Raw genomic sequence first — 55564 nt, forward strand, 5'->3', positions numbered from 1 at the left:
CAGACACCCGCCAGCAACTGGATCATCGAGCGGTCCTGGCGGTAGTAGTCGTTGCGCTGCTTGATGAAGGTCTCCTGCTCCCGGATGACGCGACGCAGGCCCGGGCTGTTGCCGAGCAGCTTCTCTCCCGCGGCCTTCAACACGGCTTCGGGACTGGCGCCGGGCGCGACGCGGATCATGAAGGTGCCGCCGCGGAAGCTCGGCTGCACCGGCATCAGCATCGTGTGCAGCGCGTTCTCGTCCTGCGAGCCCGGGCTGGGCGAGGCCAGGTTCTCCACCACGCCGACGATGCGCTGCGGCTCGTTGCCGTAGACGTAGATCGCCTTGCCCAGCGCGGATTCACCGGGGAACAGCCGCTCGGCCATGCGCTTGTTGATGATCGTCGCCGGCACGCGCGGGTCGAGATTGGTATCCAGGGTCGAACCCAGCACGAACTCATCCGGCTGGAAGTCGCGGCCCTCGACCAGATGCAGCCCCATCGTCGAGATGAAGCCCGGCCCGGCCGTGTAGTGGCCAGCCACCACGCGGCTGGACGTGTTCCGGTCAGCGGTGAGCCGCACGCTGGAGTTGCTGGAGTTGCGGCCGAACGGGTACTGGTTGGTCAGGCTCGCCGACACCACGCCAGGCACCTGCCGCAGCGCCACGAGGTCGGCCTGCGTCTGCGGCTCGGGGTTCTCCACCCGGGCCATGCTCGACAGGGAGAGCACCACCAGCGCGTCTTCGGCCATGCCGGTGGGGGCGACGATGCGTTCGATGCGCTGGGCGATCAGGAACAGGGCGTTGCAGACGATCGCGCAGGTCAGCGCGATCTGCAGCACGATGAGCCCGGCGGCGGTCTTGTGACGCTTGAGCGTCGAGAGGATGGGCAGGATGTCCATGGGCGTGATCTCCTTGACTCGTCGGTAGTGCGGCGGCGCGTCAGTGCGTCATTGCGTCTTGAGCTGGATGGCGGGCGTGATCTGGCAGGCGCGCCACGCGGGCAGCAGGCCGGCCATCACGCTGGCCGCCAGCGAGACACCCAGCGTGGTCGCCAGCATCTCCCAGTCCAGCTGTGCGAGCTGGGCGTAGTCCGACGGGTTCTGTCGCACCACCCACAGCCCGACCCAGGTCAGCGCCAGTCCCAGCAGCCCGCCGACCAGGCCCAGCGTGCCGGCTTCGACGAGGAACTGCAGAAAGATCTGCCGACGCGGCGCGCCGAGCGCGCGGCGCACGCCGATCTCACCGCTGCGACGCAGGCACTTCGCCAGCAGCAGGCCGACGGTGTTGGTCAGGCAGACGACGAGGAAACCGAAGGCCAGCCACACCTGCAGCCGGATGTCGCTGGGCACGACCTTGCGCTGGTTGAGCCAGTCCATCACCGAACTCAGTTTCGGATTGGGCGGGCGCTCGAACCGGCCCGCCTCGCGCTGCTGGTCGGAGTACTGCGTCAGATAGGTCCGGTAGTCCGCGACCTGCTGGGGCGTGTCCAGCTGGACCCAGTACTGCAGCCAGGCGCACGGCGTGTTCAGCGCGCGAGGATCCTGGCCGTTGGTGTCTCCCCAGCAGCTCATGTTGCCGGCACCGCCGAAGCGCAGTCCCAGCGAGGTGGACAGCGGAATGTAGGCATCGGCCGGCTTGGCGTAGGCGCCCAGCGTCAGGTCGAAGAAATGCGGCGCGGGCCGCCACGGCTTGAGCACGCCGACGATGGTGAAGTCCTTGTCGCGCAGCCTCAGCGTCTTGCCGCGACTGTCGGCGCCGCCGAAGAGCTTGTCGTTGAGCTCGCTCGAGATCACCGTCACGCGCGCCTCGGCGCCGTCGTCCGCGGCCGTCCAGCCGGCGCCGAACTTGAAGGGCGTCTCGAACATCGCGAAGAAGTCGGCGGAGGTGAATCGCGCGCCGGTGAAGAACGGCGGTTGCGCCGCGTCGCCCGAACCGGCGGGGTCGATCGCGAGGAAGGCCCCGGTCATCACCACCTGATGCACGCCGCGCTTTGCGCGCAGCAACTGCTCGGCGTCGAAGCGGGTCACTTGAAGCACCGGCTCGTCGCCGGGTTTCCAGTCGCGCTTGGACTCGGCGTCGAGCTGCACGTTGAAGAGTCTGGCGCTCTTGTGCGGGATCGGGTCGCCGGACATGACGTGGAACACCGTCAGCGTCGTCATGCAGGCGGCCACGCCCATCGCGATCGACAGCAGCATCAGCGCCGTCAGGCCGCGGTGGCTGCGCATGGCGCGCAGGGCGAGTTCGAGGTAGTAGGTCAGCATGGGGAGTCCTCTCTCATCTCACGGCTTGACGGGCGGAAGGGTCTTGACCGGTTGCGCGGGCACTGACGTCGATGTCGATGTCGATGTCGGTTGCGGCGCCGGCGCGGCATTCAGCAGCGTGTTCACGGATGCCAGCTCGGACTCGCCGAGCGCGCCGGCCGCCTGCTGCAGCAGCAGCTTGGACAGCACGTAGCGGTGGCGCGCCTGCTCCCAGGCGTTGCGGGCGTTGCTCTGCGTCTGGATCGACAGCAGCAGGTCGGTCAGCGTGCGCAGGCCGAGGTCCAGGCCGCTGCGCGTCGAGGCCAGCGCCTTCTCGGCGGCCTGCACCGCGGCGCCGGCGGTGCGCATCTGGCTCAGCGCGGACAGCACCGCCTGGTACTGGGCCTGCGTCTCGCGCGTCATGGATCGGCGCGCGCTTTCGAGGTCGTCGCGCAACTGCTCGCGCTGGTAGATCGCCTGGCGCTTCTGCGACTCGGTCGCGCCGCCGGCGAAGATCGGGATCGTCAGCTTCAGGCCGACGGTCGTCGTGTAGCGGCCGGCGTCCTGCGGCGCGACGGCCGGGCCGGACAGGCGTTGGCCGTCGAGGCCCGCGCTCAAGGTCGGCAGGTGCGCGGCGCGCGCGGCGGCGACGCGCTGGTCCCCGGCGCTCACCGCCAGCGCGGCGGCCTGCAGCGACGGGTTGTCGCGCAGCGCCTGCGTCACCCAGGCTTCGGGATCGGCCGGGTCGGGCATCACCATCGCGAGGTCGGGCGCGAGCGGCTTGAGTTCGCCCGGCATGCGGCCGGTGATCTGCGCGAGCGCCTGGCGCGCGTCCAGGAGATCCTCGCGCACCGAGGCCGTGGTGCCGCGCGCGAGCTCGTAATACGCGCGGCTCTGCTCGACGTCGAGCGAGGCGGACAGCTGCACGTTGAAGCGCGACTGCGCCTGCGCGACCTGCTGGCCGTACACGTCCTCGATCGCCTGCGCGGTCTGCAGCGTGGCCTGCGCGGTCAGCACGCCGAAGTAGGCGCGGGCGACGCGGGCGCACAGGTCGGCTTCCGCCGCGCGCACGCGGGCGTCCTCGGCGGTGGCCAGCGTCTTGGCCGCGTCCCAGCTGCGCAGCCGGCTCAGGTCGACGAGGACCTGGTTCAGGCTGTGCGTCAGCTGGTGCTGGCGGCCGTCGTCGCGGACGTGGGATTCGCTCAGCTGCGCGGACCACTGCGGCAGCAGCTGCGCGCGGGCCTGGACGGCGAGCTCCTGCTGCTCGCCGCGCACGGCGCGCGCGCCGGCCAGCAGGGGGTCGGCGGAGCGGGCCTGCGCGTAGATCTCCAGCAGGTCCTCGGCGGCGGCCGGCAGGCAGCAGCCGGCGCAGAGCAGGGCCGCCGCGATCGCCGGGAGCCGGACCATCGTCGACAGCACCGAACGCGACCGATGCGTCGAGCGTGCCGGATGATCCGGGTGCATCGAATGCGCCGACACCGGTGATCTCCTCGAAGGGAAGGGCAGTCTCATGGTCGGGCGCAGGCTCAGGCCGAGGTCGGCGTGGTGGGGGTGAGGGGCTTGGCGGCGCGCAGCAGCTCGGGGTCCATGTGGAGCTCGGCGGCGATGTCGACGACCTGGCCGTCGATCACGTGCACGTTGCGCTGCGCGCGGGCGGCGAGCTGCGGATCGTGGGTGACCATGACGATGGTGGCGCCGTCGCGGTGCAGCTCTTCGAGCAGGTCCATCACGCTGCGCGCCATCGCGCTGTCGAGGTTGCCGGTCGGCTCGTCGGCGAGCAGCAGGCGCGGCGAGCCGGCCAGCGCGCGGGCGATGGCCACGCGCTGCTGCTGGCCGCCGGACAGCTCGGCGGGGTAGTGGCGCTCGCGCGCCGACAGCCCGACGCGGGCCAGCGCGTCGCGGGCGCGCTGCTGGCGCTCGGCGGCCTTCATGCCGCGGTAGCGCAGCGGGACCTCGATGTTGTCCAGCACGTTGAGGTCGGGGATCAGGTTGAAGGCCTGGAAGATGAAGCCGATCTTCTCGTTGCGCATGCGCGAACGCTGCGTGTCGTCCATGCCGCTGACGTCCACGCCGTCGAGCTGATAACGGCCGCCGGTGAAGGCTTCGAGCAGACCGGCGATGGTCAGGAAGGTCGTCTTGCCCGAGCCCGACGGCCCGGTCACCGCGACGAACTCGCCTTCGCGCACGTCCAGGTTGAACTCGCGCAGGGCGTAGGTCTCGATCATTTCGGTGCGGTAGACCTTGGAGAGCGATTGCATCTTCAGCATGAGGTTCCTCGCGAACGTTGAAGGGTGGAATTCGTTGAAGGGAAGCGTGGGATCGGGCGTCGGCCGACGGGGCGGGCAGGCGTGTCGCTCAGGGGCTCAGCCTCACGGACTCAAGGTCACGCGCTCGGCGCCCTCGAAGGACTGCGTGCCGGAGACGATGACCTGCTCGCCGGGCTTGAGGCCTTCCAGGATCTCGACCTTGGACAGGCTCTGCGCGCCCAGGCGGATCGGGCGCTTGACCGCCTGGCCGTCCTGCACGACGTAGACGAAGCGGCCGCCGCCGTCCTCGACGAAGCTGCCGCGCGCGACGGTCAGCACCTTGTCGCGCTTGTCCAGCAGCACGCGCACCGACAGGCGCTGGTTCTGACGGAGCTGATCGGGCGTGGCGCCGTCGAAGCGCAGCCGCGCGGCGACCTCGTTGTTGACGACTTCCGGCGACACCGTGCTGACCAGGCCCTTCCACTGCCGGCCGTTGCCGGAGATCTCGCCGGGCATGCCAATGGCGAGGTCGCGGGCGAAGCTCTCGGGCACCTGCATCTGCACTTCCAGCGCGGTCAGATCGACGACGGTGAGCAGGCCCACGCCGGCCGCGACGTTGGCGCGTTCGGCCACGAGCAACTGGCCGACCTGGCCGTCCACCGGCGAGTGCAGCTCGAGTTCGGCGACCTGGCGCTCCAGGTCCTTCACCAGCAGCTGCTGGCGCTGCAGCGCCTGCTGCTTGGACTGGAGTTCGAACTTCAGGCTGTCGTCCTTGAGGCCGAGGCCGGCCTGCGCGTGGGCGGCGGTGATGCGGGCCTTCTCCATCGCGTCGCGGGCCTTCTCGACCTGCATGCCGGCGACGGCGCCGGCGTCGAAGGCCTTGGTCTGGCGGTCGAGGTCATTGCGCGCGGTCTGCAGGTCGATCGCGGCGTTCTCATACGCGGAGCGCAGGGCGGCGCGCTGCTCGCGGCCGTCGACCTCGGCGCGCAGCGCTTCGGTCCGCAGCGCGTCGGCGTTGCTCTGCTCCTGGGCCAGCTTGGCGCGCAGGTCGGGGCTGTCGATGACGCCGAGCAACTGGTTCTTCGCGACCTTGTCGCCGGCCTTCACCTTGAGCACCAGGTTGCCGCCGTGCAGCGCGTAGACGGTGGGGCTCATCGCGGCGACGACCTTGCCTTCACCGGCGACATCACGCACCAGCGGTCCGATCTCGACGGGGGCCACCGACAGGCGTTGCAGGCTGACCGAGTTGCCGCTGCCCAGCATCCGTTGCACGGCGGGCGCGGCGGCGAACGCGGCGATCAGCAGTCCCGCGCCGGCCAGCGCCAGCCAGAGGCGGCGGCGTCCCTTGGGGCGGGCGAGGGGAACGTCCTGTGCGGAGGTGTCGCGAATCATGAAGGTGTCCGGGTGCGGCGTCGTGTGATCGATGCCGCACTTGTTCGCAAGCGGCGTGCCACCTGGCGGAGCCGTCGAATTCCTTTTCAGATCAACGGGTTGTCGCGGGACGCCGGGCGAAGATCAGTGTCCGCGGACACTCCGCGGACGCCGGGTGGACAGACCCGGACACCGCCGCGACCCTGCGAACGGACATCCTCTGGGCAGGGCGCCCAATGGCCTGCAGGCGCAAGCGGCGGCACGTCGCTCTGCATGCCCGCGCCATGGTCTGCCGCCCGACCCGCCAGGACACTGGCGGCTTGTCCCACCCTCTGGAGTTTTGCCGTGCGCCTGTCCTTGATCCTCGAGGAACTGTTCAACGCTGCGCCGCCGCCGCCGTTCGTTCCCAATGCGTTTTCGCCCTTCTACGGACTTTTCGGACTCAACCTTTTCGGATACGGATCCATCGGTCACACCTCCTGGCTCACGTCCAAGCCAGCGACCTGTGACGTCGGGCCCTACGCGGCGCCGTTCGGCCTGTCGAGCAGATGCGAGGACACGGTCACTGCGAGCGATCGTGAGTTCGAGCTGGTGCGGGACGCTTTCACTTCGGCGTTCCGCGGGGTGGCTGCGTGGGCGGCCCAGCAGCAGGCGACGACGCATGACAAATCCATCGATGCGAAAGCAGCGGATCTGCCGCCTATCCTCATCAAGGAAACGCCGGACATGTTCCGTCAGTCGACGGCGGCGTCTGACCTTGTGGGGACGGGGGGCGTGCCGGCCGGATTGGGGGACACGACGTTCGTCCCCGGCAATTCGCCGATCTGAGCCGGACGCCGCGCGTCCGGCAGGACGCTCGTCCTTTACTTCGCGAAGCTGTCGCGCAGCCCGGTGATCTTGTTGAACACCGGCGCTCCCGCGCGGTGGTCGACGCGGTCGGCGACGAAGTAGCCGTGACGCTCGAACTGGACCTTGGTGTCCGGCGCAGCGTCCTTCAGCGAGGGCTCCAGGTAGCCGTGCGTCACGCGCTTGGCGTCCGGGTTCAGCAGCTCCAGGAAGTTGCGGTCGCCGGCGTCGGGCTGCGCCTCGGTGAACAGGCGGTCGTACAGGCGCAGCTCGGTGGCGATGCCTTCGTGCGCGCCCACCCAGGTGATGACGCCCTTGACCTTGACCGCGTCCGCGCCGGGCGTGCCGCTCTTCGTGTCGGGGACCAGCTTCGCGAGCACCGCGGTGATGGTGCCGTCGGCGTCCTTCTCGCAGCCGGTGCACTCGATGATGTAGCCGTACTTCAGCCGCGCCTTGTTGCCGGGGAACAGACGGTGGTAGCCCTTGGACGGGACTTCCATGAAGTCCTCGCGCTCGATCCAGAGTTCCGGGCCGAGGCTGAACGCGCGCGTGCCGAGTTCCGGCACATGCGGATGGGCGGGGGCGGCGCAGGGCTCGCGGTGATCGGCCGAGCCGAAGATCTCCGCGTAGTTCTCGAGCTTGAGCTTCACCGGATCCAGCACCGCCATCGCGCGGGCGGCCTTGCCCTCGAGGTCGGCGCGCAGGTAGCCGTCCAGCACCGAGTAGTCGATCCAGGCGTTGGTCTTGGACGCGCCGGTGCTCTCGACCATCGCGCGGATCGCTTCCGGCGTGTAGCCGCGACGGCGCATGCCGACCAGCGTGGGCAGGCGCGGATCGTCCCAGCCGTCCACGTGGCCCTCGTCGACCAGCTGGCGCAGCTTGCGCTTGCTGGTGACGACGTAGGTCAGGTTCAGCCGGCCGAACTCATATTGATGCGGCAGCGGGCGGGCCAGCAGCCCGCCTTCGGCCAGGTGTTCGACGAGCCAGTCGTAGAACGGGCGCTGGTCCTCGAACTCCAGCGTGCAGACGCTGTGGGTGATGCACTCCAGCGCGTCCTCGATCGGATGCGCGTAGGTGTACATCGGGTAGATGCACCACTGGTCGCCGGTGTTGTGGTGCGTCGCGCGGCGGATGCGGTACAGCGCCGGGTCGCGCAGGTTGATGTTGGGCGACGCCATGTCGATCTTGGCGCGCAGCACCATGGACCCGTCCGGGTGCTTCCCGTCGCGCATCTCGCGCAGGCGGGTCAGGTGTTGCTCGGGCGTGCGGTCGCGGAAGGGGCTGTTGGTGCCCGGCGTGCCGAAGTCGCCGCGGTTGGCGCGCATGTCCTCGGGGGACTGCTCGTCGACGTAGGCCAGGCCTTGCGACACCAGGTACTCGGCGCCCCGGTACATCAGGTCGAAGTAGTTGCTGGCGTAGAACAGGTGGGAGGTCTCGTGGCCGCCCGCGTCCGTGGCGTCCCAGCGCCAGCCCAGCCACGCGACCATCTCCTTGATCGCGTCGACGTACTCCTGCTCTTCCTTCTCCGGGTTGGTGTCGTCGAAACGCAGGTGGCAGACGCCGCCGTAGTCGCGCGCCAGGCCGAAGTTCAGGCAGATCGACTTGGCGTGGCCGATGTGCAGGTAGCCGTTGGGCTCGGGCGGGAAGCGGGTGCGGATCCTGGCCGGGTCCAGCGGACCGGCGGCGTGGTGCGCCGCGTCGCCCGGGCTGCCGCCGAAGTGGCGCGCCGGCTGGAAGCCCTGCTCCAGGTCGCGCTCGATGATGGCGCGCAGGAAGTTGCTGGGCTTGACGGCGGCGTCCGTCTTGTCGGGCGCGGAAGCGCCGGCGGTCTTGTCAGGGCTGGACATCGATGGGTGAAGTCTCGAAGAGAGGCGGATGATTCTACGTGGGGGCAGGCGAGGCCTTCCTGGAGATGGGTTGTTCGTGTCGCGGGCCGTGGTCGTCGTCTGGCGATCGCTGCTGACTCATTTGAATCGGGGCCTCCCGCTGATGGGCCGCAGGTGGCGGCGATATCGCGAACGTGGAAGTCATGGCGCTGAACAGCAGGCGCTTCCAGACTGCGAGGTTTCCATCAGACAACCCGACACGCCGATGCGACCTTCCGACGCCATGCCGCCCCTGCACATCCTCTCCGCGCAAGCGCAAGACCCGCGCAAACGCCGCGTCGTCGACGACGAAGAAACCGCTGAGCAGTCACCTCCGCCAGCGCTGTCCGGCGAGCCCGACACCGAGCGACAGGACGGCGCGGAGCCGGAGGTCACGCACCCCGTTGCCGGGGGAGCTGATGGTGCCGACGGTGCGGATGGTGCCGATGGCTCGACCGGGAACACCGTTGCCGCCCTCGTGACGTGGGTGACGGGCGCTACGCTGACCGCGGGCTCGGTGACTTTTCTGGCGGGAGGCTCGGACCGGGGCGGTTCGCACAGTCCGCGAACGGATCCGACGCCGACGCCGACGATGCCAATACCGGCCCCTCCGCAGGAGCAGAAGCCGGATCTGCCACCACCACAGATGTCGGACCTCCCGCCCGACGAGGGGACGGCGCAGAGTTACCTCCAGCACGCACAGGCGAGCAGGAACGAGTCCGACGTCGACCACCAGATCCTGGTCACCGCGACACACGGTACGGACCTGACGATCCACCTGGCGAATGGCGGGACCTTCGTGATCTGACGCTGCTGGGGGACACGCGCGGGACCGTGCAGGAACGCGCGCTCATGGAGCGTCACATCGCCCGGAACAGGTGGCTGTACATCCGGCTCACCGCGAGCTTCTCCGGCCGGCGGCGCAGCCGCAGCGTCAGCTTGCCGGTGTCGTCGCGGAGCACGCGCTCGATCGCGTCCACGTGCACGATGTGGCCGCGGTGCACCTGCCAGAACCGGTTCGCGTCGAGCTGCGGCAGCAGTTCGCGCAGCGAGATCCGCACCAGGTACTCCTGGTCGGCGGTCATCACGCGCACGTACTTGTCCGCGGCCTCCAGGTAGACCACGTCGTCGACCGGCACCAGCACGATGGACTCGCCCACACCGACCTGAAGATGGCGCAACGTCGCTGCCGCGCCGGCCGCGGCAGCGGTGGCGGCGGAAGCACCGGACGACGTCGCGGCGTCCGCCGGCGCTCCGCCGGTCGTTGCAGTCGTTGCAGTCGTTGCAGTCGTTGCGACACCCAGCAGACCGCGCAGCTGCTCGATGGCCGATGCCAGCGCCGCCGGCGGTTGTTGCCGCTGCGCGAGCGCCGTCTTCAATCGCGAGACCGTCTGCGCGAGCCGCTCGCGCTGCACGGGCTTGAGCACGTAGTCCACCGCCGCGCGGTCGAAGGCCTGCAGCGCGAACTGGTCGTAGGCGGTCACGAAGACCAGCAGCGGGAACGGCGTGCCGCCGGCCGCCGTGTCGTCCCAGTCGTCGGCGAGCTGCGCCGCGGCTTCCAGGCCCGTCATGCCGGGCATGCGGATGTCGAAGAAGCAGACGTCGGGCCGATGCCGCAGCGTCGACGTCACGGCCTCCTCGCCGTGCGCGGCCATCGCCACGACCTCCAGCTCGGGCCAGAGCGCCTTCAGTTCCTGCCGCAGGTGCGCGGCCAGCAGTTCTTCGTCTTCGGCGATCAGGGCGGTGGGCATGGATGAGTTCTCCAGAAAGGACGGATGGCTTCAGCGAGTGACGCAGGGGCCGGACCCGGACGCTGATCCGGATGCATCTCTGGATGCATTCCCGAGTGCATTTCCGGATATGGCCACGGGCGCGGGCAGGGGCATGCGGATCCTCGCCCGCGTGCCGCCGCCTGCCGGGCGCGAGAGGTCCAGCCGGGTGAGCTCCAGCCGCGCCTGCGGCCCGCAGGCGACGGCCAGCCGGTCCCGCACCTGCACCGTGCCGAAGCCGCCCTCCGGCGACCGCGCCGCCTCGGCGTCGAAGCCCGCGCCGTCGTCCTCGACGTCCAGCAACAACTGACCCTCGGCCTCGGTCGCCCGCACCCGCAGCGTGCCGCCGACTACGTGCGGCTCCAGGCCGTGCTTGATGGCGTTCTCCACCAGCGGCTGCAGCAGCAGCGGCGGCACGGGCACCTCGCGCAGCGCCTCCGGCAGTTCGAACTGGAAGCGCAGCCGCGACCCCATCCGGACCTGCATCAGCGCCAGGTAGTCGGCGATGCGGGCGAACTCCTCCTTCAGCGGATGGCGCTCGGCGCGGGACGCCGACAGCGTCGCGCGCAGGAAGGCGATCAGGTGGTCCAGCATCGCCTGCGCCCGCTCCGCGTCCATCCCGATCAGCACCCGCAGGTTGGCCAGCGTGTTGAACAGCATGTGCGGCTCCAGCTGCGATTCGAGCAGCCGCAGCTGCGTCTCGGCGGCCTGGCGGCGCAGCGTCTCGGCGCGCGCCTCGGCGGCCGCGATGCGGTGGCGCGACAGGAAGAACAGCGTCGCGCCGAAGCCGGGGATCAGCGCGATCACCATCACGCTGAACACGCGGCGCAGGGGGCTGGAGAGCAGGCTCTTCTCCTGCAGGCCGGTCACCATGTTGCCGGCCTCCACGCCCAGGCTGTAGCCGATCAGGGTGCCCAGCAGCAGGCACAGCACCATCAGCGGCCAGCCCGGCCAGTCGAAGGGCTCGGCCGGTGCGCGGCCGAAGCGGTCCAGCAGCCGCCAGCGGATCCAGCCCAGCCCGTAGCGCAGCACGTTGATGCTGGCGGCGCAGAACAGCGAGATGAAGAAGCAGTAGATCAGCGTCGGGCGCAGGGGCTGGTTGAAGATGGCCACCAGCGACAGGGAGACCACCACCGTCAGCGTCAGCACGATGAGCACGTGCCGGAGGATCCAGCGCACGGGCGGGGAGAGGGGCAGGGGGCTCATGGGGGCGGAGTGTCGCGCAGGCTCAGGCCGTGACGGCGTCGGGCGTCTGGGGGCGGTGCGACAGGATGTTGATGGCCCGGCCCAGGAAGGCGCCGCTGAACAGGCCGAAGGCGGCGCTGAAGCTGAGCGCGTAGACGGTGTGGTGGGCGTAGTCCGGGTGCAGCGCCAGGCTCATGCCCGAGGCGAACTTCAGCACGAAGATGCCCATCATCAGCGCCATCGGCACCCAGCTGCCGGGGACGAGGAAGCGGCGGCTGACGGCGTCGTAGCGCACGTTGCCGGGCCAGCGCAGGGCGCGCAGGACCAGCACGCCGGCGACGATGCCGGCGAGCCAGGCCAGGCCCGGCAGGCCGTCCAGGCCGAAGCTCTTCTCCACGCCCCAGGCGCCGAACACCAGCCACAGTGCCGGCAGCACGATCAGGCGCTTGGCGCGCACGGCGGTGGCGGTGCTCTGCTTGATGCCGAAGTAGGTGATCATCGCCAGGATCGCCCAGACGAAGCCGGGGATGTGGGACAGGATCTGAAGCGGGGTGGGGTGCATGGCGGGCTCCGTGAGGCGGTGCGTTGTCGATGGACGGACTGTCTCGAAACGGAGTTCCCGTGCCCAGCACCGGGCGACAAAGCGCCAAAAACCGGCGCGAACGGCCTCAGTACGTCGCCACCCGAAGTCCTCGGTCGCAAAACCGTGGCAGGACGGCGCCGTTTGGGGACGGCAGGTCGCAGGGTTAATGAGATGGTCACCCCCATCTCCTTTTTGCCTAGAGCACCCCGGTGACGTAAGTTGCCGGGGTGTTCTTCTTCTGTGGCGGAGGTCATCATGGACTCTGTAACGATGGTCGGCATCGACCTGGGCAAGCACTCCTTCCACCTGCACGGCCAGGACCGCAAGGGCTTGGCGGTCTTCCGCAAGAAGCTGACCCGCAAGCAGCTCATCGAGTTCTTCGCCAAGTTCCACTCCTGCACGGCCGTGATGGAGGCCTGCGCCGGCGCGCACTACCTGGCGCGCAAGCTCGTCGCCATGGGCCACGAGGTCAAACTGATTTCACCTCAGTACGTGCGCCCCTTCGTGAAGGGCAACAAGAACGACTTCATCGATGCCGAGGCGATCTGCGAGGCCGCGTCGCGGCCGACGATGCGCTTTGTGCAGCCGAGGACCGAAGCCCAGCAGACGCTGTCAATGCTGCATCGCCTGCGCGAGTCGCTGGTCCACGATCGCACCAAGGCGACCAACCAGATGCACGGGTTCCTGCTGGAGTTCGGTGTCAGCCTGCCGACTGGCCTGGCCGCCGCCAGGCGACTGCCAGCGTTGCTGGTCGAGCATGAGGATCTTCCTCCGCAGCTGATCTCGTTGCTGGAGCGGCTGCATGCGCACCTTCAAGTACCTCGATGGCCAGATCGCCGAGGTCGAGAAGCTGCTCAGCCGCCATGTCCACGCAGACGACCTGGGCGAGAGGCTCATGACGCTACCGGGCGTAGGCCCCATCACCGCCAGCGTGTTGTGCGCCGAGATGGGTGATGGGCACCAGTTCGCCTGCAGCCGCGACTTCGCGGCATCCCTGGGCCTGGTGCCGCGGCAGTACAGCACCGGCGGCAGACCCACGCTGCTGGGCATCAGCAAGCGAGGCGACAAGAACCTGAGACGCTTGCTGGTTCAGTGCGCCCGGGCCTTCATGCAGCGGGTGGACAAGTACCCCAGCCCGCTGGCCGCCTGGGTGCGCTCGCTGCTCACGCGCCGCCACTCCAACATCGTGGCCTGTGCCCTGGCCAACAAGCTCGCGCGCATGGCCTGGGCATTGGCACGACACCACGCGGTCTACGAACCGGCCAAGCTACGTCCAGAGCCAGCAGCTGCTTGAACCCAAGCACCTGGCTTGCCTTCAACCCAGATCAGGAACACCCAACAGGTTTTGCGACTGCTGCAGCAGTGATGACGTGAACGGCCCACTCGGCCTGGCAGACAACCAGAAAGGTCCGTTGGCTATCGAAGCCGCAGGGTTTTTAAGGACTGCCAGGCGCGACTCTCATCGTGGCGCGGGGAACAACCTCCCCATCCAGACGCCGGATAGATTCACGCAAGCCTTCTTCACACCGATCTCTGCAAACAGCTCTTGCAAAAACGGGGGTGACCATAGATTTGGACCTTGCGTCCAAGGCCCTGCGACCTGGCGGCCAACGCCCTGGCCATTGCAGGTGGGCGGTCCCTCGCAGACGCGGCAGCCTCAGCGCCGACGCTTGGTCGACCCGCCGCCGCCCAGCAGGCTGCCCAGCACGCCGCGGACGATCTCCCGACCGACCGACGATCCGATGCTGCGCAGCGCCGACTTGGCTGCAGTCTCCGCCAGCCCCTCGTGACGCCCGCCTCGGGGTCCGGTGCTGCCGAACAGCACGTCCTTCAGCCCGCCGAGCAGGCCGCCACCGTCGTCCTGTGCCGGCGCGGGGGCGGGCGCACTGCCCCTGCCCGTCGTCGGCGCGCGACGGAAGGCCTGGTCTGCCTCATCGGCCATCGACCCAGCCCCGGCACCGCCGCGCGGCGAACCCGCTTGCGACGGCTGCGGCGCCGCATCGGCCGTCGTGGACGCCCGGCCGGTCAGCTTCTCATAGGCCGACTCGCGGTCGATGTGTTTCTCGTAGACGCCGGCCACCAGCGAGCCAGCGATCAGCGCCTTGCGCTGCTCCGGCGTGATCGGTCCGATCTGGCTGCCCGGCGGGAGCACGAACACCCGCTCGGTGATCGCCGGCCGGCCCTTCTCGTCGAGCAGGCTGATCAGCGCCTCGCCGACGCCCAGCTCGGTGATCGCCATCGCGATGTCCAGCCCCGGCTTCGGACGCATGGTGTCCGCCGCCGCCTTGACCGCCTTCTGGTCGCGCGGCGTGAACGCGCGCAGCGCGTGCTGCACCCGGTTGCCGAGCTGGCCCAGCACCGTGTCCGGGATGTCCAGCGGGTTCTGCGTCACGAAATAGACGCCCACGCCCTTGGAGCGCACCAGCCGGACCACGAGCTCGATGCGCTCCACCAGCGCCGCCGGCGCGTCCTTGAACAGCAGGTGCGCCTCGTCGAAGAAGAACACCAGCTTGGGCTTGTCCAGATCGCCCACCTCGGGCAGCGCCTCGAACAGCTCCGACAGCATCCACAGCAGGAAGGTCGCGTACAGCCGCGGCGCGGCCATCAGCTTGTCCGCCGCCAGGATGTTGATCACGCCCAGGCCATCCGACGTCTGCATGAAGTCGTGGATGTCGAGCATCGGCTCGCCGAAGAACTTGTCGCCGCCCTGCGCCTCGATCTGCAGCAGCCCGCGCTGGATCGCGCCGACGCTGGCCGCCGAGACGTTGCCGTACTCTGTCGTGAACTCACTGGCGTTGTCGCCCACGTGCTGCAGCATCGCGCGCAGGTCCTTCAGGTCCAGCAGCGCCAGGCCGTGGTCGTCGGCGATCTTGAACACCATCTGGAGCACGCCGCCCTGGGTCTCGTTCAGGCCCAGCATCCGCGACAGCAGCAGCGGCCCCATGTCGGAGACCGTCGCGCGCACCGGATGGCCCTGTTCCCCGAACACGTCCCAGAGCGTCGTCGGGCAGGCGATGGCGACCGGCGGTTCGAATCCGCGCTCCTTCAGCACCGCCAGCAGTTTGGCCGACGGCGCGCCGGCCTGCGAGATGCCGGTCAGGTCGCCCTTGACGTCCGCCATGAAGACCGGGACGCCCATCTGGCTGAACGATTCGGCCAGTTTCTGCAGACTGATCGTCTTGCCGGTGCCGGTGGCGCCGGTGATCAGACCGTGGCGGTTGGCCAGCGCAGGCAAGAGCTGGCACTCGATGTCGCCGTGGCGGGCCAGCAGGATCGGGTCGGCCATGCGGAATTCTCCAGAGGCAAAAAAGCTAAAATCGCAGTCTAACGAAGCAACCACAGCGCCGGCCCGGAGAATTTCCACCGCGCCGCGTCACAGGAGAACGAGGACATGGCAGGGCATTCCAAATGGGCGAACATCCAGCACCGCAAGGGCCGCCAGGACGAGAAGCGCGGCAAGGTCTGGACCCGTCTGACGCGTGAAATCATCGTGTCCGCGCGCGCCGGCGGCGCCGACATCGCGATGAATCCGCGCCTGCGCCTCGCGATCGAGAAGGCCAAGGCCGCCAACATGCCGGCCGACAACATCAAGCGCAACGTCGACAAGGCCACCGGCAACCTCGACGGCGTGACCTACGAGGAAATCCGCTACGAGGGCTACGGCATCGGCGGCGCCGCGATCATCGTGGACTGCATGACCGACAACCGCGTCCGCACGGTCGCCGAAGTCCGTCACGCCTTCAGCAAGTACGGCGGCAACCTGGGCACCGAAGGCTCGGTGGCCTTCCAGTTCAAGCATTGCGGCCAACTGGTGTTCGCGCCGGGCACCTCGGAAGACAAGGTCATGGAAGTCGCGCTGGAAGCCGGCGCCGAGGACGTCCTGACCGACGACGACGGCGCCATCGAGGTGCTGACCTCGCCCGCCGACTACGAAGCCGTCAAGAACGCGCTCGAAGCGGCCGGCCTGAAGGCCGAGATCGCCGAAGTCACGATGCGCGCCGAGAACACCATCGAGCTGGCCGGCGAAGATGCCGCCCGCATGCAGAAGCTGCTGGATGTGATCGAAGACCTGGACGACGTCCAGGACGTCTACAACAACGCGAGCCTGTCCGAATGAAGGTCCTGGTCCTTGGCAATGGTGGCCGTGAACACGCGCTGGCTTGGCGGCTGGCGCAGGGCGAACGCGTCACGCAGGTCTTCGTGGCCCCCGGCAACGGCGGCACCGCGCGCGACCCGCTGCTGAAGAACGTGCCGATCACCGACGTTAAGGCGCTGGCCGACTTCGCGGTCGAACAGAAGATCACGCTGACGGTCGTCGGTCCGGAGGCCTTCCTGGCCGCCGGCGTCGTCGACGAGTTCCGCGCCCGCGGCCTGCGCATCTTCGGACCGACCAAGGCGGCCGCGCAGCTGGAGAGCTCCAAGGCCTTCGCCAAGGAGTTCATGAAGCGCCACGGCATCCCGACCGCCGCCTACGAGACCTTCAGCGACGCGACCCAGGCGCATGCCTACGTCGACGCGCAGGGCGCGCCCATCGTCATCAAGGCCGACGGCCTGGCGGCGGGCAAGGGCGTGGTCGTCGCGATGACGCTGGCCGAGGCGCATGAGGCGATCGACTGGATCCTCGCGGACAACAAGCTCGGTGTCGTGCACAACGAGGGCGGCGCCCGCGTCGTCATCGAGCAGTTCCTCGAAGGCGAGGAAGCCAGCTTCATCGTGCTGTGCGACGGCAGGAACGTCCTGCCGCTGGCCACCAGCCAGGACCACAAGCGCCTGCTCGACGGCGACCAGGGCCCGAACACCGGCGGCATGGGGGCGTACTCGCCCGCGCCGGTCGTGACGCCCAACGTCCACGCCAAGGCGATGCACGAGATCATCATGCCGACGATCCAGGGCATGGCCCGCGACGGCGCCCCGTTCACCGGCTTCCTGTACGCCGGGCTGATGATCGACGCGCACGGCCAGCCGCGCACCGTCGAGTTCAACACCCGCATGGGCGACCCCGAGACGCAGCCGATCATGATGCGTCTGAAGAGCGACCTGTTCGAGGTGCTGATGCACGCGACCGACGGCACGCTCGACCAGGTCGAGCTGCAGTGGGACCGCCGCGCGGCGCTGGGCGTCGTGATGGCCGCGGGCGGTTACCCGCTGTCGCCGCGCAAGGGCGATGCGATCTCCGGCCTGCCCGTGGACGGCGAGGAGGCCATGGTCTTCCATGCCGGCACGACGATGCAGGACGACGGCCAGCTCGTGACCAGCGGCGGCCGCGTGCTCTGCGTGACCGCGCTGGGCGAGGCCGTGCGCCATGCGCAGCAACTGGCCTACCAGACCGCGCAATCGATCCAGTTCGACGGCAAGCAGTACCGCCAGGACATCGGATACCGCGCGATCAAGCGCTGATCCGCGCCGACCCGAGCGCCGACCTGAACTTCGACCTGCCGTGGCCCCTTCCGCCCCTCGCCGCTGGACCGGCGCGCTGACGCCGATGCCCGGCGGCAGCGCGCTCGCGCGCGCCGTGCTGGGTGCTTTCGGCTGGCGCATCGACAACGACGGCCTGCCGGGGAAGCAGGGTGTCGTGATGGTCTATCCGCACACGTCGAACTGGGACTTCCCCATCGGCGTGCTGACGAAGTGGAGTCTCGGCTTCCAGCTGAAGTTCTGGGCCAAGGACAGCCTGTTCAGGCCGGCCATCGTCGGCCGCTGGATGCGGTCCATCGGCGGCGTGGCGGTGAACCGCCGCTCGGCCAACGGCATGGTCGCCGACACGGTCCAGCAGATGCTCGCGGCCAAGGCGCGCGACGAGTCCTTCTGGCTGATCGTCGCCCCCGAAGGCACGCGCGGCTACGCCGACCACTGGAAGTCCGGCGCGTACCACGTCGCCGTGCAGGCCGACGTGCCGGTCGGGCTGGCGTCGTTCGACTTCGCGACGAAGCGCGTGCTGTTCACCGACTTCGTCGAGGTCAGCGGCGATCCGGCGCAGGACTTCGCGCTGTTCGCCGAGGTGCTGCAGGGCCGCCAGGGCAAGTACCCGCAAAACGCCGGACCGATCCGGTTGAAATCCAAGGACGGAGATCCCCGATGAATACGCAGTTGGTCCGCGATTACCTGCTCGGTCTGCAGCAGCGGATCGTCACGACGCTGGAGCGTCTGGACGGTCAGGCATTCATCACCGACGCCTGGCAGCGCGAGCCCGGCGGCCGCCTCGAAGGCGACGGCCTGGTGCGCCTGATCGAGAACGGCGCCGTGTTCGAGCGCGGCGGCGTCAACTTCTCGCACGTGCGGGGCCGGGTGTTGCCCCCGTCGGCGACGGCGCACCGGCCCGAACTCGCCGGCGCGCCGTTCGAGGCGATGGGCGTGTCGCTGGTGATGCATCCGCACAACCCGTTCGTGCCCACGGTCCACATGAACGTGCGCATGTTCGCGGCGCTGCCGGTCGACCGCGAGCCGGTCGTGTGGTTCGGCGGCGGCATGGACCTGACGCCGTACTACGGCTTCGAGCGCGACGCGCAGCACTTCCACCGCACCTGCCGCGCGGCGCTGGAGCCGCACGGCGAGGCGCTCTATCCGCGCTTCAAGCAGTGGTGCGACGAGTACTTCCACCTGAAGCACCGCAACGAGCCGCGCGGCGTCGGCGGCATCTTCTTCGACGATTTCGCCGAGGGCGGCGTCGAGAACGCGTTCGGCATGGTCCAATCCGTCGGCGACGCGTTCCTGCCCGCCTACGAGCCGATCGTCGATCGTCGGCACGGCCTGGCCTACGGTGAACGCGAACGCGACTTCCAGGAATACCGGCGCGGACGTTACGTCGAGTTCAACCTGGTCTTCGACCGCGGCACGCTGTTCGGGCTGCAGTCGGGCGGGCGCACCGAGTCCATCCTGATGTCGATGCCGCCGGTCGCGCGCTGGCGCTACGACTGGCAGCCGGAGGCAGGCTCGCCCGAGGCCAAGCTCTACAGCGACTTCCTCCGCCCGCGCGATTGGGCGGATGAAGTGCCAACGCATCTGTGGTTCTGAATGAATCCTCTGAACCCTGTGCGGCAGGTCGGTTGGTTCGGCGGCTCCTTCGATCCGGTGCACCGCGCGCATCTGGCGCTGGCGCACGCGGCGCTTGACCAGCTGGCGCTGGACGAGGTCCGCTGGATCGTCGCCGGGCAGCCGTGGCAGAAAGCGGGTCGCCAGATGGCGGACGCCGCGGACCGCGCCGAGATGGTGCGGTTGACGATCACGGGGAAGGGCGGGGATCCCCGCTTCGTCCTCGACGATCGCGAGATGAAACGCGCCGGGCCGAGCTACACGCTCGACTCGGTGCGCGAGTATCAGCAGGAGCGTCCTCACGACGCGCTCTGGCTGATCCTCGGGCAGGACCAGTTGGCCGGCTTCCCGAGCTGGAACGGCTGGGAGGAACTGGTCGAGCGCATGGGGCTGGCAGTCGCGGCCCGCGCGCAGGACAAGGTACAGGCGCCGGCGGCGCTGCTGGAGCGGCCGCATCGGCTGGTCCGGCTGACGATGCCGGCGCTGGAATGGTCATCCACCGAGGCCCGCCGACTGGCGGCCGAGGGCGCTGACGTAGGGCCCGTGGTGGGCGAAGAGGTGGCGGGTTATATTTCCCGGCACCGTCTCTACAGTGAGAACTGAATGGACATCAAGAAACTGGAACGTGCCATCGTCGATGGTCTCGAGGACGTGAAGGGCCAGGACATCCTGGTCTTCGACACCGAGCGCCTGTCGCCGCTGTTCGAGCGCGTGATCATCGCCTCGGGCACGAGCAACCGGCAGACCAAGGCGCTGGCCTCCAGCGTGCGCGAGACGGTCAAGAAGCGCGGCATGCAGGTCATGCGCACCGAGGGCGAGGACAACGGCGAATGGATCATCGTCGACTGCGGCGCCGCCGTGGTCCACCTGATGCAGCCGGCGATCCGCCAGTACTACCACCTCGAAGAGATCTGGGGCGGCAAGCCGGTGAAGCTCAAGCTGGGCGACAGCGGCACCAAGCTGGTGAAGGCCTCCGAGCCGATGGACGACGAGGACGCGCCCAAGGCGAAGAAGTCCGCCAAGAAGTCTGACAAGGCCACGGACAAGAAGGCGGACAAGAAGGCCGAGAAGGCTGAAAAGTCCGACAAGAAGTCCAAGGTCAAGTCCGTCGACGGCGAGGCGATCGGTGCCGCGTCGAAGAAGGCGCCGTCGCGCGCGACCGGCACGAAGTCCGCCGCCGCGAAGTCGGCAGCGAAGGCTTCGCCGACGAAGCCTGCGGCCAAGTCCGCCAAGCCGGCCGGCAAGCCTGCTGCGAAGAAGACGAGCATCAAGACGACGGCCGCCACCGCGAAGCCTGCCGCCAAGACCACCCGCAAGCCCGCCGCCACCCAGGCGCCGGTCGAGACGGTGAAGGTCGGCAGCAAGAAGCCGGCGACGAAGAAGGTGTCGCCGAAGGTCGCCGCCGCCAAGCCGGCGGTCAAGGCCGCGGCGAGAAAGCCAGCAGCCAAGCCGGCGGCCAAGCCGGTGTCCAAGCCGGCCGCCAAGAAGACCACGGTGAAGACCGGCACGAAGTCCAAGCCCAAGGCCTGACCCCGTGCGCCTGGTGTTGTGCGCGGTCGGGCAGAAGATGCCGGCCTGGGCCGATGAGGCCTATGAGGATTTCGCCAAGCGCTTCCCGCCCGAGATGCGGCTGGAGCTCAAGGCGGTGAAGGCGGAACCGCGCACCACCGGCAAGTCGACCGAGCAGCTGATGGCGGCCGAGGCCCTGCGCCTCGACGCCGCCTGCCCGAAGGGCGCCCGGCGCGTCGTGCTCGACGAGCGCGGCGATCGCGTCACCTCGAAGCAGCTCGCGCAGCGGCTCGAGTTCTGGCGCGGCGACGGGCGCGACGTCGCGATCTTCATCGGCGGCCCGGACGGGCTCGATGACAGCATCAAGTCCAGTGCCGACGAGAAGCTGCGCCTGTCCGACCTGACCCTGCCGCACGCCTTCGTGCGCGTGCTGCTGGCCGAAGGCCTCTACCGGGCCTGGTCGGTCATGGAAGGCCACCCGTACCACCGCGAATGAACTGACGATGTCCGCAGATTTCCTGTACCTCGCCTCGCAGAGCCCGCGTCGGCGACAGTTGCTGGAGCAGATCGGCGTTCGTCATGAACTGCTGCTGCCCGGCGCCGACGAGGACGCCGAGGCGCTGGAAGCCGTGATCGCCGGCGAGTCGCCCGACGACTACGTGCGCCGCGTCACCGTCGCCAAGCTCGATGCTGCGCTGCAGCGCCGCGAACGTCGCGGCCTCCCGCCCGCGCCGGTGCTCTGCGCCGACACGACGGTGGCCCTGGGCGACCGCATCCTCGGCAAGCCCGACGACGCGGCGCATGCGTCCGACATCCTCGCCAGCCTGTCCGGTCGCGAACACCGCGTGCTGACGGCCGTCGCCGTCGGCACCCCGGACGGCCGCGTGCTGAGCGCCGTGAGCGTGTCGCTGGTGCGTTTCGCCGAGATCGGCGACCGGCGCCTGCGCGCCTACGTGGCCTCGGGTGAACCCATGGGCAAGGCCGGCGCTTACGCGATACAAAGTCAGGCGGCCGCCTGGATCGAACACATCGCCGGCAGTTATTCGGGCATCATGGGCCTGCCGTTGTTTGAAACGGCGGAGCTGTTGCGGGAGGCCGGTTTCCCCGTCTGACCACGGACGGGAAAGCGGAGCAGCAGCGGACCCTGGACCGACAAAGCTTTCCGGAAGGCGACTCGAGCGTTGCCGCCAGCCCCGAGGCTGACGAGAACGCTGGAGTACAAGAACATGGAAGACATCCTGATCAACTGGACCCCGCAGGAGACGCGGGTGGCTGTGGTCGAGAACGGGTCCGTGCAGGAACTGCACATCGAACGGACGCTGGAGCGGGGCCTCGTCGGCAACGTCTATCTCGGCAAGGTCGCGCGGGTGCTGCCGGGCATGCAGTCCGCGTTCATCGACATCGGACTGGAGCGGGCGGCCTTCCTGCACGTCGCCGACCTGCACCTGAACGGCGTGAACCCCCGCGGCCATCACGGCCCGCACGGGGAATCCGCCCAGGCCGTCCCGATCGAGCGCCAGGTCTACGAGGGCCAGGCCCTGACCGTGCAGGTCATCAAGGACCCCATCGGCACCAAGGGCGCGCGGCTGTCGACGCAGATCTCGATCGCCGGGCGTCTGCTCGTGCACCTGCCGCAGGACAACCACATCGGCATCTCGCAGAAGATCGGTTCACCCGAGGCGAGAGACGCGCTGCGCACGCGCATGCAGACGCTGGTGTCGGCGGGCGTCAATGACGGCAACACGGGCGGCTTCATCCTGCGGACCAATGCCGAGGAAGCGAGCGACGAGGAAATCGGCGCCGACATCGGCTACCTGCGCAAGACCTGGAACTCGATCCGCGAGAAGTCCCTGACCCTGCCGCCCGGCAGCCTGCTGTTCCAGGACCTCAGCCTGGTCGAGCGCGTGCTGCGTGACCTGGCCAGCGACCGGACCAACTCGATCCGGATCGACGCCAAGCTGCAGTACGACGTGGTGCGCGAGTTCGGCGAGACCTACATGCCGACGGCGACCGCCAAGCTGGAGCTGTACCGGGGCGAGCGTCCGATCTTCGACCTGAACAACATCGACGCCGAGATCGCCCGCGCGCTGGCGCGGCGCGTGGACCTGAAGTCGGGCGGCTACCTGATCATCGACCAGACCGAGGCGATGACGACCATCGACGTCAACACCGGCGGTTTCGTGGGCGCCCGCAACTTCGACGACACGATCTTCAAGACCAACCTGGAGGCGGCCGGCGCCATCGCGCGCCAGCTGCGCTTGCGCAACCTGGGCGGGATCATCATCGTCGACTTCATCGACATGACCCGCGAGGAACACAAGACCGCGGTGCTGCAGGAGTTCCGCAAGCAACTCAGCCGTGACCGCACCAAGGTCACCATCGGCGGTTTCACGCAGCTGGGGCTGGTGGAGCTGACGCGCAAGCGCACGCGCGAGTCGCTGGCCCGCATGCTCTGCGAGCCGTGCCCGACCTGCGAGGCCCGCGGCCAGGTCAAGACCGCGCGCAGCATCTGCTACGAGATCCTGCGGGAGATCCTGCGTGAGTCGAGGCAGTTCAATCCGAAGGAATTCCGCGTGGTCGCGGCCGCCAACGTCGTCGAGATGCTGCTCGACGAGGAGAACCAGCACCTGGCCGGGCTGTCCGATTTCATCGGCAAGCCGATCTCGCTGACCGCCGAGCCGACGAACCAGACCGAGCACTACGACATCGTGCTGATGTAGGCGCAGGAGGGCTGGCCGAAGATCGCGGCGCAGGTCGACGCCAGGGGCCAGGGCACCGTCGTCAGGCCTTCTTCGAAGCCGTGCAGCGCGAGCGCCGTGGCCTGGTGCGCGGGCATCGCCGGCGCATGGTCGTGGATCAGGCCGGCCGTTGCGGTGGCCGCGGCCACCGCGGCATCGCGCACGCCCATCGGCGAGCGCTCCAGATACGCCAGCACGGGCAGGGTGAGGCGCTCGTGCACGTCGATGAACGCGAGCTGCGACAGCGAGGCGCTCGCGCCGCGATGGTCCACATCGTCGAGATGGAGGGCGTGACCGAGTTGCTGCAAGGTTGCCATCAGCACCTCGCGCAGCCGGGCGCCGTGGAGCTCGGCCTCTTCCGAGGCCAGGCGCATGCCCGGCGAGAGCGCCGCGATGTCGACGCGGAAGCTGCGGAACATCAGCAGACCGGCCAGCCGTGCGGCGCCCAGGATCTGCGTCTGCGCATGGGCGAGGCCGTCCTCGATCACCAGCCGGGCGCGGACCAGACGGTGGAAGTGCGCCGTCGCCGCGACGACGTGCTTGAAGGAACTGCCGGTCATCGCAAGGCCTCCTGGGGGATCCGTTCCCACAGTTCCGTGCCGCTCTGCGCGAGCGCGAGCCGCACACGGGGGTCGGACATGACCTGACCCCAGTCCGCGCGCAGCCGGGCCGCGAGTCCGTCGGGCAGTCGCGGGGCGAGCAGCGCGTTCCAGGCCGCCACGTCGCGTGTATCGAGGGCGTCGAAGTCCGCGCGATCCGGCGGATCGGCCAGTGCCGCGCCGGACACGAAACGGGGATCGGGCATCGCGGCGCGGAGGGCGCTGGCGGGGGACGGGGCCGCCGTCGAGGGTGCCGGCAAGGGGGTCGACAGGGGCGTCAGCCAACGTCCGAACATGCCCGGCGGAAACACGGTGACGAACGGGAGCTGGCCGACGCGGGCGATCGGGGTGAAGTCCTCCACCGACGCGGTCGGGGGCTGGAACGGATCGTCGACCAGGCGCGCGGGGCGTTCCAGCAGGGGGCTGCTGGTCAGCAGCAGGACCTGCCCGTCGGGTCGCGCTGTCGCCACCTGGCGCGCAGCGAGATAACCCTGGCGGTCCGGGAGGTTGCGCACCTCGACCGCCTGACCCGAGCGCTCGGTCCAGACCCGCGCCATCGTCCGCGCGACGTGGTCCGGGCCGCTGCCGGCGCTGAAGGGGATCACCAGCGTCAACGACCCCTCGCGGGTGTCCGTGGCGGCGTCCGGCGTCTGTGCCAGCGCGGCCTTGAAGAGCCCGGCGCACACCAGCCACACGGTGGCGATCAGCCACGGTCGGACGGTGTCGCCCACGCGGGACAGACGCAGGCGGCCTGCGAAGGAGGACCACGAGGGCGGGCGATGGGGGAGGGGCGGCGGGGACATGACTTCCTTTCGGGGGCCGCGACGGGGCTCGCGGGCGAAAGCAGTGATTCTGGGAAAAGGGCGGACCCGGCGCCATGACCGCAACTGATGGAGAACGCCGTTGAAATCAACTGGTTCGGGTCATCGACCGACTTGTTCATGTGGGGTGGCGCGCTGCTTGCCCATGGGCTTGCCCTTTGTAACCTCGCCGATCCGAAACACCTGTCCAGGCCTCGGGCACAATCAGGCCTCCATTCGTTCCGCAAGCCGATGAGCACCAAGACGATTGCCACCTCCTCCGCTCTTCTTCCTGCCGGCATCAGCGCGTTGACGCGCCGTGGACTGCTTGGCGGCATGGCCGCCGGGTTGGCGATGCCGGCACTCGCGCAGTTCCGGGTCGAGATCGCCGGCGTCGGCGCCACCCGGTTGCCGATCGCGATCAGCGACTTCAACAACGAATCGGCCACCGGCCAGCCGCTGGCGGCGATCATCCGCGCCGACCTGGAGCGCAGCGGCCAGTTCAGCATCGTGCCCGGCCAGACCGGCATGAGCGAGACCTCCCAACCCCAGTTCGTCGACTGGCGCGCGCGCGCCGCCGACGCGCTGTCGGCCGGTTCCGCGACGCGTCTGGCCGATGGCCGCTTCGACGTGCGCTACCGGCTCTGGGACGTCGTCAAGGGCTCGGACCTGGGCAGCGAGAGCATCCCCGTCGTCGCCGGCGACCTGCGCCTGGCGGCGCACAAGATCGCCGACACGATCTACCAGAAGCTCACCGGCGAGCGCGGCGTCTTCGCCACGCGCCTGGTCTACGTGAACAAGGCCGGCCCGCGGTATTCGCTGCGCGTCGCCGACGCGGACGGCGAGGGCGAGCAGACCGTGCTCAACAGCCCCGAGGCCATCATCTCGCCGGCCTGGTCACCCGACGGCAACGAGGTCGCCTACGTCAGCTTCGAGTCGCGCAAGGCCGTGGTCTGGATCCAGGACCTGCGCACCGGCAAGCGCCGCAAGGTCGCGGACTTCCGCGGCACCAACAGCGCGCCGTCGTACTCGCCGAACGGCCAGCAGCTGGTGGTCACGCTGTCGCGCGAAGGCGGCTCGCAGCTCTACCTGATCAACAAGGACGGCTCGGGCGCCAGGCGCCTGACGCAGACCTCCGCCATCGACACCGAGGCGACCTTCTCGCCCGACGGCGCGCAGATCTACTTCGTCAGCGACCGCGGCGGCGCGCCGCAGATCTACCGCATGCCGGCCGGCGGCGGCAACGCCGAGCGCGTCACCTTCAGCGGCAACTACAACATCAGCCCGTCCATCAGCCCCGACGGGCGCACGATGGCCTACATCACGCGGGTGGGCGGCGGCACCTTCAAGCTGTGCGTGATGGACCTCGGCGGCGGCCAGGTCCAGCAGATCACCGACACCACCGAGGACGAGAGCCCCAGCTTCGCCCCCAACGGCAAGCTGATCGTCTACGCCACGCGTGCCGGCGGCCGCGACGTCCTCATGACCACGACGCTGGACGGCAAGGTCAAGGCCAAGCTGGCCACGCCGGGGGTCTCGGACATCCGGGAACCCGCATGGGGTCCTTATGGCAACTGAGCGCTGCAGATGCCGACCCTGTCTCCGTTCGAGAAACTGAAAGCTTTCGCAACGTCGGGCACATGGATTGCCTACGTTGGCGTCGCGCTTCGCCCATCCCGTGCGAGGCGTGATCGCGACGCGTCGGCCAGCCTTCCGCGCGGGCATGCGTGCCCCACGGATGTGTTAGCCGATGATTCACAATTGCTGTTCCCCGCGGCTTCACCGGCGGCGCTGTCCACCGCCATGTCCAGACCGTAACTCCCGCCCGCTTGACCTCTAGGAGCGTATGCCCATGAAATTCGAAAAACTGATGCTTGGCCTGGTGGCCGCCGCAGCCCTGTCCGCCTGCAGCTCCACCAAGCTGGATGAACCGGCCCCGGTCGAGAACAAGACCCCGGTCGCGACGACCCCGAGCGGCCCGCAGGTCGACCCGAACGCCAACGCGCAACGCAAGGTCGAGACCGTCGACCTGGGCGCCCAGCTGGACGCCGCCGTGTCCAACCAGCGCGTCGTGTTCTTCGACTTCGACAGCTTCGTCGTCAAGGACGAGTACCGCAGCCTGGTCGAGAACCACGCCAAGCGCCTGAACAACAAGAAGGCGCTGCAGCTGAGCCTGGAAGGCCACGCCGACGAGCGCGGCGGCCGCGAGTACAACCTGGCCCTGGGCCAGAAGCGTGCCGAAGCCGTCGCCAAGTCGCTGACGCTGCTGGGCGTGTCCACGGGCCAGGTCGAGGCGGTGAGCTTCGGCAAGGAACGTCCGGCCGACACCGGCCACAACGAAGAGGCGTGGGCCAAGAACCGTCGCGTCGAACTGCGCGACAAGTGATCCGGTGACATGAGCATGCTGCGATTCCCTCGTTCCCTTTCCTTCACGGCGATCCCGGCGGCCAAGGCCGCGCTGATCGGCGTGCTGCTGGCCCTGAGCGCCGCCGGCCCCGCGCGGGCGGCGCTGTTCGAGGACGACGAGGCCCGCAAGGCCATCCTCGACCTGCGGACCAAGATGCAGCAGAACGATGAGGCGCAGCGTGCCCGTGTCACGGAACTGCAGGGCCAGCTCGAGACCGCGCGACGCGGTCTGCTGGACCTGTCCGGACAGATCGAGGCGCTGAAATCGGACCTGGCCAAGATGCGCGGCCAGAACGAACAGCTGGCGCGCGACCTGTCCGACACCCAGCGCAAGGTGACCGACCAGTCGGCCACGCTCGACAACCGGCTGCGCCCGCTGGAGCCGCAGAAGGTGTCGCTGGACGGCAAGGAATTCCAGGCCGATCCGGAAGAGAAGCGCCAGTTCGATGCCGCGATGGGCCTGATCCGCCGCGGCGACTTCAATGAGGCGACCTCCGCCTTCACGTCCTTCCTGACGCGTTTCCCGGCGAGCGGTTTCTCCGACTCGGTGCGCTTCTGGCTGGGCAACGCGCAATACGGCAAGCGCGACTACAAGGGCGCGATCGCGACCTTCAAGGCCTTCGTCGCCGCGAACCCGGACCACCCGCGCGCGGCCGAGAGCCTGCTGGCGATCGCCAACTGCCAGATCGAGCTCAAGGACACCAAGAGCGCCCGCAAGACGCTGGAAGACCTGCAGAAGGCCTATCCCGGCAGCGAGGCCGCGAAGGCCGCCAAGGAACGCGCGGCCGGACTGCGTTGATCTGCTGAGGACGCGCTGCGGCGCGCAACGATCTTGAGTCTGGAGACCGGGCACGGCCCCCTCGATCTGGAAGCGGACGCGGAGCGCCGCTTCGGCGGTCTGCGTCGTCTGCATGGCGAGCGCGACTACGCGCGTCTGCGCGCGGCGCGTTTCTGCGTCGTCGGACTGGGCGGCGTCGGCTCCTGGGTCGTCGAAGCGCTGGCGCGCATGGGCGTCGCGCGGCTGGTGCTGGTCGACCTCGACCACGTCGCCGAATCCAACATCAACCGCCAGGTGCAGGCGCTCGGCAGCACGCTGGGCATGGCCAAGGCGGAAGCGCTCAAGCAGCGCATCGCCGACATCCACCCGGGCTGCGAAGTCGTCACCATCGAGGACTTCGTCGATGACAAGAACTGGCCCTCGCTGCTGGGCGACGTGCAGGTCGACGGCATCGTCGACGCCTGCGACCAGGTCCGCGCGAAGGCGCAGATCGCCGCGTGGGCGAGGGCGCTCAAGCTCCCCCAGATCTGCATCGGCGCCGCCGGCGGCAAGCACCGTCCGCAGGACGTCGAGATCCTCGACCTCTCCGAAACCACCCATGATCCGCTGCTGGCCAACCTGCGCCAGCGGCTGCGCAAGTTCCACGCCGCACCGCGCCAGGGCGCGATGGGCGTGACCTGCGTGTTCTCGCGGGAACCGGTCACCCGGCCGGAAGGCGTCGATGCCTGCGACCTGGATGGCAACCTGAATTGCCACGGCTATGGATCGAGCGTGGCGGTGACCGCCGGCTTCGGCATGGTCGGCGCGGCGGAGCTGGTGAAACGGTATCTGAAGGCGCTTGCGCGACCTCAAAAAACCGTCCTATAATGCGAGGCTCTGCTGAGGGGCAAACACCTCGAAGCGATGCAGCGGAGGTCAAGGCAACTTGGCCTTCATTGCGTGAAGCAGGCTTAGGCGTGCAGGCTTCGGGTCGTTAGCTCAGTCGGTAGAGCAGCGGACTTTTAATCCGTTGGTCGCAGGTTCGAATCCTGCACGACCCACCATCGCTTCAGATGGTTGTCAGTGGAATGACTGGCAGTTGAATTTCTCGGGGGCTCTTAGCTCAGTTGGTAGAGCAGCGGACTCTTAATCCGTTGGTCGAAGGTTCGAATCCTTCAGGGCCCACCAACCGATCCTTGTCGGATCGTCGGAGTGAAGAACGCAGTGATCGGCAACGATCAGCGTGCGATTCACGGACGACGAAACGATGTCAGAGGGGATCTGGCGTGACGAGATCAAAATATCTGACATAATCTCGGCTTCGCAAGTTTCAGCAGAAACTTGCGAGACGAAAAGAATTTCGGGCTCTTAGCTCAGTTGGTAGAGCAGCGGACTCTTAATCCGTTGGTCGAAGGTTCGAATCCTTCAGGGCCCACCAAATAAAAGGGGTTGCAGCAGTGCTGCAACCCCTTTTGTCATTGGCGCGCACAAATTCGACGGTTTCTCGACGGATGCCCACCGGGTCCACGACTTCAAACGCCCGCCGATATCGGGGTTTGTCTGCTCGGCTAGACTGACCGCCAGTTTCCTCAGACCGCCACCTGCCTCCCCCGACATGTCCCAGATCCAAGAAACCACGCTGCTGCAGGCCCTGCAACAGGTCGTCGACCCCAACACCGGTCGCGACTTCGTCTCCACGAAGCAACTCCGCCAGTTGAAGGTGCAGGGCGACGCGGTCAGCTTCGAGATCGAACTGGGCTACCCGGCCGCGAGCCAGATCGACGCGCTGCGCGCGGCGCTGGTCGAAGCCGCGCGGTCGGTGCCCGGTGTCGGCAACGTCAGCGTCGGCGTGACGACGAAGATCACCGCGCATGCTGTCCAGCGTGGCGTGCAGCTTCTGCCCGGGGTGAAGAACATCATCGCGGTCGCGTCCGGCAAGGGCGGCGTCGGCAAGAGCACGACGGCGGCCAACCTGGCGCTGGCGCTCTCCGCGGAAGGCGCGACGGTCGGTCTGCTCGATGCCGACATCTACGGTCCCAGCCTGCCCTTGATGCTGGGCATCAGCGGCCGTCCGGAGAGCACCGACGGCCAGACGATGGAGCCGCTGGAATCGCACGGCCTGCAACTGATGTCGATCGGTTTCCTGGTCGAGGACGACCAGGCGATGGTCTGGCGCGGCCCGATGGCGACGCAGGCGCTGGAACAGCTGCTGCGCCAGACGCGCTGGCGCGACCTGGACTACCTGGTGATCGACATGCCGCCGGGCACCGGCGACATCCAGCTGACCTTGTCGCAGCGTGTGCCGGTGAGCGGCTCGGTGATCGTGACGACGCCGCAGGACATCGCCCTGATCGATGCGAAGAAGGGCCTGAAGATGTTCGAGAAGGTCGGCGTGCCTATCCTGGGCATCGTCGAGAACATGGCCATCCACATCTGCAGCCACTGCGGCCATGCCGAGCACATCTTCGGCAGCGGCGGCGGCCAGCGCATGGCGGACCAGTACAGCCAGGAACTGCTCGGCTCGCTGCCGCTGGCCCTGTCGATCCGCGAGCAGGCCGACAGCGGCAAGCCGACAGTGGTGGCCGAGCCCGATGGTGTGCATGCGCAGGCCTACAAGCAGATCGCCCGCAAGATCGCCGTGAAGCTCGCTGGTCAGGCCAAGGACTACTCGTCGAAATTCCCGACGATCACCATCTCGAAAAACACCTGACCCCCTCTTGCACGCCGCCGTCCTTTCGACGCAGTGCTGCACTGCAACGGGAGCCGCGCGGGCCGGTGCCCCTTGGAGCGAATTCCGAGCGGCGAGGAGGAGATTGAGCGGAGAGGGGCACCGGTCCGCGCGGCGGAACGCGCGGTCGATCCCCATTCAACCCCGCGAGACGGCAGGCTCCGTGCGCTGCACCGCACAACGACTCGCCGTCGTAAAAGCCGCCGTCAAGCCTGGTGCGCCCTGCGGTTCTTCCTCTCGTGAGCGGGTGAGTCCTCATTGGACAAAGCCGATGCTTTGTGCCGAAATGCTCGAACGGGCCGCGTGACGGTCGTGCATTTCACCCAGGTCGCCTGAACGGCGAGCCCAGGAGGCACAAGATGGACATGAACCGGAGGCATTTCTTCCGGGTGAGCGGGGCGGCCGTGATGGGCTCCAGCCTCGTGGCGTTGGGTTTCTCCCCGACTGCCGCACTGGCCGAGACGCGCCAGTTCAAGCTTGCCCGGGCGACCGAGACCCGCAACACCTGCCCCTATTGCTCGGTGGGCTGCGGGATCATCATGTACTCGCTCGGGGACAAGGCGAAGAACGTCACCTCCGAGATCATCCACATCGAGGGCGACCCCGATCATCCGGTCAACCGCGGCACCTTGTGCCCGAAGGGCGCGGGCCTGCTGGACTTCGTCCACAGCCCCAACCGCCTGAAGTATCCGGAGATCCGCGAGGCCGGCGCCAAGGAGTGGAAGCGCGTCAGCTGGAACGAGGCGATGGACCGCTTCGTGAAGCTGCTCAAGGCCGACCGCGACGCCAACTTCATCGCGACCAACGCCGACGGCAAGACCGTCAACCGCTGGCTCTCGACCGGCATGATCTGCGCTTCCGCGTCCTCGAACGAATCGGGCTACATCACCCACAAGGCGATGCGCTCGACGGGGATGCTCGCGTTCGACAACCAGGCCCGCGTTTGACACGGACCGACGGTGGCCAGTCTGGCCCCGACGTTCGGACGCGGCGCGATGACCAACCACTGGGTGGACATCAAGAACGCCGATCTCGTGCTGATCATGGGCGGCAATGCCGCCGAGGCGCATCCCTGCGGCTTCAAGTGGGTGATCGAGGCCAAGCATCACAACAAGGCCCGGCTGATCGTCGTCGACCCGCGCTTCACGCGCTCGGCCGCGATGAGCGACTACTACGCGCCCATCCGCGCGGGGTCGGACATCGCCTTCCTGGGCGGGGTGATCAACTACCTGCTGAGCAACAACAAGATCCAGACGGAGTACGTCCGGAACTACACGAACGCCCCGTTCATCGTCGGTGAGGGCTACAAGTTCGAGGACGGCATCTTCTCCGGCTACGACGAGGCCAAGCGCGCCTACAACAACGCGTCGTGGGCCTACGAGATGGACGAGAAGGGCTTCGCCAAGGTCGACATGACGATGCAGCACCCGCGCTGCGTGCTCAACGTCATGAAGACCCACTTCTCTCGCTACACGCCGGAGAAGGTCAGCGAGATCACCGGCACGCCCAAGGACAAGTTCGTCGAGATCTGCCGGCAGATCGGCGAGACCTCGGTCCCGGGCAAGGTGATGACGATCCTCTACGCGCTGGGCTGGACGCAGCACAGCCAGGGCTCGCAGATCATCCGCACCGGCGCGCTGGTGCAGCTGCTGCTGGGCAACATCGGCCAGCCGGGCGGCGGCATGAACGCGCTGCGCGGCCACAGCAACATCCAGGGCCTCACCGACCTGGGCCTGCTGTCGACCTCGCTGACCGGCTACATGGCCCTGCCCAAGGACTCGGAGCAGGACCTCGAGACCTACTACAAGACCAAGGCGCTCAAGCCGCTGCGCCCCAACCAGATGAGCTTCTGGCAGAACTATCCCAAGTTCTTCGTCAGCCAGCAGAAGGCGTGGTGGGGCAAGGCCGCGACCAAGGAGAACGACTGGGCCTACCACTACCTGCCGAAGTGGGACAAGGGCTACGACGTGCTGCAGGCCTTCGACCTCATGCACCAGGGAAAGGTCAACGGCTACATCTGCCAGGGCTTCAACCCGGTGGGCTCCTTCCCCAACAAGAAGAAGGTGGTCGAGAGCCTGTCCAAGCTGAAGTTCCTCGCGATCATCGATCCGCTCAACACGGAGACCGCCGAGTTCTGGAAGAACTACGGCGAGCACAACGACGTGAAGACGGAGGAGATCCAGACGGTGGTGTTCCGCTTCCCGAGCACCTGCTTCGCGGAGGAGGACGGCTCGCTGACCAACTCCGGCCGCTGGCTGCAGTGGCACTGGAAGGGCGCGGAGCCTCCGGGCGAAGCCAAGGGCGACGCGGAGATCATCGCGGAGATCTTCCTGCGCCTGCGGGCGATGTACCAGAAGGACGGCGGCGCGTACGCCGATCCCATCGTCAACCTGAGCTGGCCGTACAAGATCCCGAACAGCCCTTCGGCCGAAGAGCTGGCGATGGAGTTCAACGGCAAGGCGCTCGCGGACGTGACCGATCCCAAGGACGCGACCAAGGTGCTGGCGAAGGCGGGCGAGCAGCTCTCGGGCTTCGCGCTGCTGCGCGACGACGGCTCGACGTCCAGCGGCTGCTGGATCTACGCCGGCGCATGGACGCAGGCGGGCAACCAGATGGCCCGTCGCGACAACAGCGATCCATGGGGCATCGGCCAGACCTTGAACTGGGCCTGGGCCTGGCCGGCGAACCGGCGCGTGCTCTACAACGCCGCGTCCTGCGATCCGACCGGCAAGCCGTGGAACCCGAAGCGGCGGCTGATCAGCTACACCGACAAGTGGGGCGGCTCCGACATCCCGGACATCCGGCCGGATGCCAACCCCAATGACGAGGACGCGGTGCGGCCTTTCATCATGACCGCCGAGGGCGTGGCGCGCCTGTTCGCGCCCAGCGGCATGGTCGACGGTCCGCTGCCGGAGCACTACGAGCCCTTCGAGTCGCCGCTGACGGTGAACCCGATGCACCCGAACAACCCCAAGGCGATGAACAACCCGGCCGGCCGCGTGTTCAAGGCCGACCGGGAGCAGTTCGGCAAGCCGGACAAGTTCCCGTACGTGGCGACGAGCTACCGGCTCACCGAGCACTTCCACTACTGGACCAAGAACGTGCGTACCAGCGCGATCATCCAGCCGCAGCAGTTCGTGGAGATCGGCGAGGAACTCGCGAAGGACAAGGGCATCGCCAATGGCGATCAGGTAAAGGTCAGCTCCAACCGCGGCTTCATCAAGGCCGTGGCGGTGGTGACCAAGCGCGTGGCCTCGCTCGATGTCGGCGGCAAGCGCGTCCACACGGTGGGCCTGCCGAATCACTGGGGCTTCGTCGGTGTGGCCAAGCCCGGTTATCTGGTCAACACGCTGACCCCCTTCGTGGGTGACGCGAATACCCAGACGCCGGAGTTCAAGAGCTTCACCGTCAACATCGAGAAAGCTTGAGGAGCCCACGCCATGTCTTCATTGCAATCCCTCGACATCGCCAAGCGCTCCGCGACGACGCTGCCCAGCCCCGACGCGCGACGCACGACGACGGAAGTCGCCAAGCTGATCGACGTCTCCTCGTGCATCGGCTGCAAGGCCTGCCAGGTCGCCTGCATGCAGTGGAACGACCTGCGCGACGAGGTCGGCGAGACCCACGGCACCTACGACAACCCGCGCGACCTGACCCCGCAGTCGTGGACGGTGATGCGCTTCTCCGAAGTGGAGGTCGTCGAGAACAAGCTGGAGTGGCTGATCCGCAAGGACGGCTGCATGCACTGCGACGACCCCGGCTGCCTGAAAGCCTGTCCCGCGCCCGGCGCGATCGTGAAGTACCAGAACGGCATCGTCGACTTCATCTCGGAGCACTGCGTCGGCTGCGGCAACTGCGTGACGGGCTGCCCCTTCGACGTCCCGCGCATCAGCAAGGCCGACAACAAGGCCTACAAGTGCAGCCTGTGCTCGGACCGCGTCGGCGTGGGCCTGGAACCGGCCTGCGTGAAGGCCTGCCCGACCGGCGCGATCCGCTTCGGCTCGAAGGAGGACATGCATGAGTTCGCCGCCGAACGCATCGTCGACCTGAAGGAGCGCGGCTACCAGAATGCCGGCGTGTACGACCCGCACGGCGTCGGCGGCACGCACGTGATGTACGTGCTGCAGCATGCGGACCAGCCGACGCTCTATCACGGGCTGCCGAAGGATCCGCAGATCAGCCCGCTGGTGTCCTTGTGGAAGGGCGCGGCCAAGCCGCTGGCGGTGGCGGCGATGGTCGGCGCCGCAGTCGCCGGTTTCTTCCACTACATGAAGGTCGGTCCGCAGAAGACGGTGCACGACGAGCCGGATCCCGAGGAGGAGCTCGCCTACGAGCGCGCGAAGCACGGGGAAGGGCCCGACGGTCCTGACGTTCCTCCGGGCGGCGACCAGCGGCGCACCTCGTACACCCCGCCCAGCGGCGGCCTCTGACCCACCGGGAGCTCCTCATGTTGCTGCAACGCTATCGCGACAGCCAGCGGCTCAACCACTGGCTCATCGTGCTGCTCTTCCTCTGCGCCGGGCTCTCGGGCCTGGCCTTCTTCCACCCCAGTCTCTTCTTCCTCAGCAACCTCTTCGGCGGCGGGCCGTGGACGCGGGTGCTGCATCCCTACCTGGGGCTGGGCATGGTGATCGCGTTCGCCTTCCTCGCGGCGCGGATGTGGCGGGACAACCTCTGGATCAGCGCCGACTCGCAATGGATGCGCCAGAGCCCCGCGATGATCACCGGCGCCGGCAAGGAGGGCGTCCAGCCCGCGGCCAAGTACAACGCCGGCCAGAAGATCGTCTTCTGGGTGATGGTGGTGACGCTGACCCTCCTGCTGGTCACCGGCTTCATGTTCTGGCACGCCTGGTTCCCCGAGGGCAACATCCTGATGCGGCGCATCGCGGTGGTGCTCCATTCGGCCTCGGCGGCGATCCTGATCCTGACGATCATCATCCACGTTTACGCGGCCATCTGGGTGAAGGGCTCGTTCCGCGCGATGACCCGTGGTACGGTCACCGACACCTGGGCCGCGCACCATCACCCGCTGTGGCACAAGGAAGCGAAGGAGCGACCCCGCGCATGACATCCCCCAGCCCCATCCGGGTCATGACCCCGGAAGAGATCGCGGTCAACGCGGGCGCACGCGCCGCGCCGGTGAAGGTGCCGGAGCCCGGCCTCTTCGCCGAGCGCGCGCTGCGCCTGAGGCACCTGGCCGAGGGGCATGCGATGCGGGATTACCTGCTCTTCGTGGCGGCGCTCGCGCAGGCGCAGCATGAGCGTTTCCAGCGGACCGACGCGTTGACGCTGCCGGCCGAGGTGCTGGTCAACAGCGCGATGGTCGGCGGGCTGCCGCCGCTGGACGTGGCGACCTACCCGCGCGATCCGGTGTGGCGCGAGGAACTCCGCGCGCTGCTGCGCGCGATGGGCTCGGCGGCGATCCCCGATGCGGCGAAGGCGGTGGTGACGCAACTGGCCGAGGCCGACGACGCCTGGCTGGAACAGCAGGCGGGCGCCTTGCTCGCCGGCGGCGCGCTGGGCCTGGACCCGGCGACCGCGCCGCTGATCGCCGCGGCCCTGCAGGTGTACTGGGCGCGGCTCGTCGTGCAGCTGCAGCGGCGTTATGACGACAGCGACCAGGGCGAACACGTCGCGCCCTTCGGCATGATCGACGACCCGACGGTCTGCCCGTGCTGCGGCTCGCGGCCGGTGGCCTCGATCACGCGCATCGCCGCGGAACAATCCGGGCAGCGCTTCCTGGCCTGCTCGCTGTGCGGCGCGCAGTGGCACTACGTGCGCATCAAGTGCACGCACTGCCAGGGCACGAAGGGCATCACCTTCCAGAGCCTCGTCGATGCCGACGGGAACAAGTCCGATGCCGTCGCCGCCGAGTGCTGCGAGACCTGCGGCCACTACCTGAAGCAGGTCCACATGGAAAAGGACCTGCAGGTCGAGCCGCTGGCCGACGATCTGGCGACGCTGACGCTGGACCTGCTGGTCGGCGAGCTGGGCCTGGTGCGGCAGGGCTTCAATCCGCTGCTGATCCTCGGTGAGTCGGACGCCTCGAGCGATGGGGCGCCACCGGGCGCCGCCGGTGCTTCGCCTCCCGATCCCGGAGGACACTGAGCGTGAAGCCCGAGGCATCCATGGTTCATGGTCCGACGGCAGGCTCCCCGGTCAGCAGTCACGACCCGGCCGCGCTCGACGATCGCTCCGCTCCCTCGCGCGGGCATGCCACGCCGCGAGCCGCGGCTGCGGCTGCGGCTGCGGCTGCGGCCCCGAAGGATCTGCCGTCCGTCGATCGCCTGCTGCGCGATACGGCGGTGACCCATCTGATGGCGCGACACGGCCATGCGTTCGTGGCGGCCGAGGCGCGCCGGCTGCTCGAAACCTCGCGCGAGCGCGCGCTGGCGGGCACGCTGACGACGGATGAACTCCATCACCTGCCGGCCGAACTCGAACGCCTGTGCGTGGAGCGCCTCGCGCCGCGCATGCGTCGCGTGATCAACCTCACCGGCACGGTGCTGCACACCAACCTGGGCCGCGCGCTGCTCGCCGACGAGGCGCTGCGCCACGTGCTGGCCTGCATGAGCTCGCCCAACAACCTGGAGTTCGACCTCGCGCGCGGCGACCGCGGCGACCGCGACAGCCTCGTCGAATCGCTGCTGTGCGACATCACCGGCGCCGAGGCGGCGACGGTCGTCAACAACAACGCCGCCGCGGTGCTGCTGGGCATCGCCGCGCTGGCCGGCGGCCGGTCGGTCGTCGTGTCGCGCGGTGAGCTGGTCGAGATCGGCGGCGCGTTCCGCATGCCCGACGTGATGGCGGCGGCGGGGGCGCGGCTGGTCGAGGTCGGCACGACCAACCGCACGCATGCGCGGGATTACGAGACCGCCCTCGGCCCCGACACCGCGCTGCTGCTGAAGGTCCACACCAGCAACTACGCGATCCAGGGTTTCACGTCGTCGGTGAGCGAGGCGGAGCTCGCCCCGATCGCGAAGGCCGCGGGCGTGCCGCTGATGACGGACCTCGGCAGCGGCTCGCTGGTCGATCTGGCGCAGTGGGGCCTGCCGGCCGAGCCGCTGCCGCAGGCGATGCTGGCCGACGGCTGCGACATCGTGACCTTCAGCGGCGACAAGCTGCTGGGCGGGCCGCAGGCCGGGCTGATCGTCGGCCGCAAGGACCTGGTGCAGAAGATCCGCAAGTTCCCGATGAAGCGCGCGTTGCGCCTGTCCAAGCTGCCGATGGCCGCGCTGGAGGCGACGCTGCGCCTGTACCTGCAGCCGGACCGGCTGACGCAGGACCTGCCGACCTTGCGGCTGCTGACGCGCCCGGTCGACCAGATCGAAGCGCAGGCGGAGCGGCTGCTGTCGCGCGTGGAAGACGCCGTCGCACCGCGCTTCAGCGCGCGGGTGAGCGCGATGCGCGGACAGATCGGCTCGGGCTCGCTGCCGGTGGAGACGCTGCCGTCGGCGGGACTGGTGCTGACGCCGCGGCTGCCGGGCAAGCGGGGGATGGGGCGCGCGCTCGACGAGCTGCTCACGGCGCTGCGCGCGCTGCCGTTGCCGGTCATCGCGCGCGTGCAGGCCGACGAACTCTGGATGGACCTGCGCTGCCTCGACGAGGCGCGCGAGGAGCCCGACTTCATCGAGCAGCTCGCGCAGCTGAAGGAGTCGCTCGCGTGATCGTCGGAACCGCCGGCCACATCGACCACGGCAAGACGACGCTGGTGAAGGCGCTGACCGGCGTCGACACGGATCGGCTGCCGGAGGAGAAGCGGCGTGGCATCAGCATCGCGCTCGGGTACGCGTTCATGGACGCAGGCGAGGACCTGCGCATCGGCTTCGTCGACGTGCCGGGGCACGAGCGCCTCGTGCACACCATGTTGTCCGGCGCTACCGGCATCGATCACGCGCTGCTGCTGGTCGCCGCCGACGACGGCGTGATGCCGCAGACCCGCGAGCACCTGGCGCTGCTGTCGCTGCTCGGGATCCGGCGAGGAACGATCGCGCTGACGAAATGCGACCGCGTCGACGCGCCGACGCTCGCGCAGCGGCGCGGGGAGATCCGCGCGCTGGTGGCCGGCACGTCGCTGGCGGACGCGCCGATAGTCGAGGTCGCCGCGACGACGGGCGGGGGCGTGCGCGAGTTGCGCGAGCATCTGATCGCCGAAGCCCGGGCGCTGCCGCCGCGCGAGGTCGCGGGACGGGCCTTCCGGCTCGCGGTGGATCGCGTGTTCAGCCTGGCCGGTGTCGGTACGGTCTGCACCGGCACCGCCCATGCGGGCGAGGTGGCGATCGGCGACGAGCTCCTGCTGCTGCCGCCCGCGCCCGGCCAGTCGCCGCGGCGCGGCCGCGTGCGCAGCCTGCATGCGCAGAACGAGCCGGCGGAGCGGGCCTCGGCCGGACAACGCGTGGCCATCGGCCTCGCGGGACTGGAGAAGGACGAGGTCGGGCGCGGTCAATGGCTGGCCGCGCCGGAGATCGCGCAATGGACGGACCGCCTCGACGTGCGCTTGCGGCTGGGGCCCGAGGAAGCCCGCGCGCTGCGAAGCGGCCTGCCGGTGCACGTGCATGTCGGTGCGGAAGCGGTGACCGGGACGGTGGCGGTGCTCGGACGCTTCGGTACGGCGCAGGCCGCTGGCCCTCACCCCAGCCCTCTCCCGCAAGCGGGAGAGGGAGTCAGCCACGCGGCGGCGGCTCTCCCGCAAGCCGGAGAGGGGGTGAGCCCTGTGGCGGCGGCACTCCCGCAAGCGGGAGAGGGAGTGAGCCCTGTGGCGGCGGCTGAGGCGCTGCAGCCGGGCGAGGAAGGTTTGGTACAGCTCGTGCTGCATGGCCCGATCGGCGCCTGGGCGGGGGACCGCGTCGTGCTGCGCGACGCGTCCGCGACGCGCGCGCTCGCCGGCGGTGTCGTGCTCGATCCGCAGGCGCCGGCGCGTTATCGCCGCACGCCGCAGCGGCTTTCGGAACTCATCGCGCTGACGGCGGACTCGCCCGCGCGGCGGCTGGCCGGTCTGCTTGCGCAGGCGCCGATGGGCGTCGATCTCGCGCGATTCGCCGCCGGGCAGGGCGTGGCCGGCGACGCGCGCGTGGCGCTGCTGGCCGCGGCCGGCGCGTCGACGGTCGTGCTCGGCGCCGACGGGCCGGCGTGGGCGCTCGGTGCCGCGCAGACGGCACAGTGGGAAGCCGTCGCGCTGGCACGGCTGGCGCAGTATCACGAGGACCAGCCGGAGGAACTCGGCCCCGACCTCGCGCGATGGCGGCGGCTGGCCGCGCCACGGATGGCGGAGCCGCTGTGGCAGTCGCTCGTGCGGCGCATGGCGTCGGCCGGACAGGTGACGGTGAGCGGCGCCGCGGCGCATCTGCCGGCACACGGCATCCAGCTGTCGGCGCTCGACGAACGCCTGGCGCAGAAGGTGATGCCGCGGCTGCTGTCGGCGGGTTTCGAAGGCGTCTGGGCGCGCGACCTGGCCAAGGACGCGCACGAGCCCGAGGCGCTGGTGCGCACGACCCTGGCGCGGCTGTCGCAGCGGGGCGAACTCTTCCAGATCGTGAAGGACCTGTACTACGCGCCGTCGGCGGTGCAGACGCTCGCGCGCATCGCGCGCGCCTCGGCGATCGGCGGCGACGTGAAGGCCTCCGTGTTCCGCGACCGCAGCGGCCTCGGACGCAAGCGCGCGATCCAGGTGCTGGAATTCTTCGACAAGGTCGGCGTGCTGCGGCGCGTCGGCGACGCGCATCGGCTGCGGGCCGACTGCCGCCTGTTCATCGACGATCATGAGGACGGCGGCGCAGCCTGTGCCGACGCCGTCGAGACCGCATGAACGCGCAACGATCAATGGAGAGACAACGATCCTGGTGGATCGGCCGGACTTCAAATCCGGTGGGTGATGCCACGCATCGCCGGGTGGGTTCGACTCCCATGTCTCTCCGCCATTTTTTCTCGACTGCCTTCCCCACCCCTCACCGGAGCCTCCGATGCCTAGCCTTTTCCGACACGTCAGCCGTGCGCTGCAGGGAATCGTCGCCACGTCGCTGATCGCCGCAGGCCTGTCCGGGCCCGCGATGGCGCAGACGCAGCAGGTGCTGCGCGTGACCGCCATCCCCGACGAATCGCCGACCGAGCTCGCGCGCAAGTTCGCGCCGCTGGGCAAGTACCTGGAGAAGGAACTCGGCGTGAAGGTCGAGTGGACGCCCGTCACCGACTACGCCGCCGCCGTCGAGGCCGTCGTCAACAAGAAGATCGACCTGGCCTGGTTCGGCGGCTTCACCTTCGTGCAGGCCAACGTGCGCTCGGGCGGCAGGATCGTCCCGCTGGTCCAGCGCGAGGAGGACGAGAAGTTCCGCTCCGTCTTCATCACCGACGCGAAGTCGGGCATCGCGAAGCTCGAGGACCTCAAGGGCAAGACGCTCAGCTTCGGCTCCGCGTCGTCCACGTCGGGCCACCTGATGCCGCGCTCCTTCCTGCTGGCCGCGAAGATCAACCCCGACACCGATCTCAAGCGCATCTCCTTCTCCGGCGCGCATGACGCCACCGTCGCCGCCGTGTCCTCGGGCAAGGTCGACGCGGGCGCCTTGAACATCTCCGTCTGGGAGAAGCTCGTCGCCGAGAAGAAGGTCGATACCGGCGCGGTCAAGGTCTTCTTCACCACGCCGCCGTACTACGACTACAACTGGAGCGTCCACGCCGACATGCCCGCCGCGACGAAGGAGAAGCTCAAGGCCGCGTTCCTGAAGCTCAATCCGTCGACGCCGGAAGGCAAGGAGATCCTGGACCTGCAGCGCGCGACGAAGTTCGTGCCGACGCAGCCGGAGAACTACGCCGGCATCAAGGCCGCGGCGGAGAACGCCGGCCTGCTGAAGTGAGCTGAGGGGCGATCGCGATGCGCCTGCTGGAATTGGACGGCCTGCATCTGCAGGCCGGGGCGCGCACGCTGATCCAGCCGCTGACGCTGCGCATCGAGGCCGGCGAGCAGGTCGCCATGATCGGCGCGTCGGGGGCCGGCAAGACCTCGCTGCTGCACGCGATGGGGCTGGCGCTGGCGCCGGTCGCGGGGACGCTGCGGCTGGCGGGCGAGGACGCCTGGAGCCTGTCGTCCCGCGATCGCCACTGGCTGCGCCGCGAGTTGATGCTGGCCCCGCAGCATCCGCCGCTGCCGCCGCGGCAGCGCGTGGTCACCGCGGTCCTGGCCGGGCAGTTGCCCGGCGCCTCGATGGCGCAGACGCTGCGCATGCTGTTCAGCCCGACCGAAGCGCAGGCGCGACTCGCCTTCGACGCCCTGGACCGGCTGGAGCTCGGCGACCGGCTCTGGTCGCGCGTCGATCAGCTCTCGGGCGGTGAGCGCCAGCGCGTCGCTGTCGCACGGCTGCTGGTGTCGAAGGCGCGGCTCTGGCTCGCCGACGAGCCGCTGTCGGCGCTGGATCCGCAGCGGGCGCAGCGCGTGCTCGAAGTCCTGCGCGACACGGCCCGCGCGCAGGGCCGCACGCTCATCTGCAGCCTGCATCAGGTCGATCTCGCGTGCCGGCTGTTCCCCCGCGTGATCGCGTTGCGCGAGGGGCGCCTGTTCTACGACGGCCCGCCGAGGGACCTCGGCGCACGTCAACTGGACGAGATCTACGCGGATCTGCTGAATGAGCCGCCGCCCGAGGTCGAGGACCCGTTGCCGCCGGCGTCGCTGCCTCAGGCGATGTGTCGATGAGCGCCGGCGCGACAGGCGCAGCCGCCGCCATCGCTGCGGCTCCGTGGCGCCGCGATCCTGCCGCCACGCGACGCCTCGGTCTGGTCGTCGCGATGCTCGTGCTGTTGTGGCCGCTGCTGGTCTGGTGCGAGTTCCGGCCCTGGGAGTTGCTCGATCCCCGCAGCCTGCGCGCGACGATGCGTTTCGGCGCGCAGTTCCTGACGCCCCGCGTGGACGCCGAGTTCCTGACGATGATTGCGGCCGACACCTGGCGCACCGTGGCGATGGCGACGGTGGGGCTGGCGCTGGCCTGGGTGATCGCGGTGCCGATGGCGCTGCTGGCGACGGCACGACTGTCGGTGTCCGCGGTGGCCGGACGCATGGGCCCGGTGCCGGTGGCGCTGCGCGGGATCGTGCGCTTCGTGCTGATCGTGCTGCGCTCGGTGCCGGAGCTGGTCTGGGCGCTGATGCTGGTCCGCGTGATCGGTCTCGGGCCCGGCGCTGGCGTGCTGGCGATCGCGCTGTCGTATGGCGGCATGCTCGGCAAGGTGTATGCGGAGATCCTCGAGAGCGCGGACGCCGCGCCGACGCAGGCGCTGCTGCGCGGCGGCGCCGGACGTCTGCAGGCGCTGCTCTTCGGCACGCTGCCCGGCTGCGCCGACGAGCTGGTGAGCTACACCGTCTACCGCTGGGAATGCGCGATCCGGTCCTCGGTCGTGCTCGGCTTCGTCGGCGCCGGCGGGCTCGGGCAGCAACTGGACAACGCGACCAAGATGTTCGCCGGCGGCGAGGTCGCGACCATCCTGCTGGTGTTCATCGCGCTCGTGGCGATGGCGGACCGGCTCAGCGCCTGGCTGCGTCCGACGCGCGAAACGGGGCAGGGGGCGGAGACGCCGCGGCGCGACGGCCGGCCGTCGGCGCGGTGGGGCGTGCGCGCGCTGCTGCTCGGCCTGCTGGCGCTGCTGGTGGCGAGCTTCGCGACGCTGCCGCTGCGCTGGGGCGAACTGCTCGGTGCGGGGGCGCTCGCGCAGATGGGCCGGTTCATCGCGGAGTTCTTCCCGCCGCAGGGGGCGCCGGCCTTCCTCGGACGCGTGGGCCAGGGGGCGTTGGAGACGCTGGCGATGTCCGCGCTCGGCAGCGGGTTGGCGGCGCTGGCCGGACTCGCGATGGCGCTGCTGGCCAGCCGGCCGCCGGGGCTGCTGCGCTGGGGCTCGCGCCTGTTGCTGAATGCGCTGCGCAGCGTGCCGGAACTGGTCTGGGCGGCCATCCTGCTGGTGGCCGCCGGCCTGGGGCCGATGCCGGGCACGCTGGCGCTGGCGCTGCACACCACGGGCGTGCTCGGCCGCCTGATGGCCGAGGCGCTGGAGAACGCGCCGCCGCAGACCGCCCAGGCCTTGCGCTGGGCGGGCGCGTCGCGCTGGCAGGTGTTCGCGTTCGCGACGCTGCCGCAGGCGGCGCCGCAACTGCTCAGCTACACGCTGTACCGTTGGGAGAACAACATCCGCGCCGCGACGGTGCTGGGCGTGGTCGGGGCCGGCGGTCTCGGCCAGATGCTCAGCCTGCACCTCAGCCTGTTCCAGATGCGCGAGACTTGCACCGTGCTGCTGGCGATGCTGGCGCTGGTGATGCTGGTCGACGCCTGTTCCTACGCGGCGCGCCGGAAGTTGAATCGTTGAAGCGACGTTGAAATGACGTCGAAGGGACAGTGAAGAGAACCGCCATGAACGACGACGCCCTGAAGCTGCTGCTGGCGCGCGCTTCGGTCGGGCCCAAGTACCTGATCGAACCCGGGCCCGACGATGAACATCTGCGCCTGATGGTCGAGGCCGCGCTGCACGCGCCGGACCATGCGGGGCTGGTGCCTTTCCGGTTCAAGGTCGTGCGCGGCGAGGCGAAACGCTCGATGGCGGCGCTCTTCGCCGAGGCCGCCCGCCGCGGGGGCAAGGATGCCGCGGGTCTTGCGATGGACGAGGACCGCGCGTTGCGCCCGCCGGTGACGGTGGCCGTCGTCGCCCGCCTGGATCTGGGCCATCCGCAGGTGCCCGCGCACGAGCAGTGGGCCTGCGTGGGCGGGGCGCTGACCAACTTCCTGAACGCCGCGCAGGCACTTGGTTTCGGCGGGAAGATGCTCAGCGGCGCGAAGGCGCGCGATCCCGGATTGATCGCCGCGTTCTGCGAGCCGGGCGAGACGCTGCTCGGCTGGATCGCAATGGGCACGCCCGCGCCGTCGGACAAACCGCCCAAGCCGCGCGCGGCGAAGGACGGCGCTGATCGTGCGCTGCAGTTCTGGGGTGGTTAGCAGTCCCGCAGACTGGCGCGTTCCTCAGCCGTAGATGTAGCTCTGGAGCTGGGCGATGGTGAGTTCATCATCGGCAATGATGTTGTCCATCAGGTCTCTGATCGACAGCATGCCCACGACGGTCGCGCCTTCGACCACCGGCAGGTGGCGGATCTTGCGCTGGCTCATCAGGCTCATGCACTCGCGGCACTCGGTGTTGGGCTTCACGACGAACACGTTGGCCGTCATGACCTCCTTGACCAGCGTGTTGCGCGAGTCGCGGCCCTGGAGCGCGATCTTGCGGGTGTAGTCGCGCTCCGAGAAGATGCCGAGCAGCCGCTCGCCCTCCATCACCAGCAGCGCACCGACGTCATGCTGCGCGAGCAGATGCAGGGCGTCGAAGACCGTCGCTTCCGGCGTGATGCGCCAGACGCTGGGGCCGCGGTTCTTCAAGAGTTCGGACACCGGTTTCATGGGGCCTCCTGGCGAAATCCTGGCTTGGATCCTGGCGAACCGTTGACGGATTCGGACGCCCCAAGATAAGCGCCTTGGCGGCGCACCGCAAGCCCCATCAAGACCCGACCCCCAAAGGGGCGAGGTCGTGGTGTGCCGGGCTCAGGCGGGGTGGGTCAGGTCGCGCAGATGGGTGGGGCCGGCGCGGCGTTCGATCTCGGCGAGCAGGTCGCGGCCCCAGCCCATCGCGAAGAGCGCTTCGCCGACGACGAACATCGGCCCGACCAGCAGCCCGATCAGGTCGTCGACGAAGGCGGGTTTGCGGCCCTCGTAATAATGACCGACGAACTGGATGATCCATCCGACGAGGAAGCTGCCCAGGCCCCAGGCGAGCCAGCCGCCCAGGGAGCCCGCCGCCAGGGGATGGGCCAGCGCCATCAGCACCGCGTTGACGATCGCGGTGGACAGGCCCAGCACGAAGTTCCCGCGCGTCAGGTACCAGATCGTGGCGGCGCCCCAGACCAGCCAGGCGGCGGACACGGTCCAGTCGGCGACGTGGAACTGCGCCCGCGCCAGCAGCACGCCGATCGCGAAGACGATCAGCGGAATGCCGACGAAGTGCGTGGCGATGTTGCGGCGGTCGCGGTGGTAGGCGGCGTACTGCGCCATCAGGTCGTTGGCTTGGCGTGCCATGGCTTCCTCCGTGCGAGGTGTCGTCGTGATGTCGCAATGCTAGTGCGACCCGCTTGTTTGTGCAGTTCAGAATGCAAGTCTGACCACTCTTGGTTTACCCCTATGCAAGTGTTGACGCGGGCAAGCGAGATGCCTCGGGGGCCGCGGACCCCGTGGATCCGGGGGGCGGCGGCTGCGGCGATCGTCGCGGCGGCGCTGTCGGTCGCGGGATGCGGCAGTGCACCAATCGTTGCGACAGCGGCGACTGCGGCGTCGACGCCGGACGCTGAGTCGCCGCCGTCGTCGTGTCCCGCCTGGCTCGCCGCGCAGCAGCGGGGCGAGGGTCGGCTCTACCGCGTCGATGCCGCAGGCTCGCAGGTCCGCATCCATGTCTTCCGCGCAGGCCGGCTCGCCAAGGTCGGCCACAACCATGTGCTCGGCATCGAGCGGCTCGAGGGCCAGGTCTTCCTGCCCGCGGACGGGATCGCGGGCGCGGGCGTGGAACTCGGATTCCGCCTCGACGACGTCGGCATCGACAAGCCCGAATGGCGCGCCGGCCTCGGCCCGGAATTCGCCAGCGTGCCCACGGCGTCCGACGTCGCCGGCACCCGCACCAACATGCTCCGCGCCATCGACGGCGAACGCTTCCCGGCGATCTCGATGCACAGCGCGGCGGTCAGCGGTGCGTTCCCGGTCCTGGCCGTCAAGCTCGCGGTGCGATGGCATGGACAACTGCGCGAGATCGACGTGCCCGTGCGGGTCGTCCGACCTTCCGGGGATGCGCCGCTGCGCGCGCAGGGCGCGCTCGTCCTTCGTCAGAGCGAGTTCGGCATCACGCCGTTCTCCGTCTTCGGGGGGCTGCTCGCCATCCAGGATGAGCTGACGGTCGACGTCGATGTGGCGGCGCGGCCGGCGGCGGCCTGCGATTGACGTCGCCTGCGGGAGGCCTGGCGCGGGCACTCCACGCATCAGGGGGCATCCCTCCGGGAACCCCCAGAAGCATTCCGGCCCCAGTGAGGCTCACGGTGATCGGGCCTTTGGGGTCTCGGGATCAGGGACGAAGGTCGAGACTCATCAGGTCCTTGGCGTAGTAACGGCCGTCGGACAGGCGGATGGCACGGGGCAGGTGACCGTAGCGGGTGAAGCCCGCCTGCCGGTAGACCGCGATCGCGGATTGATTGCCGGCGGTCACGCTCAGCGTCACGGTCTCCAGGCGCGGCTCGCGGCGCAGCAGCGCGAGCGCCTGCTGCAACAGGCGCTTGCCGATGCCTCGTCCGCGGAACCGGTCGTCCACCATCATCCCGATCAGATGCGCGATGTGCTGCACCTTCCTGCGGTTCTCGTGCTCGCAGGTCAGCGCGCCCACCAGCTGTTCGCCGCGCCACGCGCCCAGCGTGAAGAGCGATTTGCCGCCGGCCTGCGGATGCAGCCGCACGCGGTAGCTCACGGCCTCGCGGGCACGTTCGGTCTCCGCGTCGGAGGTGAACGCCTGCTCGTGCCGGGCCAGCATCGCATCGCGCAGCGCCTTGTAGGCATCGAGGTCGCGGTCGGTCAGCAGGCGCAAGGTGATCGGGCCGGCGTCGTCGGCGATGCCGTGGTTCGCGCTATCGGAGTCGTTCGAGTCGCTCAAGCTCACTCCTGTCGTTGATGTTGGCGAAGGCGTGTTCGTCGCCGGGGCTGTCGAAGGCGACGCGCGCCAGCGGCAGGCTGGCCAGCCAGCGTTCGACGCGCCGCTCCCCCGCGCGCAATGCGTCGTCGAGCGAGGTCCGGTGACTCGCGTGGATCAGGCTCGCGAGCGGCTGGCTGCGCAAGGGCTCGCCTGGCGCCTCGCGTCCGAGCGCCATGGCCGCGGTCCTGTCGGGGCCGAGGCCCGCGGCCAGTCGAGCGAGGAGGTCTTCGGGCAACCAGGGACTGTCGCCACTGACCACGAGCAGCCAGTCGTCGTCTGCATGGGCAGCCATCGCTTCGAATCCGGCGAGGATTCCCGCGAGCGGTCCGGGGAAGTCCGGCAGCGTGTCCTCCAGGACCGGATGCCCGAGGCGGCGGTAGTCGTCGAGGTGGCGGTTGGCGCTGATGAACACGCGGCCGCCGGTCTGCGGGGCGATGCGGGCCAGCACGTGGTCGACGAGCCGTCGGTCCTGGAAGGGCTGGAGCGGCTTGTCGACGCCGCCCATGCGCGTGGCGCGCCCGCCGCAGAGGAGGAGCGCGGTGGCGCGCATCAGCCGCCGATGTAGTGCATCTCGACGCGGCGCGCCGGGCCGGAGTCGGTGGCCGCGGGCAGGCTGGCGCGGAGTTCCGAGTAGCGGTCGTTGCGCCGCGTCCAGAGCGCGCCGAGGGCGGCGGCGATCTCGTCGTCGGTGCGCGCCTCGTGGGCGGCGTCGCCGCGCAGCAGCGCGCGCAGGTCGTGGCCGTCGCCGGCGAAGAGGCAGGTGTAGAGGCGTCCTTCGGTCGAGAGCCGCGCGCGGTTGCAGTCGCCGCAGAAGGCCTGCGTGACGCTGGAGATCAGGCCGATCTCGCCGCTGCCGTCGGCGTAGCCCCAGCGCATGGCGGTCTCCCCGTCGGAGGAGGGGGCGAGCGGCACCAGGTCGGCGCCCAGTTCAACGTCTTCGCGCAGCCGTTCGAGGACCTCGGCGGACGGCAGGACTTCGTCCATGCGCCAGCCGTTGCTCATGCCGACGTCCATGTACTCGATGAAGCGCAGCACGACGCCGGTGCCGCGGAAGTGGCGCGCCATCGGGACGATCTGGTCGTCGTTGGTGCCGCGCTTGACGACCATGTTGACCTTGATCGGCGCCAGGCCGACCGCTTGCGCGGCCTCGATGCCGCGCAGCACGTCGGCGACGGGGAAGTCGACGTCGTTCATGCGCCGGAAGATGCCGTCGTCGAGCGCGTCCAGGCTGACGGTGACGCGGTTCAGGCCGGCGTCCTTGAGCGCCTGCGCCTTGCGGGCGAGCAGCGAGCCGTTGGTGGTCAGCGTCAGATCGAGCGGGAGCCCCTCCGGCGTGCGCAACGCGGCCAGCTGGGCGATGAGCGCCTCGAGGTTGCGGCGCAGCAAGGGTTCGCCGCCGGTGAGGCGCAGCTTCTGGACGCCGAGCTGGGCGAAGACGCGGGCGAGTCGGGTGATCTCTTCGAAGGAGAGCAGGTCGCGATGCGGCAGGAAGGCGTAGTCCTTGTCGAACACGTCCTTGGGCATGCAGTAGCTGCAGCGGAAGTTGCAGCGGTCGGTGACGGAGATCCGCAGGTCGCGCAGCGGCCGGCCGCGCGCATCCAGCCACGGGCCACTGCGCGGGGGCGGCAGCGGATGCGGCACGGGAGGCGTCCGCCCGATCTGGCGCAGATCGAGCAGCGGAATCACACCATCGGTCATGAACCGGATTGTGCCGCCGCCAGCCAGCCCGCGCCCGTGGAGGCCCTTCGGCGGACAACGATGCTCCCGCGCGAGGGGCGGGGCTGTGCGCTAGACCGTCTGTCCGAGCAGATGAAAGGGATCGTCATCGCGGAAATGAGTCTGTGCCGCCGATTGAATTGCTGAGATCGGTCATGGATGGCCTATACGTCAAAGACGTACCGTGGCAACATGCGAACCGTTGCCGAAACCCCGATGTTCCAGAAGTACGCGAGGGGCGTGTGGACCGAGGCGGAACGCGTGGACTTCATCAGCTGGATCGCACTGAACCCGGAAGCCGGAGACGTCATTCCGGGCAGCGGCGGTTGTCGCAAGATTCGCTGGACGAAGGCGGGGCGCGGCAAGCGCGGTGGCGTTCGAGTGATCTATTTCAATGTCGAGGATGAGGTGATCTGGCTGTTGATCGTGTATTCGAAGGCTGCTTACGACAGTCTCCCCGTCGCCTTTCTGGAAGAGCTGAAGCAAGGAGTCGAAGATGCCTAAGGACAAGGAGAAGTTCCAGAAGGACCTGCTGGAGTCGATCCGGCAGATGAAGTCCGGGCAGGCAGCCCGGGTCACGCGCGTCGAGATTCCTGGAGCCGCAGAGGCTCGCGCCTGCACAGGCTTGTCCCAGACGGATTTCGCCGGTCTGCTGGGGGTGTCGAAGCGGACGCTGCAGGAATGGGAGCAAGGACGGAGGGAACCGACCGGTGCTGCGAGGACGCTGCTACGCGTTGCCATGGCGCACCCGGAGGTTCTGCTGGAGCTTCGCTGAACGGTATTCGCCCTCGTCACCCTGTAGGACCTGTCACTTGCGCGACGGGGCCGGCGGCGGTCGAATCGAGGGATGAGCTTGACCCCCACGACCGTGGTCCATGCGGACCTGGCCAGCTTCGTCTCCTTCGGCGAAGCTCTCACCGACATGATCCGCGTCGGCCACGACACCTGGCGCAGCCGCAGCGGCGGCTCGCCCTGGAACGTCGCGATCGCGATGTCCCGCCTGGGCCAGCTCAGCGCCTTCGCGGGCGGCATCAGCAAGGACGCGTTCGGCCAGGCGATCTGGCAGGCCAGCGCCGATGCCAGCCTGGATCTGCGCTTCATCCAGCAGTTCGCCAAGTCGCCGCTGGTGGCCTACGTCCATCAGGTCGATCCGCCCGAATACGCCTTCGTCGGCGACGACAGCGCCGACCTGCACTTCCGCCCCCATGCCTTGCCCGCCGGCTGGCGCCGCGCGCTGCGCTGGGCGCACTTCGGATCGATCAGCCTGACGCGCGAACCGCTCGCGGCCCGGCTGATCGCGCTGGCCGAATCCCTCAAGGACGAGGGCGTGCGCATCAGCTACGACCCGAACTACCGCATGTCCATGGACTCGCGCTACGACCGCACGCTGGAACGCATGTGCCGGCTGGCGGACGTCATCAAGGTCTCGGACGAGGACCTCCGCGGCCTGTTCCGCAGCCGCGACCACCACGTGGGTCTGGCGCAGATCGCGGCCTGGAACCCGCGTGCCATCGTCATGCTGACGATGGGCGAGCGCGGCGCGCAGCTGTTCCATCCGAAGGCGGATCTCAGCGCCGCGCCGCCGCCGCTCGACCACGTCGTCGACACCATCGGCGCGGGCGACGCCGCCATGGCGGGGCTGCTCTACAGCCTGATGAACGGCGGCACGCAGGACCCCGAGGAGCATCTGCGCTGGGCCGTGGCCGCCGGCGCGGCGGCCTGCGCGGGCGCGGGCGTGGACGGACTGTCGGCCGGGCTCGTCACCTCGCTCATCGACCAGGTGCAGGTCAGGCGCGCCGAGATGGCTTGAACGGAGGCCCAGGTGTCTGGGCCGCAGATCCGTGGGCCCTTCATGACCTCGATCGATCGCGCCCTGCGATCCAGAAGCCGAACTGTCCCACCAGTCCCGCGCCGCTGAGCGTCAGCGCCGCCGCCAATGCGGGATCGCTGCCCAGACCGACCAGCGACGAGCACACCGCCCCCACCGCCATCTGCATGAAGCCGTACAGCCCCGACGCGGAACCGGTGACGGTCGGATCGACGCTGATCGCCTGTGTCAAGGCCGCCGGCGAGGACAGCCCCGCGCCCAGCGTGAACAGGAACATCGTGCCCACCGTGCCCGCGACGGTGAGCTGGTCCAGCAGCACGAGCGCCAGCAGTGCCAGCGCCGCCGCGACGCTGACCGCGTTGGCGCCGATCAGCAGCGGCCGCAACGGAAATCGCCGCAGCAGCCGCGTCGCCAGCATGCTGCCCAGCCAGATGCCCGAGACCAGCATCGCCAGGCACCAGCCGACCTCGTGCGCCGGCCGATGCAGGCGGTCCACGAAGATGAAGGGCGCGGCCGCGATGAACGCGTACATCGCCGTCGTCGCGCACCCGCCGCCGACGCTGTAGCCGAGGAAGGCCGGCGAGCGCAGCAGTCCCGCATATGCTCGCGCGAGTCCGCGCATGTCCTGCGCCTGGGCGTGGCGGCCGGTCTCCGGCAGCTGGCGCCAGGCGACCAGCATCGCCGCCACGCCGAGCACCGTCAGCGCGATCAGGATGCTGCGCCACCCCAGCGTCGGCGCCATGGCCGCGCCGATGATGGGCGCGATGCCCGGCGCGATCGTCACGATCAGGTTCACCGACGCCATCCGGCTGGCGGCGTCCGCGGTGGTGGAGGTGTCGCGCACGATCGCCCGCGCCAGCACCATGCCCGCGCAGCCGCCGAGGGCCTGCAGCAGCCGCGCGGCGATCAGCATCCCGGCGGTCGGCGCCAGCGACGAGGCCAGCCCCGCCGCGGTGTAGAGCCCGAGCCCTGCCAGCAGCACGGGCCGGCGCCCGTAACGGTCCGCGAGGGGGCCGTAGACGAGCTGGCCCGCCGCGAGGCCCGCGATGTAAAGGCTGATGCTGAGTTGCAGCGCATGCGGGCTCGCTCCGAGGTCGGCCGCCGCCAGTGGCAGTGCCGGCACGAAGACGTGCATGGCCAGCGTGCTGCAGACGATGAACAGCGCCGGCAGCCACAGCGGCACCTCAGGGCGGGGCAGAGGCAGCGGAGCGGCGGCGGACGTCATGGCGGCCGATTCTTCCAGTCGGGCGCCCGCTGCGGGGTACCAACGAGGTACCCCGCGTGCGAGCGACGATCGCGTACTGCGTGCGCGGGCGCGGGGCGGCGCTCAGTCCGCGCCGTCGCGCTTCGTCGCGACCAGCGTCTTCGGCCCGCCGACCTGCAGGCGAGGGCGGTCGGCCTCCTCCTCGGCCAGCGGCTGGACCTCCACCAGGCTCGCATGACAGCGCCGTGCCAGGTCTTGATACGTCTCGGTGCCGACGCGTTTCCACCGGATCTCGTCCTCGGTCAGCGGCCGCATCACCTTCGCCGGCAGGCCCGCGATCAGCGAGCGCTCCGGCAGCTTCAGCCCCGCCCGCACGAACGCGCAGGCCGCGACGATGCTGTACGCGCCGACCTCCGCCTCGTCCATCACCACGGCGTTCATGCCGACCAGCGCGTCGTGCCGCACCACGCAGCCGTGCAGCACCGCGCCGTGGCCGATGTGGCCGTTGGTCTCGACGACGGTGTCCGACGCCGGGAAGCCGTGGATCACGCAGGTGTCCTGCACGTTGGATCCGTCCATCAGCCGGATGCGGCCGAAGTCCCCCCTCAGCGAGGCGCAAGGCCCCACATAACACCCCGCGCCGACGATCACGTCCCCGATCAGCACCGCCGTCGGGTGGACATGGGCGCTGGGATGGACGACCGGCGAGAGGCCGTCGATGGCGTAGCAGGGCATGGAATGACTCCTTTTTAGGTGGTAACCCTAGGTTTCCGACCTTGTATTGGGATGCGATGGCTCGTAGTATCTACCGACCGGTCGGTAAATAGAATCCGATCGACAAAAGCTGCGGAAGTCCGCGAAAAAGCTGAATCCATAGCCGGCCGAGGAGACAAGCCGAATGAGCACTGCCCACACGACCCCATCCACCGCTGCCGAAGACAGGCCGCTGCTGATCAGCACCGAAGGCGCCGTCCGCGTCCTCACGCTGAACCGGCCCGCGGCGCTGAACGCGTTCACGACCGGCCTGCTCGGCCAGTTGCGAGTCGCGCTCGACGAGGCGGCGCACGACGAGACCGTGCGGGCGGTGCTCATCACCGGCGCCGGGCGCGCGTTCTGCGCGGGCCAGGACCTGTCGGATCCCCACATCAAGCCGGAGTTCGATGATCACGCCGATCCGGCGGCATCGGCCGACGTCCACAAGAAGCCCAAGGCCAAGGACATCGGCAACCTGCTCGACCACTACTACATCCCGCTGGCGCTGCGCCTGCGCAGCATGCCGGTGCCGACGGTCTGCGCCGTCAACGGCGTGGCCGCGGGCGCGGGCGCGAACTTCGCGCTCGGCTGCGACCTCGTGCTGGCGGGGCAGTCGGCCTCGTTCATCCAGGCCTTCTCCAAGATCGGGCTGGTGCCCGACTGCGGCGGCACCTGGCTGCTGACGCGCCTGGTGGGCCGTGCCCGCGCGATGCAGCTGGCGCTGCTCGGCGACAAGCTGCCCGCCGCCGACGCGCAGGCCTGGGGCCTGATCGCGCGCTGCGTCGCCGATGCCGAGCTGCAGAGCGAGGCGATGGCCACCGCGCAGAAGCTCGCGAAGATGCCGACCCGGGCGCTGGTGCAGACGCGCGAGGCGCTCGATGCCTCGATGGACCTGGAGTTCGAGGACGCCCTCAGGCTCGAGGCCCGGCTGCAGAGCCAGCTCGGCTACGCGCACGACTACCTGGAGGGCGCCGCCGCCTTCCTGACCAAGCGTCAACCGACCTTCAAGGACCGTTGATGAGCGAGCCCCTGGATCCCCGCATGGAGGCGCAACGCGTGGCCGAAGCGGTCCGCGACACCATGTTCGCCAACGACCGCGCCTCGAAGGGCCTGGGCATGCGCATCGATGCCATCGGCCCCGGCACCGCGACGCTGTCGATGACGGTGCGCGAGGACATGCTCAACGGCTTCGACATCTGCCACGGCGGCTTCGTCACGACGCTGGCCGACTCGTGCTTCGCCTTCGCCTGCAACTCGCACAACGAGGTGACGGTGGCGTCGGGCTTCGCGATCGACATCGTCGCGCCCTCGCGCGTGGGCGACGTGCTGACGGCGAGCGCCACCGAGACCTCGCTGGCCGGCCGCACCGGCGTCTACGACATCCGCATCACCAATCAACGCGACGAATTGATCGCGGTCTTCCGGGGCCGGTCCTACCGCATCAAGGGCAAGCCCGTGGTGCCGGAACTGGCGAGCGCGCGCTGAGCGCGCCGCTCCCCGCCTCCCGGAACGAGAAGACAGGTCAGGAGACAGACCCCATGACGGTGAAGACCTTCCAGCCCGAGCACCTCGAGCCCATCGAGCGCGCCAGCCAGGACGAGCTGCGCGCGCTGCAGCTGCAGCGCCTGAAGTGGTCGCTGAAGCACGCCTACGAGAACGTGCCGCACTACAAGGCCGCGTTCGATGCGAAGGGCGTCCATCCGGATGATCTGAAGGACCTGTCCGACCTGCGCTTGTTCCCGTTCACGACGAAGAAGGATCTGCGCGACAACTACCCGTTCGGTCTCTTCGCGGTCCCGCGCGATCAGGTGGTGCGGGTGCATGCCTCGTCGGGCACGACCGGCAAGCCGACCGTCGTCGGCTACACGCAGAAGGACATCGACACCTGGGCCGACCTGGTCGCGCGTTCGCTGCGCGCCGCCGGCACGCGCAAGGGCGACATCGTCCACATCGCCTACGGCTACGGCCTGTTCACCGGCGGGCTGGGCGCGCATTACGGCGCCGAACGGCTGGGCTGCACCGTCATCCCGATGTCGGGCGGCCAGACCGAGAAGCAGGTCCAGCTGATCCAGGACTTCAAGCCCGACGTCATCATGGTCACGCCGAGCTACATGCAGGTGATCGTCGAGGAATTCGTGCGCCAGGGCCTGGACCCGCGCGCGTCCTCGCTGAAGACCGGCGTCTTCGGCGCCGAGCCCTGGACCGAGGCGATGCGCCGCGAGATCGAGCAGAAGGCCGGCATCGATGCGGTCGACATCTACGGCCTGTCCGAGGTGATGGGGCCGGGTGTTGCCAGCGAATGCATCGAGACCAAGGACGGTCCGGTGATCTGGGAGGACCATTTCTATCCCGAGATCATCGATCCCGAGACCGGCGAGGTGCTGCCCGAAGGCTCGGAGGGGGAACTGGTGTTCACCTCGCTGAGCAAGGAAGCGCTGCCGGTGATCCGCTACCGCACGCGCGACCTGACGCGCCTGCTGCCGCCCACCGCGCGCAGCATGCGCCGCATGGGCAAGATCGTCGGCCGCAGCGACGACATGCTGATCATCCGCGGCGTCAACCTGTTCCCGACGCAGATCGAGGAACTGGTGCTGGCCGAGCCCGGCCTGTCGGGCCAGTACCAGATCGTCGTCAGCCGCGACGGCCACCTCGACGAGGTCGAGGTGCGCTGCGAGCTGTCCG

52 protein-coding genes, 4 tRNA genes and 1 pseudogene (2 of these 57 running past the window's edge) are annotated in these 55564 nt (G+C 69.1%); 38 read left to right on the top strand and 19 right to left on the bottom strand.

Annotation, left to right across the window (positions count from 1 at the left end; genetic code table 11):
- The 5 genes from ABE85_RS00490 to ABE85_RS00510 all read right to left on the bottom strand — a co-directional run.
- Nucleotides 1–878, bottom strand: partial view of an ABC transporter permease gene (locus tag ABE85_RS00490; protein WP_067269112.1) — the 5' portion only. It extends 355 nt beyond the left edge of the window; 878 of the gene's 1233 nt are visible here — the first part of the coding sequence; it begins with the start codon at nucleotides 876–878; its stop codon lies beyond the left edge, outside the window.
- A gap of 48 nt (nucleotides 879–926) precedes the next feature.
- Nucleotides 927–2240 carry an ABC transporter permease gene (locus ABE85_RS00495; RefSeq protein WP_067269114.1) on the bottom strand — a complete coding sequence of 438 codons (1314 nt, stop codon included), beginning with the start codon at nucleotides 2238–2240 and terminating at the stop codon, nucleotides 927–929.
- Nucleotides 2241–2258: 18 nt separating this feature from the next.
- Nucleotides 2259–3698, bottom strand: coding sequence for a TolC family outer membrane protein (locus tag ABE85_RS00500; protein ID WP_067269116.1), 1440 nt, complete (start codon nucleotides 3696–3698; stop codon nucleotides 2259–2261).
- A gap of 47 nt (nucleotides 3699–3745) precedes the next feature.
- Nucleotides 3746–4486 (bottom strand): ABC transporter ATP-binding protein, encoded by a 741-nt coding sequence (locus ABE85_RS00505; protein ID WP_067269118.1) that lies wholly within the window; start codon nucleotides 4484–4486, stop codon nucleotides 3746–3748.
- A gap of 102 nt (nucleotides 4487–4588) precedes the next feature.
- Nucleotides 4589–5857, bottom strand: coding sequence for an efflux RND transporter periplasmic adaptor subunit (locus ABE85_RS00510; protein ID WP_067269120.1), 1269 nt, complete (start codon nucleotides 5855–5857; stop codon nucleotides 4589–4591).
- A 324-nt stretch (nucleotides 5858–6181) separates the two neighbouring features.
- Between ABE85_RS00510 and ABE85_RS00515 the strand changes: the two genes are divergently transcribed.
- Nucleotides 6182–6664 (top strand): hypothetical protein, encoded by a 483-nt coding sequence (locus ABE85_RS00515; protein WP_067269122.1) that lies wholly within the window; start codon nucleotides 6182–6184, stop codon nucleotides 6662–6664.
- 35 nt (nucleotides 6665–6699) lie between these two features.
- On the opposite strand, the gene ABE85_RS00520 is transcribed toward ABE85_RS00515, so the two are convergent.
- Complete coding sequence (locus tag ABE85_RS00520) at nucleotides 6700–8529, bottom strand: glutamine--tRNA ligase/YqeY domain fusion protein (protein WP_067269124.1); 1830 nt, start codon at nucleotides 8527–8529, stop codon at nucleotides 6700–6702.
- A gap of 244 nt (nucleotides 8530–8773) precedes the next feature.
- On the opposite strand from ABE85_RS00520, the gene ABE85_RS00525 reads away from it, so the two are divergent.
- Nucleotides 8774–9355, top strand: a complete 582-nt coding sequence (locus ABE85_RS00525) for a hypothetical protein (protein WP_067269127.1) — start codon at nucleotides 8774–8776, stop codon at nucleotides 9353–9355.
- Between the two features lie 52 nt (nucleotides 9356–9407).
- Here ABE85_RS00525 and ABE85_RS00530 read toward each other — a convergent pair whose 3' ends face one another.
- Genes ABE85_RS00530 through ABE85_RS00540 form a run of 3 tightly spaced genes read right to left on the bottom strand, consistent with a single transcriptional unit; the run spans nucleotide 9408 to nucleotide 12063 of the window.
- The gene (locus ABE85_RS00530; protein WP_067269129.1) at nucleotides 9408–10298 is read right to left on the bottom strand and encodes a LytTR family DNA-binding domain-containing protein; all 891 of its coding nucleotides are present in this window, start codon (nucleotides 10296–10298) and stop codon (nucleotides 9408–9410) included.
- A 30-nt stretch (nucleotides 10299–10328) separates the two neighbouring features.
- A complete protein-coding gene (locus ABE85_RS00535) occupies nucleotides 10329–11522 on the bottom strand; it encodes a sensor histidine kinase (RefSeq protein ID WP_082938181.1) in 1194 nt (397 codons plus the stop codon).
- A gap of 22 nt (nucleotides 11523–11544) precedes the next feature.
- On the bottom strand, nucleotides 11545–12063 hold the full coding sequence (locus tag ABE85_RS00540) for a DUF6622 family protein (RefSeq protein WP_067269132.1): 519 nt from the start codon (nucleotides 12061–12063) through the stop codon (nucleotides 11545–11547).
- Between the two features lie 276 nt (nucleotides 12064–12339).
- On the opposite strand from ABE85_RS00540, the pseudogene ABE85_RS00545 reads away from it, so the two are divergent.
- Nucleotides 12340–13378 (top strand): annotated as a pseudogene (locus tag ABE85_RS00545) (IS110 family transposase).
- Nucleotides 13379–13741: 363 nt separating this feature from the next.
- Here the strand turns inward: ABE85_RS00545 and ABE85_RS00550 are convergent.
- Entirely contained in the window at nucleotides 13742–15370 is a 1629-nt protein-coding gene (locus ABE85_RS00550; RefSeq protein ID WP_067269134.1) for a helicase HerA-like domain-containing protein, read from the bottom strand.
- A gap of 105 nt (nucleotides 15371–15475) precedes the next feature.
- Between ABE85_RS00550 and ABE85_RS00555 the strand changes: the two genes are divergently transcribed.
- From ABE85_RS00555 to rng, 9 genes are all read left to right on the top strand, one after another.
- On the top strand, nucleotides 15476–16201 hold the full coding sequence (locus ABE85_RS00555; protein WP_067269136.1) for a YebC/PmpR family DNA-binding transcriptional regulator: 726 nt from the start codon (nucleotides 15476–15478) through the stop codon (nucleotides 16199–16201).
- Nucleotides 16198–17481 (top strand): phosphoribosylamine--glycine ligase, encoded by a 1284-nt coding sequence (purD, locus tag ABE85_RS00560; RefSeq protein ID WP_067269139.1) that lies wholly within the window; start codon nucleotides 16198–16200, stop codon nucleotides 17479–17481. Before ABE85_RS00555 ends, purD begins: the two co-directional genes overlap by 4 nt.
- A gap of 40 nt (nucleotides 17482–17521) precedes the next feature.
- On the top strand, nucleotides 17522–18163 hold the full coding sequence (locus tag ABE85_RS00565) for a 1-acyl-sn-glycerol-3-phosphate acyltransferase (protein WP_197507158.1): 642 nt from the start codon (nucleotides 17522–17524) through the stop codon (nucleotides 18161–18163).
- Nucleotides 18160–19095, top strand: coding sequence for an oxygen-dependent coproporphyrinogen oxidase (gene hemF / locus ABE85_RS00570; RefSeq protein WP_067269142.1), 936 nt, complete (start codon nucleotides 18160–18162; stop codon nucleotides 19093–19095). Before ABE85_RS00565 ends, hemF begins: the two co-directional genes overlap by 4 nt.
- The gene (gene nadD / locus ABE85_RS00575) at nucleotides 19096–19716 is read left to right on the top strand and encodes a nicotinate (nicotinamide) nucleotide adenylyltransferase (protein WP_067269144.1); all 621 of its coding nucleotides are present in this window, start codon (nucleotides 19096–19098) and stop codon (nucleotides 19714–19716) included.
- Nucleotides 19717–20643 (top strand): ribosome silencing factor, encoded by a 927-nt coding sequence (rsfS, locus tag ABE85_RS00580; RefSeq protein ID WP_067269146.1) that lies wholly within the window; start codon nucleotides 19717–19719, stop codon nucleotides 20641–20643. It abuts the gene before it with no gap.
- A gap of 4 nt (nucleotides 20644–20647) precedes the next feature.
- Entirely contained in the window at nucleotides 20648–21118 is a 471-nt protein-coding gene (gene rlmH / locus ABE85_RS00585; RefSeq protein ID WP_067269148.1) for a 23S rRNA (pseudouridine(1915)-N(3))-methyltransferase RlmH, read from the top strand.
- A gap of 7 nt (nucleotides 21119–21125) precedes the next feature.
- On the top strand, nucleotides 21126–21734 hold the full coding sequence (locus tag ABE85_RS00590; RefSeq protein WP_067269150.1) for a nucleoside triphosphate pyrophosphatase: 609 nt from the start codon (nucleotides 21126–21128) through the stop codon (nucleotides 21732–21734).
- A 114-nt stretch (nucleotides 21735–21848) separates the two neighbouring features.
- The gene (rng, locus tag ABE85_RS00595) at nucleotides 21849–23342 is read left to right on the top strand and encodes a ribonuclease G (RefSeq protein WP_067269152.1); all 1494 of its coding nucleotides are present in this window, start codon (nucleotides 21849–21851) and stop codon (nucleotides 23340–23342) included.
- Here rng and ABE85_RS00600 read toward each other — a convergent pair.
- Both ABE85_RS00600 and ABE85_RS00605 read right to left on the bottom strand, forming a co-directional pair.
- Entirely contained in the window at nucleotides 23321–23920 is a 600-nt protein-coding gene (locus ABE85_RS00600; protein ID WP_067269154.1) for a hypothetical protein, read from the bottom strand. The genes rng and ABE85_RS00600 overlap by 22 nt on opposite strands.
- Nucleotides 23917–24762: a tripartite tricarboxylate transporter substrate-binding protein gene (locus tag ABE85_RS00605; RefSeq protein WP_067269155.1), complete on the bottom strand. Its 846-nt coding sequence runs from the start codon at nucleotides 24760–24762 to the stop codon at nucleotides 23917–23919. The genes ABE85_RS00600 and ABE85_RS00605 overlap by 4 nt, the downstream gene beginning before the upstream one ends.
- A gap of 249 nt (nucleotides 24763–25011) precedes the next feature.
- Between ABE85_RS00605 and tolB the strand changes: the two genes are divergently transcribed.
- The 19 genes from tolB to ABE85_RS00705 all read left to right on the top strand — a co-directional run bounded on the left by tolB (nucleotide 25012) and on the right by ABE85_RS00705 (nucleotide 44608).
- The gene (tolB, locus tag ABE85_RS00610) at nucleotides 25012–26337 is read left to right on the top strand and encodes a Tol-Pal system beta propeller repeat protein TolB (protein WP_067269157.1); all 1326 of its coding nucleotides are present in this window, start codon (nucleotides 25012–25014) and stop codon (nucleotides 26335–26337) included.
- A gap of 274 nt (nucleotides 26338–26611) precedes the next feature.
- Complete coding sequence (gene pal / locus ABE85_RS00615; RefSeq protein ID WP_067269158.1) at nucleotides 26612–27145, top strand: peptidoglycan-associated lipoprotein Pal; 534 nt, start codon at nucleotides 26612–26614, stop codon at nucleotides 27143–27145.
- A gap of 9 nt (nucleotides 27146–27154) precedes the next feature.
- Nucleotides 27155–27964, top strand: a complete 810-nt coding sequence (gene ybgF, locus ABE85_RS00620) for a tol-pal system protein YbgF (protein WP_082938183.1) — start codon at nucleotides 27155–27157, stop codon at nucleotides 27962–27964.
- A gap of 33 nt (nucleotides 27965–27997) precedes the next feature.
- Entirely contained in the window at nucleotides 27998–28810 is an 813-nt protein-coding gene (locus tag ABE85_RS00625) for a ThiF family adenylyltransferase (protein ID WP_067269160.1), read from the top strand.
- A gap of 100 nt (nucleotides 28811–28910) precedes the next feature.
- Nucleotides 28911–28986 (top strand) — tRNA-Lys (locus ABE85_RS00630).
- A 48-nt stretch (nucleotides 28987–29034) separates the two neighbouring features.
- Nucleotides 29035–29110, top strand: a tRNA-Lys gene (locus tag ABE85_RS00635).
- Nucleotides 29111–29284: 174 nt separating this feature from the next.
- Nucleotides 29285–29360: transfer RNA gene (locus tag ABE85_RS00640), tRNA-Lys, on the top strand.
- A gap of 177 nt (nucleotides 29361–29537) precedes the next feature.
- The gene (gene apbC, locus ABE85_RS00645) at nucleotides 29538–30632 is read left to right on the top strand and encodes an iron-sulfur cluster carrier protein ApbC (RefSeq protein ID WP_067269162.1); all 1095 of its coding nucleotides are present in this window, start codon (nucleotides 29538–29540) and stop codon (nucleotides 30630–30632) included.
- Nucleotides 30633–31009: 377 nt separating this feature from the next.
- A complete protein-coding gene (fdnG, locus tag ABE85_RS00655) occupies nucleotides 31010–34078 on the top strand; it encodes a formate dehydrogenase-N subunit alpha (protein WP_157521812.1) in 3069 nt (1022 codons plus the stop codon).
- A gap of 12 nt (nucleotides 34079–34090) precedes the next feature.
- Entirely contained in the window at nucleotides 34091–35080 is a 990-nt protein-coding gene (fdxH, locus tag ABE85_RS00660) for a formate dehydrogenase subunit beta (protein ID WP_082938184.1), read from the top strand.
- A 17-nt stretch (nucleotides 35081–35097) separates the two neighbouring features.
- Entirely contained in the window at nucleotides 35098–35718 is a 621-nt protein-coding gene (locus ABE85_RS00665; protein ID WP_197507160.1) for a formate dehydrogenase subunit gamma, read from the top strand.
- Nucleotides 35715–36758, top strand: coding sequence for a formate dehydrogenase accessory protein FdhE (fdhE, locus tag ABE85_RS00670; protein WP_067269170.1), 1044 nt, complete (start codon nucleotides 35715–35717; stop codon nucleotides 36756–36758). The genes ABE85_RS00665 and fdhE overlap by 4 nt, the downstream gene beginning before the upstream one ends.
- A gap of 20 nt (nucleotides 36759–36778) precedes the next feature.
- Nucleotides 36779–38317, top strand: coding sequence for an L-seryl-tRNA(Sec) selenium transferase (selA, locus tag ABE85_RS00675; RefSeq protein WP_082938954.1), 1539 nt, complete (start codon nucleotides 36779–36781; stop codon nucleotides 38315–38317).
- On the top strand, nucleotides 38314–40455 hold the full coding sequence (gene selB / locus ABE85_RS00680) for a selenocysteine-specific translation elongation factor (RefSeq protein WP_067269171.1): 2142 nt from the start codon (nucleotides 38314–38316) through the stop codon (nucleotides 40453–40455). The genes selA and selB overlap by 4 nt, the downstream gene beginning before the upstream one ends.
- Nucleotides 40456–40471: 16 nt before the next feature.
- Nucleotides 40472–40567 (top strand) — tRNA-Sec (locus ABE85_RS00685).
- A 42-nt stretch (nucleotides 40568–40609) separates the two neighbouring features.
- Nucleotides 40610–41497: a putative selenate ABC transporter substrate-binding protein gene (locus ABE85_RS00690; protein ID WP_067269173.1), complete on the top strand. Its 888-nt coding sequence runs from the start codon at nucleotides 40610–40612 to the stop codon at nucleotides 41495–41497.
- Between the two features lie 17 nt (nucleotides 41498–41514).
- Nucleotides 41515–42330, top strand: coding sequence for a phosphonate ABC transporter ATP-binding protein (locus ABE85_RS00695; protein ID WP_067269175.1), 816 nt, complete (start codon nucleotides 41515–41517; stop codon nucleotides 42328–42330).
- A complete protein-coding gene (phnE, locus tag ABE85_RS00700; RefSeq protein WP_067269177.1) occupies nucleotides 42327–43985 on the top strand; it encodes a phosphonate ABC transporter, permease protein PhnE in 1659 nt (552 codons plus the stop codon). The genes ABE85_RS00695 and phnE overlap by 4 nt, the downstream gene beginning before the upstream one ends.
- Nucleotides 43986–44029: 44 nt before the next feature.
- Entirely contained in the window at nucleotides 44030–44608 is a 579-nt protein-coding gene (locus ABE85_RS00705; RefSeq protein WP_067269178.1) for a nitroreductase, read from the top strand.
- Between the two features lie 24 nt (nucleotides 44609–44632).
- On the opposite strand, the gene ABE85_RS00710 is transcribed toward ABE85_RS00705, so the two are convergent.
- Together ABE85_RS00710 and ABE85_RS00715 are read right to left on the bottom strand one after the other, a co-directional pair.
- Complete coding sequence (locus ABE85_RS00710; protein WP_067269180.1) at nucleotides 44633–45061, bottom strand: CBS domain-containing protein; 429 nt, start codon at nucleotides 45059–45061, stop codon at nucleotides 44633–44635.
- 141 nt (nucleotides 45062–45202) lie between these two features.
- Entirely contained in the window at nucleotides 45203–45733 is a 531-nt protein-coding gene (locus ABE85_RS00715; protein WP_067269182.1) for a DUF962 domain-containing protein, read from the bottom strand.
- A gap of 129 nt (nucleotides 45734–45862) precedes the next feature.
- Between ABE85_RS00715 and ABE85_RS00720 the strand changes: the two genes are divergently transcribed.
- Entirely contained in the window at nucleotides 45863–46642 is a 780-nt protein-coding gene (locus ABE85_RS00720; protein WP_157521814.1) for a YceI family protein, read from the top strand.
- 121 nt (nucleotides 46643–46763) lie between these two features.
- Here ABE85_RS00720 and ABE85_RS00725 read toward each other — a convergent pair whose 3' ends face one another.
- The 3 genes from ABE85_RS00725 to moaA are packed head-to-tail and all read right to left on the bottom strand — an operon-like array spanning nucleotide 46764 to nucleotide 49079.
- Entirely contained in the window at nucleotides 46764–47342 is a 579-nt protein-coding gene (locus ABE85_RS00725; RefSeq protein WP_197507162.1) for a GNAT family N-acetyltransferase, read from the bottom strand.
- Entirely contained in the window at nucleotides 47317–47931 is a 615-nt protein-coding gene (gene mobA / locus ABE85_RS00730) for a molybdenum cofactor guanylyltransferase MobA (RefSeq protein WP_067269186.1), read from the bottom strand. The genes ABE85_RS00725 and mobA overlap by 26 nt, the downstream gene beginning before the upstream one ends.
- Nucleotides 47931–49079, bottom strand: a complete 1149-nt coding sequence (gene moaA / locus ABE85_RS00735) for a GTP 3',8-cyclase MoaA (RefSeq protein ID WP_067269188.1) — start codon at nucleotides 49077–49079, stop codon at nucleotides 47931–47933. The genes mobA and moaA overlap by 1 nt, the downstream gene beginning before the upstream one ends.
- Before the next feature lie 234 nt (nucleotides 49080–49313).
- Here moaA and ABE85_RS00740 point away from each other — a divergent pair, with 234 nt between their 5' ends.
- From ABE85_RS00740 to ABE85_RS00750, 3 genes are all read left to right on the top strand, one after another.
- Nucleotides 49314–49601, top strand: a complete 288-nt coding sequence (locus ABE85_RS00740; protein WP_231993193.1) for a transcriptional regulator — start codon at nucleotides 49314–49316, stop codon at nucleotides 49599–49601.
- Nucleotides 49594–49872, top strand: coding sequence for a DNA-binding transcriptional regulator (locus tag ABE85_RS00745; protein ID WP_067269192.1), 279 nt, complete (start codon nucleotides 49594–49596; stop codon nucleotides 49870–49872). Before ABE85_RS00740 ends, ABE85_RS00745 begins: the two co-directional genes overlap by 8 nt.
- Nucleotides 49873–49944: 72 nt before the next feature.
- Nucleotides 49945–50907, top strand: coding sequence for a carbohydrate kinase (locus ABE85_RS00750; protein WP_067269193.1), 963 nt, complete (start codon nucleotides 49945–49947; stop codon nucleotides 50905–50907).
- 40 nt (nucleotides 50908–50947) lie between these two features.
- On the opposite strand, the gene ABE85_RS00755 is transcribed toward ABE85_RS00750, so the two are convergent.
- Both ABE85_RS00755 and ABE85_RS00760 read right to left on the bottom strand, forming a co-directional pair.
- Nucleotides 50948–52150, bottom strand: a complete 1203-nt coding sequence (locus ABE85_RS00755) for a multidrug effflux MFS transporter (protein ID WP_067269195.1) — start codon at nucleotides 52148–52150, stop codon at nucleotides 50948–50950.
- Between the two features lie 102 nt (nucleotides 52151–52252).
- Nucleotides 52253–52864, bottom strand: a complete 612-nt coding sequence (locus ABE85_RS00760) for a phenylacetic acid degradation protein PaaY (RefSeq protein WP_067269197.1) — start codon at nucleotides 52862–52864, stop codon at nucleotides 52253–52255.
- Between the two features lie 163 nt (nucleotides 52865–53027).
- On the opposite strand from ABE85_RS00760, the gene ABE85_RS00765 reads away from it, so the two are divergent.
- The 3 genes in view from ABE85_RS00765 to paaK are tightly spaced (at most 53 nt apart) and all read left to right on the top strand, a layout consistent with a single transcriptional unit that may run on beyond the window.
- The gene (locus ABE85_RS00765) at nucleotides 53028–53900 is read left to right on the top strand and encodes an enoyl-CoA hydratase-related protein (protein ID WP_067269199.1); all 873 of its coding nucleotides are present in this window, start codon (nucleotides 53028–53030) and stop codon (nucleotides 53898–53900) included.
- Complete coding sequence (gene paaI / locus ABE85_RS00770) at nucleotides 53900–54367, top strand: hydroxyphenylacetyl-CoA thioesterase PaaI (protein ID WP_067269201.1); 468 nt, start codon at nucleotides 53900–53902, stop codon at nucleotides 54365–54367. Before ABE85_RS00765 ends, paaI begins: the two co-directional genes overlap by 1 nt.
- Nucleotides 54368–54420: 53 nt before the next feature.
- On the top strand, nucleotides 54421–55564 hold the 5' portion of the coding sequence (gene paaK, locus ABE85_RS00775) for a phenylacetate--CoA ligase PaaK (RefSeq protein WP_067269203.1). 167 nt of this gene lie beyond the right edge of the window; the window shows 1144 of its 1311 coding nt (coding positions 1–1144); the start codon lies at nucleotides 54421–54423; its stop codon lies beyond the right edge, outside the window.

Origin of the sequence: Mitsuaria sp. 7 (assembly GCF_001653795.1) — a bacterium.
Classification (GTDB): domain Bacteria; phylum Pseudomonadota; class Gammaproteobacteria; order Burkholderiales; family Burkholderiaceae_C; genus Roseateles.

Excerpts from the sequence above, each read along its gene's own strand:
- ABE85_RS00525 (WP_067269127.1), top strand. The coding sequence starts at position 8,774 with ATGCGACCTTCCGACGCCATGCCGCCCCTGCACATCCTCTCCGCGCAA.
- ybgF (WP_082938183.1), top strand. The coding sequence starts at position 27,155 with ATGAGCATGCTGCGATTCCCTCGTTCCCTTTCCTTCACGGCGATCCCG.
- ABE85_RS00750 (WP_067269193.1), top strand. The coding sequence starts at position 49,945 with ATGAGCTTGACCCCCACGACCGTGGTCCATGCGGACCTGGCCAGCTTC.
- ABE85_RS00590 (WP_067269150.1), top strand. The coding sequence starts at position 21,126 with ATGTCCGCAGATTTCCTGTACCTCGCCTCGCAGAGCCCGCGTCGGCGA.
- ABE85_RS00755 (WP_067269195.1), bottom strand. The coding sequence starts at position 52,150 with ATGACGTCCGCCGCCGCTCCGCTGCCTCTGCCCCGCCCTGAGGTGCCG.
- ABE85_RS00555 (WP_067269136.1), top strand. The coding sequence starts at position 15,476 with ATGGCAGGGCATTCCAAATGGGCGAACATCCAGCACCGCAAGGGCCGC.
- phnE (WP_067269177.1), top strand. The coding sequence starts at position 42,327 with ATGAGCGCCGGCGCGACAGGCGCAGCCGCCGCCATCGCTGCGGCTCCG.
- ABE85_RS00715 (WP_067269182.1), bottom strand. The coding sequence starts at position 45,733 with ATGGCACGCCAAGCCAACGACCTGATGGCGCAGTACGCCGCCTACCAC.
- hemF (WP_067269142.1), top strand. The coding sequence starts at position 18,160 with ATGAATACGCAGTTGGTCCGCGATTACCTGCTCGGTCTGCAGCAGCGG.
- ABE85_RS00720 (WP_157521814.1), top strand. The coding sequence starts at position 45,863 with ATGCCTCGGGGGCCGCGGACCCCGTGGATCCGGGGGGCGGCGGCTGCG.
- mobA (WP_067269186.1), bottom strand. The coding sequence starts at position 47,931 with ATGCGCGCCACCGCGCTCCTCCTCTGCGGCGGGCGCGCCACGCGCATG.
- ABE85_RS00535 (WP_082938181.1), bottom strand. The coding sequence starts at position 11,522 with ATGAGCCCCCTGCCCCTCTCCCCGCCCGTGCGCTGGATCCTCCGGCAC.
- ABE85_RS00665 (WP_197507160.1), top strand. The coding sequence starts at position 35,098 with ATGTTGCTGCAACGCTATCGCGACAGCCAGCGGCTCAACCACTGGCTC.
- ABE85_RS00605 (WP_067269155.1), bottom strand. The coding sequence starts at position 24,762 with ATGTCCCCGCCGCCCCTCCCCCATCGCCCGCCCTCGTGGTCCTCCTTC.
- purD (WP_067269139.1), top strand. The coding sequence starts at position 16,198 with ATGAAGGTCCTGGTCCTTGGCAATGGTGGCCGTGAACACGCGCTGGCT.
- ABE85_RS00705 (WP_067269178.1), top strand. The coding sequence starts at position 44,030 with ATGAACGACGACGCCCTGAAGCTGCTGCTGGCGCGCGCTTCGGTCGGG.
- pal (WP_067269158.1), top strand. The coding sequence starts at position 26,612 with ATGAAATTCGAAAAACTGATGCTTGGCCTGGTGGCCGCCGCAGCCCTG.
- ABE85_RS00600 (WP_067269154.1), bottom strand. The coding sequence starts at position 23,920 with ATGACCGGCAGTTCCTTCAAGCACGTCGTCGCGGCGACGGCGCACTTC.
- nadD (WP_067269144.1), top strand. The coding sequence starts at position 19,096 with ATGAATCCTCTGAACCCTGTGCGGCAGGTCGGTTGGTTCGGCGGCTCC.
- ABE85_RS00540 (WP_067269132.1), bottom strand. The coding sequence starts at position 12,063 with ATGCACCCCACCCCGCTTCAGATCCTGTCCCACATCCCCGGCTTCGTC.
- selA (WP_082938954.1), top strand. The coding sequence starts at position 36,779 with ATGGTTCATGGTCCGACGGCAGGCTCCCCGGTCAGCAGTCACGACCCG.
- ABE85_RS00765 (WP_067269199.1), top strand. The coding sequence starts at position 53,028 with ATGAGCACTGCCCACACGACCCCATCCACCGCTGCCGAAGACAGGCCG.
- rng (WP_067269152.1), top strand. The coding sequence starts at position 21,849 with ATGGAAGACATCCTGATCAACTGGACCCCGCAGGAGACGCGGGTGGCT.
- ABE85_RS00710 (WP_067269180.1), bottom strand. The coding sequence starts at position 45,061 with ATGAAACCGGTGTCCGAACTCTTGAAGAACCGCGGCCCCAGCGTCTGG.
- fdxH (WP_082938184.1), top strand. The coding sequence starts at position 34,091 with ATGTCTTCATTGCAATCCCTCGACATCGCCAAGCGCTCCGCGACGACG.
- ABE85_RS00695 (WP_067269175.1), top strand. The coding sequence starts at position 41,515 with ATGCGCCTGCTGGAATTGGACGGCCTGCATCTGCAGGCCGGGGCGCGC.
- moaA (WP_067269188.1), bottom strand. The coding sequence starts at position 49,079 with ATGACCGATGGTGTGATTCCGCTGCTCGATCTGCGCCAGATCGGGCGG.
- tolB (WP_067269157.1), top strand. The coding sequence starts at position 25,012 with ATGAGCACCAAGACGATTGCCACCTCCTCCGCTCTTCTTCCTGCCGGC.
- fdhE (WP_067269170.1), top strand. The coding sequence starts at position 35,715 with ATGACATCCCCCAGCCCCATCCGGGTCATGACCCCGGAAGAGATCGCG.
- ABE85_RS00550 (WP_067269134.1), bottom strand. The coding sequence starts at position 15,370 with ATGGCCGACCCGATCCTGCTGGCCCGCCACGGCGACATCGAGTGCCAG.
- ABE85_RS00495 (WP_067269114.1), bottom strand. The coding sequence starts at position 2,240 with ATGCTGACCTACTACCTCGAACTCGCCCTGCGCGCCATGCGCAGCCAC.
- ABE85_RS00740 (WP_231993193.1), top strand. The coding sequence starts at position 49,314 with ATGTTCCAGAAGTACGCGAGGGGCGTGTGGACCGAGGCGGAACGCGTG.
- ABE85_RS00745 (WP_067269192.1), top strand. The coding sequence starts at position 49,594 with ATGCCTAAGGACAAGGAGAAGTTCCAGAAGGACCTGCTGGAGTCGATC.
- ABE85_RS00520 (WP_067269124.1), bottom strand. The coding sequence starts at position 8,529 with ATGTCCAGCCCTGACAAGACCGCCGGCGCTTCCGCGCCCGACAAGACG.
- ABE85_RS00690 (WP_067269173.1), top strand. The coding sequence starts at position 40,610 with ATGCCTAGCCTTTTCCGACACGTCAGCCGTGCGCTGCAGGGAATCGTC.
- rsfS (WP_067269146.1), top strand. The coding sequence starts at position 19,717 with ATGGACATCAAGAAACTGGAACGTGCCATCGTCGATGGTCTCGAGGAC.
- ABE85_RS00505 (WP_067269118.1), bottom strand. The coding sequence starts at position 4,486 with ATGCTGAAGATGCAATCGCTCTCCAAGGTCTACCGCACCGAAATGATC.
- ABE85_RS00530 (WP_067269129.1), bottom strand. The coding sequence starts at position 10,298 with ATGCCCACCGCCCTGATCGCCGAAGACGAAGAACTGCTGGCCGCGCAC.
- paaI (WP_067269201.1), top strand. The coding sequence starts at position 53,900 with ATGAGCGAGCCCCTGGATCCCCGCATGGAGGCGCAACGCGTGGCCGAA.
- ABE85_RS00760 (WP_067269197.1), bottom strand. The coding sequence starts at position 52,864 with ATGCCCTGCTACGCCATCGACGGCCTCTCGCCGGTCGTCCATCCCAGC.
- ABE85_RS00510 (WP_067269120.1), bottom strand. The coding sequence starts at position 5,857 with ATGATTCGCGACACCTCCGCACAGGACGTTCCCCTCGCCCGCCCCAAG.
- apbC (WP_067269162.1), top strand. The coding sequence starts at position 29,538 with ATGTCCCAGATCCAAGAAACCACGCTGCTGCAGGCCCTGCAACAGGTC.